This is a genomic window from Rhodanobacter sp. PCA2 (assembly GCF_013620825.1).
Lineage (GTDB): Bacteria > Pseudomonadota > Gammaproteobacteria > Xanthomonadales > Rhodanobacteraceae > Rhodanobacter_A.
In genome coordinates, this window is sequence record NZ_NJIC01000033.1 from 1 (window position 1) to 54,693 (window position 54,693).

57 protein-coding genes (1 of these 57 only partly in view) are annotated in these 54,693 nt (G+C 69.3%); 21 read left to right on the plus strand and 36 right to left on the minus strand.

Features of this window, described 5'->3' with window-relative positions; genetic code table 11:
* Positions 1-363 precede the first annotated feature (363 nt).
* The 3 genes from PCA_RS10960 (at position 364) to PCA_RS10970 (ending at position 3,943) form a co-directional block, all read left to right on the plus strand.
* Complete coding sequence (locus PCA_RS10960; protein ID WP_181302653.1) at positions 364-1,548, plus strand: acetyl-CoA C-acyltransferase; 1,185 nt, start codon at positions 364-366, stop codon at positions 1,546-1,548.
* A 163-nt stretch (positions 1,549-1,711) separates the two neighbouring features.
* Entirely contained in the window at positions 1,712-2,125 is a 414-nt protein-coding gene (locus PCA_RS10965) for a hypothetical protein (RefSeq protein WP_181302654.1), read from the plus strand.
* Positions 2,126-2,335: 210 nt separating this feature from the next.
* Positions 2,336-3,943 carry a carboxyl transferase domain-containing protein gene (locus PCA_RS10970; protein ID WP_181302655.1) on the plus strand — a complete coding sequence of 536 codons (1,608 nt, stop codon included), beginning with the start codon at positions 2,336-2,338 and terminating at the stop codon, positions 3,941-3,943.
* 16 nt (positions 3,944-3,959) lie between these two features.
* On the opposite strand, the gene PCA_RS10975 is transcribed toward PCA_RS10970, so the two are convergent.
* The 3 genes from PCA_RS10975 to PCA_RS10985 are packed head-to-tail and all read right to left on the minus strand — an operon-like array spanning position 3,960 to position 6,387.
* Complete coding sequence (locus tag PCA_RS10975) at positions 3,960-4,313, minus strand: DUF6587 family protein (RefSeq protein WP_255436798.1); 354 nt, start codon at positions 4,311-4,313, stop codon at positions 3,960-3,962.
* Complete coding sequence (locus PCA_RS10980) at positions 4,310-6,145, minus strand: ferrous iron transporter B (protein WP_181302656.1); 1,836 nt, start codon at positions 6,143-6,145, stop codon at positions 4,310-4,312. The genes PCA_RS10975 and PCA_RS10980 overlap by 4 nt, the downstream gene beginning before the upstream one ends.
* Positions 6,142-6,387 (minus strand): FeoA family protein, encoded by a 246-nt coding sequence (locus PCA_RS10985; RefSeq protein ID WP_181302657.1) that lies wholly within the window; start codon positions 6,385-6,387, stop codon positions 6,142-6,144. Before PCA_RS10985 ends, PCA_RS10980 begins: the two co-directional genes overlap by 4 nt.
* A gap of 122 nt (positions 6,388-6,509) precedes the next feature.
* Between PCA_RS10985 and PCA_RS10990 the strand changes: the two genes are divergently transcribed.
* From PCA_RS10990 to PCA_RS11000, 3 genes are all read left to right on the plus strand, one after another.
* Positions 6,510-7,301 carry an enoyl-CoA hydratase-related protein gene (locus PCA_RS10990; protein ID WP_181302658.1) on the plus strand — a complete coding sequence of 264 codons (792 nt, stop codon included), beginning with the start codon at positions 6,510-6,512 and terminating at the stop codon, positions 7,299-7,301.
* A gap of 98 nt (positions 7,302-7,399) precedes the next feature.
* Positions 7,400-9,388, plus strand: a complete 1,989-nt coding sequence (locus PCA_RS10995) for a biotin carboxylase N-terminal domain-containing protein (protein WP_181302659.1) — start codon at positions 7,400-7,402, stop codon at positions 9,386-9,388.
* 33 nt (positions 9,389-9,421) lie between these two features.
* On the plus strand, positions 9,422-10,324 hold the full coding sequence (locus PCA_RS11000; RefSeq protein ID WP_181302660.1) for a hydroxymethylglutaryl-CoA lyase: 903 nt from the start codon (positions 9,422-9,424) through the stop codon (positions 10,322-10,324).
* Positions 10,325-10,416: 92 nt separating this feature from the next.
* Here PCA_RS11000 and PCA_RS11005 read toward each other — a convergent pair whose 3' ends face one another.
* Both PCA_RS11005 and PCA_RS11010 read right to left on the minus strand, forming a co-directional pair.
* The gene (locus tag PCA_RS11005; protein ID WP_181302661.1) at positions 10,417-10,887 is read right to left on the minus strand and encodes an NUDIX domain-containing protein; all 471 of its coding nucleotides are present in this window, start codon (positions 10,885-10,887) and stop codon (positions 10,417-10,419) included.
* A complete protein-coding gene (locus tag PCA_RS11010; RefSeq protein WP_181302662.1) occupies positions 10,884-11,519 on the minus strand; it encodes a glutathione S-transferase family protein in 636 nt (211 codons plus the stop codon). The genes PCA_RS11005 and PCA_RS11010 overlap by 4 nt, the downstream gene beginning before the upstream one ends.
* 57 nt (positions 11,520-11,576) lie before the next feature.
* On the opposite strand from PCA_RS11010, the gene PCA_RS11015 reads away from it, so the two are divergent.
* The 3 genes from PCA_RS11015 to PCA_RS11025 are packed head-to-tail and all read left to right on the plus strand — an operon-like array spanning position 11,577 to position 13,261.
* On the plus strand, positions 11,577-12,065 hold the full coding sequence (locus PCA_RS11015) for a GNAT family N-acetyltransferase (RefSeq protein ID WP_181302663.1): 489 nt from the start codon (positions 11,577-11,579) through the stop codon (positions 12,063-12,065).
* A gap of 9 nt (positions 12,066-12,074) precedes the next feature.
* A complete protein-coding gene (locus PCA_RS11020; RefSeq protein WP_181302664.1) occupies positions 12,075-12,677 on the plus strand; it encodes a YdeI/OmpD-associated family protein in 603 nt (200 codons plus the stop codon).
* Positions 12,671-13,261, plus strand: a complete 591-nt coding sequence (locus tag PCA_RS11025) for an N-acetyltransferase family protein (protein WP_343204439.1) — start codon at positions 12,671-12,673, stop codon at positions 13,259-13,261. The genes PCA_RS11020 and PCA_RS11025 overlap by 7 nt, the downstream gene beginning before the upstream one ends.
* 224 nt (positions 13,262-13,485) lie before the next feature.
* Here PCA_RS11025 and PCA_RS11030 read toward each other — a convergent pair whose 3' ends face one another.
* Positions 13,486-13,980 (minus strand): RcnB family protein, encoded by a 495-nt coding sequence (locus PCA_RS11030; RefSeq protein ID WP_255436799.1) that lies wholly within the window; start codon positions 13,978-13,980, stop codon positions 13,486-13,488.
* A gap of 183 nt (positions 13,981-14,163) precedes the next feature.
* Between PCA_RS11030 and PCA_RS11035 the strand changes: the two genes are divergently transcribed.
* From PCA_RS11035 to kynU, 6 genes are all read left to right on the plus strand, one after another.
* Entirely contained in the window at positions 14,164-14,931 is a 768-nt protein-coding gene (locus PCA_RS11035; protein WP_181302665.1) for an SDR family NAD(P)-dependent oxidoreductase, read from the plus strand.
* A gap of 103 nt (positions 14,932-15,034) precedes the next feature.
* Positions 15,035-15,598, plus strand: a complete 564-nt coding sequence (gene yeiP / locus PCA_RS11040) for an elongation factor P-like protein YeiP (RefSeq protein ID WP_181302666.1) — start codon at positions 15,035-15,037, stop codon at positions 15,596-15,598.
* A gap of 68 nt (positions 15,599-15,666) precedes the next feature.
* Positions 15,667-17,721, plus strand: a complete 2,055-nt coding sequence (locus PCA_RS11045; protein ID WP_181302667.1) for an FUSC family protein — start codon at positions 15,667-15,669, stop codon at positions 17,719-17,721.
* A gap of 70 nt (positions 17,722-17,791) precedes the next feature.
* Positions 17,792-18,814, plus strand: a complete 1,023-nt coding sequence (locus PCA_RS11050; RefSeq protein ID WP_181302668.1) for an amidohydrolase family protein — start codon at positions 17,792-17,794, stop codon at positions 18,812-18,814.
* 9 nt (positions 18,815-18,823) lie between these two features.
* Positions 18,824-19,345 carry a hypothetical protein gene (locus tag PCA_RS11055; protein WP_181302669.1) on the plus strand — a complete coding sequence of 174 codons (522 nt, stop codon included), beginning with the start codon at positions 18,824-18,826 and terminating at the stop codon, positions 19,343-19,345.
* 28 nt (positions 19,346-19,373) lie between these two features.
* The gene (gene kynU, locus PCA_RS11060; protein ID WP_181302670.1) at positions 19,374-20,654 is read left to right on the plus strand and encodes a kynureninase; all 1,281 of its coding nucleotides are present in this window, start codon (positions 19,374-19,376) and stop codon (positions 20,652-20,654) included.
* Between the two features lie 10 nt (positions 20,655-20,664).
* On the opposite strand, the gene PCA_RS11065 is transcribed toward kynU, so the two are convergent.
* From PCA_RS11065 to PCA_RS11120, 12 genes are all read right to left on the minus strand, one after another.
* The gene (locus PCA_RS11065; protein WP_219918737.1) at positions 20,665-21,228 is read right to left on the minus strand and encodes a hypothetical protein; all 564 of its coding nucleotides are present in this window, start codon (positions 21,226-21,228) and stop codon (positions 20,665-20,667) included.
* 106 nt (positions 21,229-21,334) lie between these two features.
* Complete coding sequence (locus PCA_RS11070; protein WP_181302672.1) at positions 21,335-22,606, minus strand: glutamate-5-semialdehyde dehydrogenase; 1,272 nt, start codon at positions 22,604-22,606, stop codon at positions 21,335-21,337.
* Positions 22,603-23,781 carry a glutamate 5-kinase gene (proB, locus tag PCA_RS11075; protein ID WP_181302673.1) on the minus strand — a complete coding sequence of 393 codons (1,179 nt, stop codon included), beginning with the start codon at positions 23,779-23,781 and terminating at the stop codon, positions 22,603-22,605. Before proB ends, PCA_RS11070 begins: the two co-directional genes overlap by 4 nt.
* An 11-nt stretch (positions 23,782-23,792) precedes the next feature.
* Complete coding sequence (gene argH, locus PCA_RS11080) at positions 23,793-25,088, minus strand: argininosuccinate lyase (protein WP_181302674.1); 1,296 nt, start codon at positions 25,086-25,088, stop codon at positions 23,793-23,795.
* A gap of 13 nt (positions 25,089-25,101) precedes the next feature.
* Entirely contained in the window at positions 25,102-26,058 is a 957-nt protein-coding gene (gene argC, locus PCA_RS11085) for an N-acetyl-gamma-glutamyl-phosphate reductase (protein ID WP_181302675.1), read from the minus strand.
* 7 nt (positions 26,059-26,065) lie between these two features.
* Entirely contained in the window at positions 26,066-27,385 is a 1,320-nt protein-coding gene (locus PCA_RS11090) for an acetylglutamate kinase (protein ID WP_181302676.1), read from the minus strand.
* Between the two features lie 20 nt (positions 27,386-27,405).
* On the minus strand, positions 27,406-28,551 hold the full coding sequence (locus PCA_RS11095; RefSeq protein WP_181302677.1) for an acetylornithine deacetylase: 1,146 nt from the start codon (positions 28,549-28,551) through the stop codon (positions 27,406-27,408).
* Positions 28,551-29,741 (minus strand): argininosuccinate synthase, encoded by a 1,191-nt coding sequence (locus tag PCA_RS11100; RefSeq protein ID WP_181302678.1) that lies wholly within the window; start codon positions 29,739-29,741, stop codon positions 28,551-28,553. The genes PCA_RS11095 and PCA_RS11100 overlap by 1 nt, the downstream gene beginning before the upstream one ends.
* A gap of 28 nt (positions 29,742-29,769) precedes the next feature.
* A complete protein-coding gene (locus PCA_RS11105) occupies positions 29,770-30,243 on the minus strand; it encodes an OsmC family protein (RefSeq protein ID WP_181302679.1) in 474 nt (157 codons plus the stop codon).
* A complete protein-coding gene (locus PCA_RS11110; protein ID WP_181302680.1) occupies positions 30,240-30,863 on the minus strand; it encodes an FMN-binding negative transcriptional regulator in 624 nt (207 codons plus the stop codon). The genes PCA_RS11105 and PCA_RS11110 overlap by 4 nt, the downstream gene beginning before the upstream one ends.
* 6 nt (positions 30,864-30,869) lie before the next feature.
* Positions 30,870-31,877: an N-acetylornithine carbamoyltransferase gene (locus PCA_RS11115; protein ID WP_181302681.1), complete on the minus strand. Its 1,008-nt coding sequence runs from the start codon at positions 31,875-31,877 to the stop codon at positions 30,870-30,872.
* A 380-nt stretch (positions 31,878-32,257) separates the two neighbouring features.
* Complete coding sequence (locus PCA_RS11120) at positions 32,258-32,803, minus strand: glycine zipper 2TM domain-containing protein (protein ID WP_181302682.1); 546 nt, start codon at positions 32,801-32,803, stop codon at positions 32,258-32,260.
* A gap of 173 nt (positions 32,804-32,976) precedes the next feature.
* Between PCA_RS11120 and cysS the strand changes: the two genes are divergently transcribed.
* Both cysS and PCA_RS11130 read left to right on the plus strand, forming a co-directional pair.
* Positions 32,977-34,350 (plus strand): cysteine--tRNA ligase, encoded by a 1,374-nt coding sequence (gene cysS / locus PCA_RS11125; RefSeq protein WP_181302683.1) that lies wholly within the window; start codon positions 32,977-32,979, stop codon positions 34,348-34,350.
* A 47-nt stretch (positions 34,351-34,397) separates the two neighbouring features.
* Positions 34,398-34,844 carry a SufE family protein gene (locus PCA_RS11130; protein ID WP_181302684.1) on the plus strand — a complete coding sequence of 149 codons (447 nt, stop codon included), beginning with the start codon at positions 34,398-34,400 and terminating at the stop codon, positions 34,842-34,844.
* A gap of 122 nt (positions 34,845-34,966) precedes the next feature.
* On the opposite strand, the gene dksA is transcribed toward PCA_RS11130, so the two are convergent.
* Positions 34,967-36,112, minus strand: coding sequence for an RNA polymerase-binding protein DksA (gene dksA / locus PCA_RS11135; RefSeq protein WP_255436800.1), 1,146 nt, complete (start codon positions 36,110-36,112; stop codon positions 34,967-34,969).
* Positions 36,113-36,228: 116 nt separating this feature from the next.
* On the opposite strand from dksA, the gene yidD reads away from it, so the two are divergent.
* The gene (gene yidD / locus PCA_RS11140; RefSeq protein ID WP_343204440.1) at positions 36,229-36,498 is read left to right on the plus strand and encodes a membrane protein insertion efficiency factor YidD; all 270 of its coding nucleotides are present in this window, start codon (positions 36,229-36,231) and stop codon (positions 36,496-36,498) included.
* 40 nt (positions 36,499-36,538) lie between these two features.
* Here the strand turns inward: yidD and folE2 are convergent, their stop codons facing one another.
* The 7 genes from folE2 to efp all read right to left on the minus strand — a co-directional run bounded on the left by folE2 (position 36,539) and on the right by efp (position 42,507).
* On the minus strand, positions 36,539-37,480 hold the full coding sequence (gene folE2 / locus PCA_RS11145; RefSeq protein ID WP_181302686.1) for a GTP cyclohydrolase FolE2: 942 nt from the start codon (positions 37,478-37,480) through the stop codon (positions 36,539-36,541).
* Positions 37,481-37,588: 108 nt separating this feature from the next.
* Positions 37,589-38,443, minus strand: coding sequence for a squalene/phytoene synthase family protein (locus tag PCA_RS11150; protein WP_181302687.1), 855 nt, complete (start codon positions 38,441-38,443; stop codon positions 37,589-37,591).
* The gene (gph, locus tag PCA_RS11155; RefSeq protein WP_181302688.1) at positions 38,440-39,114 is read right to left on the minus strand and encodes a phosphoglycolate phosphatase; all 675 of its coding nucleotides are present in this window, start codon (positions 39,112-39,114) and stop codon (positions 38,440-38,442) included. The genes PCA_RS11150 and gph overlap by 4 nt, the downstream gene beginning before the upstream one ends.
* A complete protein-coding gene (ubiG, locus tag PCA_RS11160) occupies positions 39,111-39,815 on the minus strand; it encodes a bifunctional 2-polyprenyl-6-hydroxyphenol methylase/3-demethylubiquinol 3-O-methyltransferase UbiG (RefSeq protein WP_181302689.1) in 705 nt (234 codons plus the stop codon). Before ubiG ends, gph begins: the two co-directional genes overlap by 4 nt.
* 248 nt (positions 39,816-40,063) lie before the next feature.
* The gene (locus tag PCA_RS11165; RefSeq protein ID WP_181302690.1) at positions 40,064-40,318 is read right to left on the minus strand and encodes a YciI family protein; all 255 of its coding nucleotides are present in this window, start codon (positions 40,316-40,318) and stop codon (positions 40,064-40,066) included.
* A gap of 74 nt (positions 40,319-40,392) precedes the next feature.
* Entirely contained in the window at positions 40,393-41,724 is a 1,332-nt protein-coding gene (locus tag PCA_RS11170; RefSeq protein WP_181302691.1) for a TRZ/ATZ family hydrolase, read from the minus strand.
* A 213-nt stretch (positions 41,725-41,937) separates the two neighbouring features.
* On the minus strand, positions 41,938-42,507 hold the full coding sequence (gene efp / locus PCA_RS11175; RefSeq protein ID WP_181302692.1) for an elongation factor P: 570 nt from the start codon (positions 42,505-42,507) through the stop codon (positions 41,938-41,940).
* A 106-nt stretch (positions 42,508-42,613) separates the two neighbouring features.
* Between efp and epmB the strand changes: the two genes are divergently transcribed.
* Both epmB and PCA_RS11185 read left to right on the plus strand, forming a co-directional pair.
* Entirely contained in the window at positions 42,614-43,636 is a 1,023-nt protein-coding gene (gene epmB / locus PCA_RS11180) for an EF-P beta-lysylation protein EpmB (protein ID WP_181302693.1), read from the plus strand.
* A 129-nt stretch (positions 43,637-43,765) separates the two neighbouring features.
* The gene (locus PCA_RS11185; protein ID WP_181302694.1) at positions 43,766-45,808 is read left to right on the plus strand and encodes a GGDEF domain-containing phosphodiesterase; all 2,043 of its coding nucleotides are present in this window, start codon (positions 43,766-43,768) and stop codon (positions 45,806-45,808) included.
* Positions 45,809-45,949: 141 nt separating this feature from the next.
* Here the strand turns inward: PCA_RS11185 and rplS are convergent, their stop codons facing one another.
* The 8 genes from rplS to PCA_RS11225 form a co-directional block, all read right to left on the minus strand.
* Positions 45,950-46,348 carry a 50S ribosomal protein L19 gene (gene rplS / locus PCA_RS11190; protein WP_181302695.1) on the minus strand — a complete coding sequence of 133 codons (399 nt, stop codon included), beginning with the start codon at positions 46,346-46,348 and terminating at the stop codon, positions 45,950-45,952.
* 71 nt (positions 46,349-46,419) lie between these two features.
* Positions 46,420-47,172 carry a tRNA (guanosine(37)-N1)-methyltransferase TrmD gene (gene trmD, locus PCA_RS11195; RefSeq protein ID WP_181302696.1) on the minus strand — a complete coding sequence of 251 codons (753 nt, stop codon included), beginning with the start codon at positions 47,170-47,172 and terminating at the stop codon, positions 46,420-46,422.
* 19 nt (positions 47,173-47,191) lie between these two features.
* Complete coding sequence (gene rimM / locus PCA_RS11200) at positions 47,192-47,707, minus strand: ribosome maturation factor RimM (RefSeq protein WP_181302697.1); 516 nt, start codon at positions 47,705-47,707, stop codon at positions 47,192-47,194.
* 2 nt (positions 47,708-47,709) lie between these two features.
* Positions 47,710-47,964 carry a 30S ribosomal protein S16 gene (rpsP, locus tag PCA_RS11205; RefSeq protein WP_181302698.1) on the minus strand — a complete coding sequence of 85 codons (255 nt, stop codon included), beginning with the start codon at positions 47,962-47,964 and terminating at the stop codon, positions 47,710-47,712.
* A gap of 359 nt (positions 47,965-48,323) precedes the next feature.
* Positions 48,324-49,709, minus strand: a complete 1,386-nt coding sequence (ffh, locus tag PCA_RS11210) for a signal recognition particle protein (RefSeq protein ID WP_181302699.1) — start codon at positions 49,707-49,709, stop codon at positions 48,324-48,326.
* A gap of 70 nt (positions 49,710-49,779) precedes the next feature.
* Positions 49,780-51,123: an alpha/beta fold hydrolase gene (locus PCA_RS11215; protein WP_181302700.1), complete on the minus strand. Its 1,344-nt coding sequence runs from the start codon at positions 51,121-51,123 to the stop codon at positions 49,780-49,782.
* Entirely contained in the window at positions 51,120-51,788 is a 669-nt protein-coding gene (locus tag PCA_RS11220) for an SdpI family protein (RefSeq protein ID WP_181302701.1), read from the minus strand. Before PCA_RS11220 ends, PCA_RS11215 begins: the two co-directional genes overlap by 4 nt.
* A complete protein-coding gene (locus PCA_RS11225; protein WP_181302702.1) occupies positions 51,788-52,072 on the minus strand; it encodes an autorepressor SdpR family transcription factor in 285 nt (94 codons plus the stop codon). The genes PCA_RS11220 and PCA_RS11225 overlap by 1 nt, the downstream gene beginning before the upstream one ends.
* A gap of 118 nt (positions 52,073-52,190) precedes the next feature.
* On the opposite strand from PCA_RS11225, the gene ccsA reads away from it, so the two are divergent.
* Positions 52,191-52,988: a cytochrome c biogenesis protein CcsA gene (gene ccsA, locus PCA_RS11230; protein WP_181302703.1), complete on the plus strand. Its 798-nt coding sequence runs from the start codon at positions 52,191-52,193 to the stop codon at positions 52,986-52,988.
* Positions 52,989-53,342: 354 nt separating this feature from the next.
* Here ccsA and cgtA read toward each other — a convergent pair whose 3' ends face one another.
* Together cgtA and rpmA are read right to left on the minus strand one after the other, a co-directional pair.
* Entirely contained in the window at positions 53,343-54,413 is a 1,071-nt protein-coding gene (gene cgtA, locus PCA_RS11235; RefSeq protein ID WP_181302704.1) for an Obg family GTPase CgtA, read from the minus strand.
* A 185-nt stretch (positions 54,414-54,598) separates the two neighbouring features.
* On the minus strand, positions 54,599-54,693 hold the 3' end of the coding sequence (gene rpmA, locus PCA_RS11240; RefSeq protein WP_181302705.1) for a 50S ribosomal protein L27. It continues 163 nt past the right edge of the window; the window shows 95 of its 258 coding nt (coding positions 164-258); the start codon falls outside the window, past its right edge — the gene reads right to left on this strand; it ends in the stop codon at positions 54,599-54,601.

The window sequence follows — 54,693 nt, forward strand, 5'->3', positions numbered from 1 at the left end:
GGGCGGCGGGTGTCGGCTTGACGCCGCCGCCACCGCCACCACCGCAGGCGGCCAGGCTCAGGGCCACGCCGACGGCAAACGCCAACTGGTGCCAACGCAGGCCGCGTCCGGCCTTGCCAACCTCATGCGGTTTCATGCGGTTCTCCCTCCCCTTGTCCCTGGACGAAGCTCACCACCTCGAGGAGCCGGCGCCCGGCAATACAAGGCGGCATGGCCCCGGTGGAAGCGCAGTGTCGCACAATGCCGTTACGGTAGATGTCAACGCACGCTCCCGGTTTGCCGCACTGCGCCAAGCGCTGCGATAATCGGGCCACCGCTTTCCCCCCGGCGCCAGTCGCCATTCGCACACCGCGGAGTTCCCCCATGTCGGACATCAGCATCGTCATCGCAGGTGCCAAGCGCACCGCCATCGGTTCCTTCCTCGGCCAGTTCACCGGCGTACCCACCCCGAAACTGGGCGCCGCCGCGATCCGTGCCGCGCTGGAGCAGTCCGGCGTGGCCGCGGCGGACGTCGGCGAGGTGATCATGGGCTGCGTGCTCCCGGCCAACCTGGGCCAGGCGCCGGCGCGCCAGGCCTCGCTGGAAGCCGGGCTTCCGCCCGCCGCCGGCTGCACCACCATCAACAAGGTGTGCGGCTCGGGCATGAAGGCGATCATGCTGGGCCACGACCTGATCAAGGCCGGCTCGGCGAAGGTGGTGGTGGCCGGCGGCATGGAGTCGATGACCAACGCGCCGCACATGGTGCAGGCCCGCACCGGCATCCGCTACGGCGACGGCAAGCTGGTCGACCACATGGCCTGGGACGGCCTCACCAACCCCTACGACGGCAAGGCGATGGGCGTGTTCGCCGAGTCCTGCGCGGACAAGTACCACTTCACCCGCGAGGCGCAGGACGCCTTCGCCACCGAGTCGGTCAACCGCGCCAAGGCGGCACAGCAATCCGGCGCGTTCGCCGGCGAGATCGTTCCGGTCACCGTGGCCGGCCGCAAGGGCGACGTGGTGGCGGATACCGACGAGCAGCCCAGCCGCTCCGACGTCAGCAAGATCCCCACGCTGAAGCCCGCCTTCCGCAAGGAGAACGGCACCATCACCGCGGCCAGCTCCTCCAGCATCTCCGACGGCGCCGCCGCCGTGGTGCTGCTGTCGGCCGACGACGCCAAGGCGCGCGGGCTCAAGCCGCTGGCCCGCATCGTGGCGCACGCCACCCACTCGCAGGAGCCGGAATGGTTCACCACCGCCCCGGTGGGCGCGATCCAGAAGGTGCTTGAAAAAGCCGGCTGGAAGGTCGGCGACGTCGACCTGTTCGAGGTCAACGAGGCGTTCGCGGTGGTGGCCATGGCGCCGATCGAGGAACTCGGCATCTCCCACGACAAGCTCAACGTCAACGGCGGCGCCTGCGCGCTGGGGCATCCGATCGGCGCCAGCGGCGCCCGCCTGGTGGTGACCCTGCTCAATGCGTTGAAGACCCGCGGCCTCAAGCGCGGCATCGCCACCCTGTGCATCGGCGGCGGCGAAGCCACTGCCCTGGCGGTGGAATGCCTGGACTGAATCACGCGGCCATGACGATGGCGTCCAGATACTTTCCCCTGAAAGCGCATTGAACCGCCTTTCAACGGAATCTGAAGCGCCACAACGAAAGATATGGCGCAAGTCACGGGAAAGCGGTATTAATACACGGCCAAACGGCATTCCACGGCATAGGAGATTCAACATGAAGTTCACGCGTACCCTACTCGCCTCCGCGCTCGTCGCGCTGCTGGCGGCTTGCAGCAACGGCGCGCAGGATTCCGCGCAGAGCGCCCAGCAGTCCGCTGACCAGGCTCAGCAGTCCGCCGACCAGGCGCAGAAGGCTGCCGAGCAGGCTCCGGGCACCGCCACCCAGCAGGCTGCCGACCAGGCCGCCACGGCTGCTTCGGCCGCCAACCAGGCCGCCGACCAGGCCCAGCAGGCTGCCACCGCCGCCTCCGCTCCGGCCGCTGCCGCCTCCTCGGCTGTCGACGCTGCCAAGGACGCCGCCAGCAATGCTGCCGACGCCGCCAAGAATGCAGCCGACTCCGCCAAGGACGCTGCTGGCAAGGCGAAGGACGCCGCCGACAAGGCCAAGGACGCGATGAAGGGTCACTGATCCCTTCGGCTTTGCGTTCCGAAGAAACGGCCGCCCATCGGGCGGCCGTTTCTTTTGGCGTGTGCGTGCATTTGGCGATGCGCGCGCAAATCGGATGAACGGCCGATCCTTCCCGCCGTGCCCGGTTTTTTGCATTCGCCCGGGAACGCCGGAATCAAACACGCGGCGCAGCCGCTATCATCCACGGTTCCATCACCAGGGCCGCCGTGCATGAGTGCCATCGTCTCGCAGATCGATCCGCGTACTCCCGAGTTTCGGGCCGGCAGCGAACGCCTGCGCAAGCTGGCCGACGAGCTGCGCGGCGAGCTGGCGCGCAACGCCGAGGGCGGTGGCGCGAAGGCGCGCGAGAAGCACGTCGCCCGCGGCAAGCTGCTGCCGCGCGAACGCATCCGCGCCCTGCTCGATCCCGGCTCGCCGTTCCTGGAGCTGTCGCCGCTGGCCGCGCACGGCATGTACGACGATGCCGCTCCCGCCGCCGGCATCATCACCGGCATCGGCCGCGTCAATGGCATCGAGGTGGTGGTGGTCGCCAACGACGCCACGGTGAAGGGCGGCACCTATTTCCCGATGACGGTGAAGAAGCACCTGCGTGCGCAGGAGGTGGCGCTGGAAAATCGCCTGCCCTGCGTCTACCTGGTGGACTCCGGCGGCGCCTTCCTGCCGCTGCAGGACGAGGTGTTTCCGGACAAGGAACACTTCGGCCGCATCTTCTACAACCAGGCGCGCATGTCGGGCCTCGGCATCCCGCAGATCGCGGTGGTGATGGGCTCGTGCACCGCCGGCGGCGCCTACGTGCCGGCGATGAGCGACGAGACCATCATCGTGCGCGAACAGGGCACGATCTTCCTGGGCGGCCCGCCGCTGGTGAAGGCGGCCACCGGCGAGGTGGTCGACGCCGAGACGCTGGGCGGCGCGGACGTCCACACCTCCATCTCGGGCGTGGCCGACCACTACGCCGAGAACGACGCGCACGCGCTGAGCATCGCGCGCGACATCGTGGCCAGCCTCAACCGCAGCAAGGCCATGCCGCTGGCGCTGCGCGAACCGGCCGAGCCGAAGTACGCGGCCGAGGAACTGTACGGCGTGATCCCCGAGGACACCCGCCGCCCGTTCGACATCCGCGAAGTAATCGCGCGCATCGTCGACGGCTCGGAGCTGCACGAGTTCAAGGCGCGCTACGGCAAGACCCTGGTCTGCGGCTTCGCCCACATCCACGGCTACCCGGTGGGCATCGTCGCCAACAACGGCATCCTGTTCGCCGAGAGCGCGCTCAAGGGCGCGCATTTCATCGAGCTGTGCAACCAGCGCAATGTGCCGCTGGTGTTCCTGCAGAACATCACCGGCTTCATGGTCGGCAAGAAGTACGAGCAGGCCGGCATCGCGAAGGACGGCGCCAAGATGGTGACCGCCGTGGCCTGCTCGCACGTGCCGAAGTTCACCGTGGTGATCGGCGGCAGCTTCGGCGCCGGCAACTACGCCATGTGCGGTCGCGCCTACGGCGCCCGCTTCCTGTGGATGTGGCCGAACGCGCGCATCAGCGTGATGGGCGGCGAACAGGCCGCATCGGTGCTCGCCACGGTGAAGCGCGACGGCATCGAGGCCGGCGGCAAGTCGTGGAGCGCGGAAGAGGAAGATGCCTTCAAGACGCCGATCCGCGAGCAGTACGAACGCCAGGGCCACCCGTACTACGCCAGCGCGCGGCTGTGGGACGACGGCATCATCGATCCGGTCGACACCCGTCGCGTGCTGGGGCTGGCGATCTCCGCGTCGATGAACGCGCCGATCGAACCGCAGCGCTACGGCGTGTTCCGCATGTAGGTCGCGGCGCGAACGCTCAGTGCGAGCGCGGCCGGAAATGCAGCGGCATCGGCTCCACGGCCATCCGGGCATGACCGGATGTGTCGGGACCACGCGATGTGGCGGAAGCCGGCGCGACGGCAGCCGGCTTCTTCGGCCCGCAGGCGCCGCAGGTGGCGCAGCCGTCGGCGCAGTTGCCGGTAGCCTGCTTCGGCTGCAGCCGGCGCCCCAGCATGCGCGCCAGCCGCGACTCGTGCCGCGACAACCGGATCGAGGCCGCCGCCAGCCAGCGGTTGGTGAGCTGCGGCGCCAGCTTGCGGAACACCACCAGCGCGCTGACCGCCACGATCAGGGCCAGCACGATGTATTGCACCAGCAGCCCATTGCTCATGTCAGCGCGCTCGCGATCTGGTAGACGAGGAAGGACGCCGCGTACGCCATCACGAACTGGTAGCCGAACGACAGCGCCACCACGCGCCACGCGCCGGTCTCGCGCTTGATCACCGCCAGCGTGGACATGCACTGCGGCGCATAGGCGAACCACACCAGCAGCGACAGCGCGCTGGCCAGCGACACCTGCGAGGCGAGCGCCGGCGCCAGCGCGCCCGCGTCGCCGCCCACCGCGTACACCGTGGCCAGCGCCGCCACCGCGGTCTCGCGCGCGGCGAACGCCGGGATCAGCGCCAGGCTCATCTGCCAGTTGAAGCCGATCGGCCCGAACAGGTGCGCGAGGCCGCGCCCCAACTGGCCGGCGAAGCTGTAGTCGATCGCCGGCTCGGTGGCGCCGGCCGGCGGCGCGGGGAAACTGGACAGCGCCCACATCAGCACGGTGAGCGCGAGGATCACGCCGGTCAACCGCTTCAGGAAGATCATGCCGCGCTCGTACAGGCCGATCGCCACGTCGCGCACCTTGGGCAGGCGATACGACGGCAGCTCCATCAGCAGCGCGTGCTCGCTGCGGTCGCGGCGGATGCGCTTCATCACCCAGCCCACCAGCATCGCGCCGAGGATGCCCGCGACGTACAGCGCGAACAGCACCAGGCCTTGCAGGTTGAACACGCCGAGCACCGCGTGCGCGGGAATGAAGGCGCCGATCAGCAGCGCATACACCGGCAGCCGCGCCGAACACGTCATCAGCGGCGCCACCAGGATGGTGGCGAGCCGGTCGCGCGGATCGGTGATCGAGCGCGTGCCCATGATGCCGGGGATCGCGCAGGCGAAACTGGACAGCAGCGGGATGAACGAACGCCCGGTCAACCCCACCGACACCATCAGGCGATCCAGCAGGAAGGCCGCGCGCGGCAGGTAGCCCGACTCCTCCAGCGTGAGGATGAAGAAGAACAGCACCAGGATCTGCGGCAGGAAGCCCAGCACCGTGCCGAGGCCGGTGAAGATGCCGTCGGTGACCAGGCCGCGCAGCGGCCCGGCTGGCAGCGACGCTGCCAGGTACTCGCCCAGTTGGCCGAAGCCGTCGCCGATCAGGTCGGTCATCGGCTTGCCCAGCGAATACACCGCCTGGAACACCAGGAACATCACCACCGCGAGGATGGCCAGGCCGAACACCGGATGCAGCGCCCAGCGGTCCAGCGCGTCGTCCACCGCCGCGGTCTGCCGCGGCATGCTCACCGTGGCGGCGAGCAGCTCGCGCACCTCGGCGTGCAGGTCGACCCGGCTGGCCGGGTCGTCGGCCTGTACCGGAGCCGGCAGCGGCAGTTCGCCGTCCACGCGCGCCACCAGCGCCTTCGCGCCGCCGCGCCTCACCGCCACGGTTTCCACCACCGGCAGGCCCAGCCGGCGCGACAGCTCCGGTACGTCGATCGCGATGTCGCGTCGGCGCGCCGCGTCCATCATGTTCAGGGCCAGCACCACCGGCCGCCCCAGCCGCCGCACTTCCAGCAGGAAGCGCAGGTGCAGGCGCAGGTTGGTGGCGTCGGCCACGCAGACGATCAGGTCGGGCGGCGCCTCGCCGGGGTAGTTGCCCTCCAGCACGTCGCGGGTGATCTGCTCGTCCGGGCTGACCGCGTCGAAGCTGTAGGCGCCCGGCAGGTCGAGGATCTGCAGCACGCGCCCGGACGGCGCGACGAAGCGCCCTTCCTTGCGTTCCACCGTGACGCCGGCGTAGTTCGCCACCTTCTGCCGGCCGCCGGTGAGCAGGTTGAACAGCGCGGTCTTGCCGCAGTTCGGGTTGCCGACCAGGGCGATGCGCAGCGCGTCGGCGCTCATGCCGCCACCTCGGCCCGCACGCTGACCCGGGCCGCCTCGGCCCGTCGCAGGGCGAAGCGGGTGAAGCCGATCTGCACCAGCAGCGGATCGGCGCCCAGCGGCGCGCACGCAACCACCCGCACCGCTTCGCCGTCGACGAAGCCCAGGTCGCGCAAACGCTGCGCAATGGCATCGTTCGCGTGGGCATCGTCCACGCGATCCACCACGGCGGCAGTACCCTTCGACAGATCGGACAGGCGCACGACAGAACCGGCTACAAATAAGAATGGTTCGCATTGTAACCACATTTCGCGTTTGGTGCAGCGCCACCCGGCAAGCGTTGCCGGCGGTTTAAAATGCCGGCTTCCCCGCGCGGAATCCGTCCATGCCGTCTGCCGTACTGACCACCGACCGCGCCGGCGTGCGCACGCTCGCCATGCATCGCCCCGAGGTGCACAACGCGTTCGACGACGCGCTGATCGCGGAACTCACGGCCGCCGTCGAGGATGCCGGCCGCGATCCTGCGGTGCGTGTCGTGGTGCTCACCGGCAGCGGCGCGAGTTTCTCCGCCGGCGCGGACCTCAACTGGATGCGCGGCATGGCCGGCGCCAGCGAGCAGGAAAACCGCGACGACTCGCTGCGCCTCGCGCGCTTGATGCGCAGCCTGCAGTTCTGCCCCAAGCCCACCGTCGCCCGCGTCAACGGCGCGGCCTACGGCGGCGGCGTGGGCCTGGTCGCCTGCTGCGACATCGCGATCGCCGCGGACGGCGCGAAGTTCGGCCTCACCGAGGTGAAGCTGGGCCTGGTGCCCGCGGTGATCTCGCCCTGCGTGGTCGCCGCGATCGGCCTGCGCCAGGCGCGCAAGCTGTTCCTCACCGGCGAGATTTTCGACGCCGCCGAGGCGCGGCGCATCGGCCTGCTGCACCAGGTCGTCGCGCCCGAGGCGCTGGACGAGGCTGTGGCCTTCGCGCTGAAGCTGCTCGCCAAGGCCGGCCCCCAGGCGCAGCGCGAGGCCAAGCAATTGGCCTTCCGCATGGGTGGCCTCGCCGAGGCCGCCGCCGAGCGCATCGACCGGGACAACGCTGCGCTGATCGCCCGCCTGCGCGTGTCGCCGGAAGGCCAGGAAGGGCTCACCGCCTTCCTCGACAAGCGTGCGCCGGCATGGACCGCGCCCTGACCCGCCCCGCGTTTTTTGCTGCGCTGCGCATCGGCGCGACGACGCGCATCTGCTAGCTTTCCGGGGCTTTGCCCCGCACGTACGGCCAAGGAACCCGCATGTTCGAACGCGTACTGATCGCCAACCGCGGCGAGATCGCCTGCCGCGTGATCCGCACCTGCCGCCGGCTGGGCATCCGCAGCATCGCGGTGTATTCGGAAGCGGACCGCGACGCCCAGCACGTGCGCCTCGCCGACGAGGCATGGCCGATCGGCGGCCCGCGTCCGGCCGAGTCCTACCTGCGCGGCGACGCCATCGTCGAGGTGGCGAAGAAGAGCGGCGCGCAGGCGATCCATCCCGGCTATGGCTTCCTTTCCGAGAACACCGACTTCGCCCGCGCCTGCGTGGCGGCCGGCATCGCCTTCATCGGCCCCGACCCGGCCAGCATCGAGGCGATGGGCTCCAAGTCCGCCGCCAAGGCGCTGATGTCGAAGCACGACGTGCCGCTGGTGCCCGGCTACCACGGCGACAACCAGGACAGCGCCTTCCTCGCCGCCAAGGCGCGCGAGGTCGGCTATCCACTGATCCTCAAGCCCGCGGCGGGCGGCGGCGGCAAGGGCATGCAGATCGTGCGCGAAGACGCGGCCTTTCCCGAGGCGCTGGCCACCGCGCAGCGCGTGGCGCTGGCCGCCTTCGGCGATGCCACCATGCTGCTGGAGCGCTACGTCGAACATCCGCGCCACATCGAGTTCCAGATCTTCGGCGACCGCCACGGCCACGTGATCCACCTCGACGAGCGCGAGTGCTCGGCGCAGCGCCGCTACCAGAAGGTGCTGGAGGAAACCCCCTCGCCCTTCCTCACCCCGGATACGCGCGCCGCGATGGGCGCGGCCGCGGTGGCCGCCGCGCGCGCGGTGAACTACGTGGGCGCGGGCACGGTGGAGTTCATCGTCGGTCCCGCCGGCGATTTCCACTTCATGGAAATGAACACCCGCCTGCAGGTCGAGCACCCGGTCACCGAACTCACCCACGGCGTGGATCTCGTGGAGTGGCAACTGCGCATCGCCAACGGCGAAGCGCTGCCGCTCACGCAGGAACAGGTGACCTCGCACGGCCACGCCATCGAGGTGCGCCTGTACGCGGAAGATCCCGAGCAGAACTTCCTGCCCGGCTCCGGCAAGCTGCAGACGCTGCGCCTGCCCGCGCCTTCGCGCCACGTGCGCATCGACGGCGGCGTGGTGCAGGGCGACACGGTGACGATCTTCTACGACCCGATGATCGCCAAGCTGATCGTGTGGGACGAGGATCGCCCGCAGGCGCTGCAGCGCCTGCGCGAGGCGCTGGCCGAATGCGAGATCGAGGGGCCGAAATCCAATATCGCGTTCCTCGAACGGCTGGCGCGCCATCCCGCCGTGGTCGAGGCGCGCATCGACACCGGTTACCTGGATCGCCACCTCGACGAATTCGTGAGCGGACAGGCGGAACCCGCGGCGCGCACGCTGTTCGCCGCCGCCACCGCCGCGCTGTTGCACGACGAGGCGCAGCTGGCGGCGAATCCCGCCGATCCGCACTCGCCCTGGGCCGCCGCCGATGCCTGGCGCGTGGGCCACGCCGGCAAGCGCGTGCTGGCGCTCACGCGCGGCGAGTCGCGCTTCGAGATCGAAGCCTACGGCCATGCCGGCGACTACCGCCTGCGCCATGGCGACAGCAGCTGCGAAGTGCACGGCGCACGTTTGGCCGACACCTCGCTCAGCGCCCGCTTCGACGACGAAGCCGAACGTTTCGGCCTGCGCGCGAACGCGCATCGCGTGCTGCTGCACGACGACGCCGGCCAGCGCTGGCGCCTCGACCGTGCCGCTGCCTACGCCTGGGCGTCGAAGGACGCCGCGGGCGGCAACCAGATCATCGCGCCCATGCCGGGCCGCATCGTGCTGGTGAAGGCCAAGGCCGGCGACACCGTCGAGGAAGGCCAGGAACTGCTGGTGATGGAGGCGATGAAGATGGAACTGGCCTTGAAGGCACCGCGCGCCGGCACCATCGAGAGCGTGTCCGCCGCGCAAGGCGACTTCGTCGAGGCCGACGCGGTGCTCGTGCGCTTCGACGCCTGACGCCCGAAGCCCTCTCCTTCACCCGGAACCGCCATGACCGCTTCCAACCATGTCCGCATCGTCGAAGTCGGCGCCCGCGACGGCTTGCAGAACGAGAAGACCCTGCTCCCGGCCGAAGTGAAGATCGCCCTGATCGACCGGCTCTCCTCCACCGGGCTCAAGACCATCGAGGCCACCAGCTTCGTGAGCCCGAAATGGGTGCCGCAGCTCGCCGACGCGGCCGAGGTGTTCACCGGCATCCGCAAGGTGCCGGGCGTGAGCTACCCGGTGCTGGTGCCGAACCTGCAGGGCTACGAGCGTGCCCGCGAAGTGGGCGCCGAAGAGATCGCCGTGTTCACCGCGGCCAGCGAAGCGTTCAACCGCAAGAACATCAACGCTTCCATCGACGAATCCATCGAGCGCTTCGTGCCGGTGCTGGAGCGCGCGAAGGCCGACGGCGTGGCGGTGCGCGGCTACGTCTCCACCGTGCTCGGCTGCCCCTACCAGGGCGAGGTGCCGGTGCGCGACGTGGTGCGCGTGGCCAGGCGCCTGCACGAACTCGGCTGCCACGAGATATCGCTGGGCGACACCATCGGCGTCGGCACGCCGGCCAAGGCGCGCGCGATGCTGCACGCGGTGGCGCAGGAAGTGCCCATGCACGCGCTGGCGGTGCATTTCCACGACACCTACGGCCAGGCGCTGGCGAACATCCTCGCCTGCCTGGAGGAAGGCGTGCGCGTGGTGGACAGCGCCGTCTCCGGCACCGGCGGCTGCCCGTACGCCAAGGGCGCCACCGGCAACGTGGCCAGCGAGGACGTGGCCTACATGCTGCACGGCATGGGCATGGAAACCGGCATCGACCTCGACCTGCTGATCGCCACCGGCGCGTGGCTGTCCGCCCAACTGCACAAGGACACCGCCAGCCGCGTCACCCGTGCGCGCACGGCGTCCGCTTGAACCGGCGAAGGTGACCGGGGCGGCAACGCCCGTCCCCGTCCGTCGTCCCGGCAGAAAATCCGGGCGGCGCATCGATGGCCCGGCTGCCCATGTCACGCGAGCCGCAGGAACGGCGAGGGTTCGCGCTCCACGAATTCGCGGCGCACGTGGGCCAGCAGGTCGCGCTGGCTGCCAAAGGGCAGCAGCGCCGCGGCCTCCTCCAGCGCGACCCAGCGGAACGCCGAGTGCTCGCCGTTGAGACGCACCTGCGCATCGTCGGCGATCCGCGCGACGAAGGCGGGCACCAGTTCGATGCTGTCGGACTGCGCCAGGTAGAAACTTTCGCAGTAGCTGGTGGCCCAGAAGCTCTGCGGCTGCAGCGCCGTTTCCTCGCGCAATTCGCGCAGCGCCGCCTGCCAGCCCGTCTCGCCGACCTCGACGTGGCCGGCGATGTAGCTCCACGCGCCGTCGAGATAGGCATCCGCCCGGCGCGCCAGCAGCATGCGCGTGCCCGCACCCGCGCCGCGCAGCGCGAGCACGGACACCATGGTGCTGCGCACCGGCAGGCCGCGCCCGGCATTCATGGCGCGACCAGCAGCTTGCGGCTGGCCTCGGCGCTGGACCGCGCCGCCACGCGCGCGAACCACGGGCCGATCCTGGGCAGGGAACGGTCGAAGGGCTGGTTGACGCCCGCACCGAAATCCAGCCAGACGTAGAGCCAGATGTCCGCGGCGCTGAAGCGCTCGCCGCACAGCCACGGCCCCGTGCCGAACAGGCCGTCCAGCCAGGCCAGGCGATCCTGCGCGATGCGTTTCAGCCCGGCCGCCGCCTCGGGGGCGACGGGGATGCGCGGCGCGAATCGCGGCAAACCCTCGGCGTAATGGAAGGCGTTGTGGATGAACTCGGTGACGTTGAGCTCCACCCGCCGCCACCATTGACGGGTCAGCGCGCGCTCTTCCGGGGTGCTGCCGATCAGCGCTGGCGCGGGATGCAGCTCCTCCAGGTATTCGGCGATCGCCACCGCCTCGGCCAGGGTCGCGCCGTCGTCGAGCCGCAGCGCGGGCGTCTGCCCGGCGGGATTCAGGGCAAGATAGGCCGCCTCGCGGTTTTCCCCGCGCATCACGTCCACCGCCACGGCCGGCAGGTGCAGGCCCTTCTCCAGCAGGAACATGCGCAGGCAGCGCGGCGCGGGGCTGATCGCGTCATAGACCAACATGGGCGGCTCCGGTGCGAGAATCTGCCGACACTACACCGCAAGCGCCCCCCAGTCGCCATGATCCAGGACTACTCCATCCGCCCCATCGAGCCGCGCGACGACGCCGCGGTCGCCGCGATCATCCGCACGGTGATGCCGGAGTTCGGCGCCGACGGCCCCGGCTTCGCGATCCACGACGCCGAGGTGGACGCGATGCATGCGGCCTACGCCCAGCCGCGCTGCAGCTACTTCGTGGTCGAACGCGACGGCCGCGTGGTCGGCGGCGGCGGGGTGGCGCCGCTGGTGAACGGCGAGCCGGACGTATGCGAACTGCGCAAGATGTATTTCCTGCCCGCGGCGCGCGGCGTCGGCGCCGGACAGGCCATGATGCAGCGCTGCCTGGACGCGGCGCGCGCCCATGGCTTCCGCCGCTGCTACCTGGAAACGCTCACCGGCATGGACGCGGCGCAGGCGCTGTACCGGCGCAACGGTTTCGTGCCGATCTGCGCGCCGATGGGCGGCACCGGCCACCACGGCTGCGACCGCTGGTTCATCCGCCAACTGTGAGGTGACCCCATGGCTAATCACGATGCCCGCGTCGACGCCTACATCGCCAAGTCCGCCGAATTCGCCCGGCCCATCCTCGAACACCTGCGTGCCGCGGTGCATGCAGCCTGCCCGGATGTCGCGGAAACGATCAAGTGGGGGATGCCGTTCTTCGTCCATCGCAATGCCTCGCTGTGCATGATGGCCGCGTTCAAGCAGCACTGCAGCTTCGGCTTCTGGCTGGGCAGGCAGGTCGCCGGGAAGAATGCGGGCGAAGGCATGGGCCAGTTCGGCAAGCTCGCCTCGGTGCAAGACCTGCCCGCGAAAAAGGTACTCATCGACCTCGTCAGGAAGGCGGCGGCCTTGAACGAAGCGGGCGTGAAACAAACGCGCCCCAAGGCCGGCGCGAAACCGCCGCCGGTGTTGCCGGACGACCTCGCCGCCTTGCTGGCCCAGCGCAAGCACGCCGCCGCCCGCAAGACCTGGGAAGCTTTCCCGCCCAGTTGCCAGCGCGAATACATCAACTGGATCGTCGAAGCGAAAACCGACGCCACCCGCCAGAAACGCCTCGCCACCACGCTGGAGTGGCTGGCCGAAGGCAAGCGCCGCAACTGGAAATACGAGAAGTGCTAGATCGACATCCAACGATCCGCATTGCCAGGGCAGGCGATGCCGAAGCCATCCACGCGATCTATGCGCCGCATGTCGAAAGCGGCGTCGCCACGTTCGAGAACGTATTGCCCGGGGTCGACGGCATGCGCGAACGCATGCTTGCGCGCCTGCCGCATTACCCGTGGCTCGTGTGGGAGGAAGGCGGCACGGTGCTGGCCTACGCCTATGCAGGACGCTTCCGCGAACGCGCCGCCTACGACTGGATCGCCGAGACCTCGATCTACGTGCATCCCGACGCGCAGCGCCGCGGCATCGCGCGTCGCCTCTACGGCACCCTGCTCGGCGTCATGCGCCTGCAAGGCCTCACCCAGGCGGTTGGCGTGATCACCCTGCCGGGCACGCCCAGCGTGACCCTGCATGAGGCGATGGGTTTCGCGCCGGCCGGCGTGTGGCGCAAGGCCGGGTGGAAGCTGGACGCCTGGTGGGATGTGGGCGTGTGGCAGAAGGAGTTGCAAGCGGCAACGCCCTCGCCGCCGGCGGTGACGCCGTTCGCAACGCTCGCTTCGACGCCGGCACTGCAGGCCCTGCTGCAACGCGATTCGTGAAAACGGCACGCCCGCTGTGCGGGCGTGCCGTCTGTGCATGCTTGTCCCAGCGACGGCCCGATTTTGCCGGTCATCCCGGCGAAAGCCGGAGGCGCTTCACGACAGCGAAGCTGGTCATCCAGCGCCTGCAAGCCTCGGCGTGCAGAGGCACTGGATTCCTGCCTTCGCAGGAATGACGAGCTTTCGCAGGAACGACGAGCAGGCAGTCGATTGGTCGGACTTCCCTAGTGGTTGAGCAACAGGTCGACGATCACGCCCGTGGCGATCGCCACCAGCAGGTAGTCGCCGCTGTCGCTGCGCACCCAGCGGTAGCCGCGCGGCGGTTCGCGCAAATGGGCGTCGCGCCAGTCGTACACCACGTAGCGGGTGCTGCGGTATTCCACCGGCAGATAGCCGCCGCGCTTGTACCAGCCCTCGTGGCGGCCGCGATCGTGCCAGTCCTTGTAATGCCCGTAGGCATGTCCGCGGCCATGGCCGTCGCCGTCGCCATGGCGCGCGTAACGGTCGCCGTCGTCGTACCCGCGGCCGCGATTGCCGTCATCCTGCCGATGGTCGCGACCCCGATCGTGTCCCCGGTCCTGTCCCTGGTCGTATCCACCATCCTGTCCGCGACCATGGTCCTGCGCCAGCGCGGAGCCGCCGGCCAGCATCAGCATCGCGCCACACACCACTGCCAGACCTTGCAGCTTCTTCATGTCGATCTCCACCTGATGGACCATGGAACCCGTCCGCATCGTACCGGCCGCCACCCGGCTCCCGCGTGCGACCCGGCACAAAATTCGTCCGCGGCGGCCCAACCCGGCATGAACCGTCGGCGCCCGGCAGGTTTCGCGTTCAGCCAGCAGCAACCGCCGCCGCTCGGCTAACATGAGCGACTTTCCGCTTCCGTTTCGGGGACTCCCATGCAGCTCGATCAGGTCAAGGCCATCATCACCGGCGGCGCCTCCGGTCTCGGCCACGCGGTGGCGCAGCACCTCGTCGCCCACGGCGGCAAGGTGACGCTGTTCGACGTCAACGAGGAAAAGGGCCACGCCGCCGCGCAGGCGCTGGGCGACGCGGCGCGCTTCCACAAGACCGACGTCACCAGCGAGGACGGCGTGGCCGCCAACGTGGCCGCCGCGCGCGAGGCCATGGGCGGGCTCAACGTGGTGATGAACTGCGCCGGCATCCTCGGCGCCGGCCGCGTGCTGGGCAAGGAAGGCCCGATGCCGCTGTCCACCTTCGCCACCACGGTGATGGTGAACCTGGTCGGCAGCTTCAACGTGGCCAAGGCCGCCGCCGCGCTGATGCAGGGCAACGAGGCCGGCGAGGACGGCGAGCGCGGCGTGATCGTCAACACCGCCAGCGTGGCCGCCTACGAAGGCCAGATCGGCCAGGCCGCCTACTCCGCGTCCAAGGGCGGCGTGGTCGGCATGACCCTGCCGATGGCGCGCGAGCTGTCGCGCTTCGGCATCCGCGTGGCGACCATCGCGCCGGGCATCTTCTGGACGCCGATGGTGGACGGCATGCCGCCCCAGGTGCAGGAGTCGCTCTCGGCTTCCATCCCCTTCCCCTCGCGCCTCGGCAAGCCGGAGGAGTTCGCCCAGACCGTGGCCTTCATCCTCGGCAACCGCTACATCAACGGCGAGACCATCCGCCTCGACGGCGCGGTGCGCCTGCAGCCCAAGTAAGCCGGGATTGGGGAGACGGGATTCGGGATACGCCAAGGCGCCAGTCCCGCGACATTCCGCTTTCCCGAATCCCAAATCCCGACTCCCCAATCCCGAGCATCCAATGAAAGCTTCCGACGTCAAGAAAGGCAACGTGGTCGAGCACGAAGGCACCGTGTACCAGGTGCGCGACATCGAGCGCAGCTCGCCCACCGCGCGCGGCGGCAACGTCACCTTCCGCTTCACGCTGTACTCCATCCCCGGCGGCCGCAAGTACGACCTCAGCCTGCGTGCCGACGACGACCTGAAGGAGATGGACCTGGTGCGCCGCGCCGCGAACTTCTCCTACAAGGACGGCGAAGCCTTCGTGTTCATGGACGCGGAGGATTACACCCAGTACCTGCTCGGCCCCGAACTGGTGGGCGACAACGCCAGCTACATCGTCGAGGACGTGGAGGGCTACTACGTGCAGGTGATCGACGATGCGCCGGTGGGCCTGCAGGTGCCCACCAGCGTGGTGCTCACCGTGGTCGACACCGCGCCGGAGCTGAAGGGCGCCAGCGCCACCAAGCGCACCAAGCCCGCCAAGCTCAACACCGGCGTGGAAATCCAGGTGCCCGAGTACATCACCAACGACGAGAAGGTGTGGGTGAACACGCTTACCGGCGAGTTCGCCGGGCGGGCCTGACCGGCGGCGGGCAGACACCGCGGCCGCTTTTGCCATACTCCCTCCACCCTGTTCACCCGGCTCCACCCATGTCCGCCAGCGGCTATTCCCTGCGAGCCCAGCTCGTCGAAAGCCTGACGCACATCAAGCGGCCCGACGTGCCGCTGTGGGTGGTGCTGCGCAATACCCTGGCCGTGGTCGTGCCGCTGGGCGCGGGCCTGGCCACGGGGTATCCCGGGGTCGGCCTGGGCATCAGCGCCGGTGCGCTGGACACCATGTTCTCCGACCAGCCCGGCCCCTATCGCCAGCGCATGCAGTGGCTGCTGGTGGCGACACTGGTGGCAGCGCTGGCCGCCCTGGTGGGTTTCACCATCGGCGGCCATTTGCTGCCGATGCTGGTGGCCACGGCCGCGTTCGGCTTCTTCGGCGGCATGCTGGTGGTGTTCGGCACGGATGCCGCGCGCGTGGGCATGACCAGCATGATCCTGCTGGTGATCGCCGCCGCCACGCCCATCCCGCCCAGCGACGCCCTGCTGGCTGCCCTCCTGATCGGTTGCGGCGGCCTGCTGCTGACCCTGCTCGCCGTGGCCGCATGGCCGTTGCAACGCTATCGGCCGGAACGGCATGCGCTGGCCGGCGTATACACGGGCCTCGCCGCGCTGGCGCGCCAGACTGGCGACGACGAAAACGCCACGCCTGCGCTCACGGATGCCATGACCTCGCTGCAGCGCACCTTGCTCGGCCGCTATCGCGCGCATGGCCGCGCGATGGAGGCGTTCACCGTGCTGCTGGAACTGGCCGAACGCATCCGGCTGGAGCTGACGGCAATGTCGGCGCTGCATGCCGCGGACAGCCTGCAGATGCGCTACCGGGAAGGCGCCGCGCAGGTGCTGGAGGCCATCGCGCACGCACTGGAAACCGCCGAACCGCCGCAGCAGGCGGAGCGCCTGCTCGAAACGCTGCGCAACGACGCCCGCAGCATGCCTGGCGGCATGGCCACGCACCTCCGTGCGCTGGATGGCCAGCTGGCCGCGGCGGTGCGCAACGCAAACTGGGCCGGCAGCCGCGGCGAACTGCGTGCCGAGGCGGAGGAGACGCAGTTGCCGCGCACGCTGCAAAGCGGCTCCGTGCGCGCCATGCTGCGCGCCAACCTCACGCCGCGCTCGATGGCGTTCCGGCATGCCGTGCGCACCGCGGCCTGCCTCAGCGCGGCGTTGCTCGTCTCGCGCCTGTTCCATCTGCAGCATGGCTACTGGCTGCCGATGACCACGGCGATCGTGCTGCGCTCGGATTTCGCCGCCACCTTCAACTTCGGACTGCTGCGCGTGGTGGGCACGGTGCTGGGCCTGGTGCTGACCACCGCCCTGCTGTACCTCGCGCCGAATTCGCCCTGGGCCCACCTCGCCCTGATGGCGCTGCTGTGCATGGCGTTCCGCTGGCTGGCCAATGCGCATTACGGCATCGCCGTGGCTGCGCTCACCGGCACCGTGGTGATCCTGTTGTCCTTCGATGGCGTCAATTCCGGCGTGGCCGTGACCGACCGTCTGGTGAGCACCGTGCTCGGCTGCGGCATGGCAATGGCGGCCTATCTCGTGTGGCCCACCTGGGAACGCGGCCGGGCGCGCAGCGCATTTGCCGAAATGCTCGACGCCTATGCCGGTTATCTGCGCGCGTTGGCGCTGCCCGGACAATACGAGGCGCAGCGCGAGACGCGCAGCCTGGTGCGCACGGCGCGCAGCAATGCGCTGGCCTCGCTCGACCGCATGCGGGCGGAGCCCGGCACGCCGGAGAACCTGCTGGAGCTGGCGCGCGCGCTGTTCGCCAACGGCAATCGTCTGGCGCGTACCGCGATGGCGCTGGAAGCGCTCGGCGAGGGCTCGACGCTGCCGCCGGAAATGAACCGCTTCGTCGCCACCTGCGCCGACTCGGTGCAGTCCATCGCCACCGCCCTGCGCGAGCATCGCGTGCCCGACGCCCTGCCCGACCTGCGCGCCATGCAGCAATCCCTGCTGGTCCCGCTGCAGCACACCGGCGGCCTCGCCGAGGCCGAGCCGCTGGCGCGCATCAGCGACCGGCTCACCGACAGCATCAACACCCTGGCCCACGTGCTGCGGCGGGCGCAGCCCGCGGCGGGCAACGCCTGAGCGGCAGCCCCGCAGCGCATTGTGCGTCCGCGGCACGACTGTACCCATCCCGGCGTTCTAGACTTGCACGATGCTCAAGATCGATACGCACGCACACATCCTGCCCCGCGACTGGCCCAACCTCGCGGCCAAGCACGGCGACGAGCGCTTTCCGGTGATGACCCACACCGACGGCCGCCACCGCATCTACAAGGACGGCAGGTTCTTCCGCGAGGTGTGGGATTCCGCCTTCGACCCGCAGACCCGCATCGACGACTACGCCCGCTTCGACGTGGACGTGCAGGTGATCTCCACCGTGCCGGTGCTGTTCTCGTACTGGGCGCCGGGCCACCAGGCGCTGGAACTGCACCGGCACCTCAACGAGCACATGGCCGGCCTGTGCCGCGACTTCCCTCGCCACTACGCCGGCATCGGCACGGTGCCGCTGCAGGCGCCGAACCTCGCCGTGCGCGAGCTGGAGCGCTGCATCGACGAACTGGGCCTGCAGGGCGTGCAGATCGGTTCGCACTGCAACGACTGGAACCTCGATGCGCCGGAACTGTTCCCGTTCTTCGAGGCCGCCGCGGACCTCGGCGCCGCGGTGCTGGTGCATCCCTGGGACATGATGGGCATGGCCAGCATGCCCAAGTACTGGCTGCCGTGGCTGGTGGGCATGCCCGCCGAGCAGGCGCGCGCGGCGTGCTCCCTCGCCTTCGGCGGCGTGCTGGAGCGGCTGCCGAAGCTGCGCGTGATGCTGGCCCACGGCGGCGGCAGCTTCCCGTGGACGATCGGCCGCATCGAGCACGGCTTCAAGATGCGCCCCGACCTGGTGGCCACCGACAACCCGCGCAACCCGCGCGAGTACCTGAAGCGCTTCTACTTCGACTCCTGCGTGCACGACGACCGCGCGCTGCGATGGTTGCTGGATGTGACGGGCGTCGAGCAGGTGATGCTGGGCACCGACTATCCTTTCCCGCTGGGGGAACAGGAACCCGGCAGCGGCATCGAGGCCCTGGGACTGGACGAGGGCGACCGCGCGCGCCTGTTCCACGGCACCGCGCTGGAATGGCTGGGCCTGCCCAAGCACCGCTTCGCACCCGACACCGCCGCCTGAGGATTCCGCATGGCCTTGCTGCGCTCCACCGTTACCGCCGTCGCGCTCGTCGCCGGCCTGCTGGTCACCGCCCCTGCCCCGGCCGCCGACGTCAGCATGGCCAACGGCAGCGTGCACTTCAGCACGCCGGACGGTTGGCTGGACATCATGCAGACCGAGGGCGACCCGGAGGTGCGCGTGTTCCAGGTGCCCGATCCCTCGCCCACCGGCCACGCCACGCTGGCGCGCGTCACGGTGACGGTGCAGCAGGAATCCGACATCGGCGGCTTCCGCGACTACATCGCCCAGGCCAACGCCAAGGCGGCGGCGCTGCCCGGCTACCAGGCCGATGCCCGGGCCGGCGAGCCGAACAGCTCCCGCTATACCGCGCGCGAGGCCGGCGTGGCGTCCAGCTACCGCGAGGTCTACTGGTACCGCGACGGCCACGCGATCCAGCTGCGCTGCGTGCGCCCCGCGCAGAGCCAGGCCGGCGCCGCATGGATCGCCGCGTTCGACCGCGGCTGTGACGCGATTGCCGCGCGGCTGAAGTAAGCGTTCCGCCCGCTTCCACGGAATCACCATGTCTTCCAGCCACCAAGCCACCGCCGCCTGGGCCGAGGCCGCCGACGCCGCCGACCCGCTGCGCGCGTTCCGCGACGAGTTCCTGATCCCGCCGCACGAAGGCCGCGACAGCAGCTATTTCTGCGGCAACTCGCTGGGCCTGCAGCCGCGCGCCGTGCGCGCCGCGCTCGCCGCCGAACTGGACGACTGGGCCGGACTCGGCGTGGAAGGCCATTTCAAGGGCCGCCTGCCGTGGATGGACTACCACGAGTTCGTGCGCGACCACCTCGCCGAAGTCGTGGGCGCCAGGCCCGCCGAAGTGGTGGCGATGAACACCCTGGGCGTGAACCTGCACCTGATGATGGTGAGCTTCTACCGCCCGACGCCCGAGCGGCCCGCGATCCTGATGGAAGCCGGCGCTTTCCCCACCGACCGCTACGCGCTGGAATCGCAGATCCGCTTCCACGGCTTCGATCCGGCGGAAGCGCTGATCGAACTGCAGGCCGACGAACCGAACGGCACGCTGTCGATGGCCGCCATCGAACGTGCGCTGGCCGAGCACGGTTCGCGCATCGCGCTGGTGATGCTGCCTGGCGTGCAGTACCGCACCGGCCAGGCGTTCGACCTCGCGGCGATCACCGCGCTGGCGCACCGGCACGGCTGCACGGTGGGCTTCGACCTCGCCCATGCCGTGGGCAACCTGCCGCTGCAACTCCACGACAGCGGCGCGGACTTCACTATCTGGTGCAGCTACAAGTACCTCAACAGCGGCCCCGGCGCGGTCGGCGGCGCCTTCGTGCACGAGCGCCACGCGCGCGCCGTGCTGCCGCGTTTCGCCGGCTGGTGGGGCCACGACAAGACCACCCGCTTCCGTATGGGCCCCGAGTTCGTGCCCACGCCCGGCGCGGATGGCTGGCAGCTCAGCAACCCGCCCATCCTCGCGCTGGCGCCGCTGCGCGTGTCGCTGGAAATCTTCCACCGCGCCGGCATGGCGCGGCTGCGCGAGAAGTCGCTCAAGCTCACCGGCTACCTGGAGTGGCTGGTGAACTCGCAGCTCGCCGACGTGCTGGAAGTGGTCACGCCCGCCGATCCCGCGCGGCGCGGCGCCCAGCTCTCGATCCGCGTGCTCGGCGGCCGCGAGCGCGGCCGCGCGCTGTTCGACCACCTGATGGCCCACGGCGTGATCGGCGACTGGCGCGAACCCGACGTGATCCGCATCTCGCCCGCGCCGCTGTACAACCGTTTCGCCGATTGCCTCGCGTTCGCGCACGCCGTGCGCGCATGGAGCCCGGCCGCCTGAATCCTTCCGGCTACAGTGCTGCGCCCGCGCGGTTCCGCGCCGCCCGATGGAACAGCCACGCGGCGAGCAGCCACGCCGACACGAAGAAGGCGGTCAATGCCGCCAACGGCCAGGGGGCGGCGGACCACACCGCCATCGCGGCTGCCGCCGCCAGCACCTGCGCCAGCGCAGTCGCCGCCAGCGCGGCCGCCATGCCCAGCGGCCGTCCCCGCACGATCGCCGCGCCCACGATCAGCACCGCCAGCACGCCATCCTGCAACAGGTTCGCTGGATGGTTCGGTTCGCCCACCACGCCGACCGCGAGGTTCGCCCACAGCAGCAGGAAGGCCGCCACCACCGCCACGCCGGCGCCGGCCCGGTAGGCCAGGCCGGAGTTCGCGCGCGCGGCCAGCTCGCAGCTTGCGCAGGCCACGGCCAGCATGCTGCCGAAGACGACGAAGTCCAGTGCGGTCCAGTTCACCTCGGCGGTGAAATGCATGGCCAGCCACGGCGCCAGCAACAGGCAGGCCGCGCCGCCCCACAACAGCGCGCGTGCGGGTGCCCGCAGGCCGCCGCACTTCATCGATTCCGCCATCGCCATGCTCCCTGCCGTCTTTGCGCCAGCTTGGCACCAGGCAAGGCGAAAATCATGACCGGCAAGAGCCGGAAGCGGGTCGCGCCGTGACGCGGGCGTGAAGGACTCAGGCCTTGCCGGTCCGGGATGCCGGATGCCGCACCTGTCCCTCCCCGTGCACCACGAAGCGCTCGACCGTGAGCGACTCCGCGCCCATCGGGCCGTAGGCGTGCAGGCGCGTGGTGGAGATGCCGATCTCGGCGCCCAGGCCCAGCTCGCCGCCGTCGCTGAAGCGCGAGGACGCGTTGACCATCACCACCGCCGAGCGGATCGCCTGCACGAAGCGTTGCGCGGCGGCTTCGTCGCGGGTGGCGATGACTTCGGTGTGGTCGGAGCCGTGGCGGCGGATGTGGGCGACGGCCTCGTCCAGGCTGTCCACCACGCGCACGGCGAGGATCAGGTCGAGGAATTCGGCGGCGTAGTCCGCGTCGGTGGCCGCGTGCATGTCCGGCACCAGCACGCGGCTGGCCGCGTCGCCGCGCAGCTCCACGCCGCGTTCGCGCAAGGCCTGCGCCGCCCGCGGCACGAAGTCGGCGGCCACGTCGCGGTGCACCAGCAGCGTCTCCAGCGCATTGCACACGCCGGGGCGCGAGGTCTTGCCGTCGATCAGCAGGTGCAGCGCGAGGTCCAGGTCGGCGGCGCGATCCACGTAGAGATGGCACACGCCCTTGTAGTGCTTGATCACCGGCACGCGCGCATGCTCGGCCACGAAGCGGATCAACCCTTCGCCGCCGCGTGGGATGGCGAGGTCGACGATGTCGCTGAGCTGCAGCAGCTCGACCATGGTCTCGCGGCGCAGGTCTTCCAGCAGCGCGACCGCCGCTTCCGGCAGGCCGTGCGCGCGCAAGGCGTCGTGCAATGCGGCGGCGATGGCGGTGTTGGAATGGATCGCCTCGGAACCGCCGCGCAGGATCACCGCGTTGCCGGCCTTGAGGCACAGCGCCGCGGCATCCGCGGTGACGTTGGGGCGCGCCTCGTAGATCATCGCCACCACGCCCAGCGGTATGCGCACGCGTTCGATCAGCAAGCCGTTCGGACGCGTCTCGCGCCGGGTCACCAGGCCGACCGGGTCGGGCAACTCCGCCACCTCGCGCAGGGCGGCGGCGATGCCTGCCACGCGCGCCTCATCCAGTCGCAGGCGATCCAGCATGGCGCCCTGCACGCCTTTTGCTTCGGCCTGCGCCACGTCGCGCGCATTCGCCGCGAGCACGTCGGCGCGGCTCGCTTCCAGCGCGGCCGCCATGTCGCGCAGCAGCGCGGCCTTGGCGGAACTGTCCAGCGCAGCGATCGCCGGCGCCGCGTCGCGACAGGCCAGTGCCAGGGTGCGGACCTCGCTCATGCCTCGATGCCTCCGGGGGTTTCGGCGCCGGCCAGGGTGACCAGGTCGTCGCGGTGCACGATCTCGTGCCCATGGGTGTAGCCCAGCACGGCCTCGATGTCGCGGCTGTGCCGTCCGGCGAGCCGACGCACCTCGGCCGCGGCGTACTGGCTGAGGCCGCGCGCCACCGGCTTGCCGGCGCCGTCCACGATTTCCACCAGGTCGCCGCGCTGGAACTCGCCCTGCGCGGCGGCGATGCCGCCCGGCAGCAGCGACGCGCGTCCGCCACCCAGCGCGCGGGCGGCGCCGGCGTCCACCTGGATGCAACCGGGCGCGGCCGGCGCATGGCGCAGCCAGTACTTGCGCGCCTGCAGGCGCGTGGCGGCGGCGTCGATCAGCGTGCCGCGCAGGCGCCCTTCCGCCAGCGCCGCCACGGTCGCCGCATCGCGCCCGCTGAACAGCGCGGTGGGAATGCCCGCGGCGCCGGCCTTGGCCGCGGCCTCCAGCTTGGTGCGCATGCCGCCGGTGCCCACCGCGCTGCCGCTGCCGCCGGCCATGGCGAGGATCTCCGGCGTGAGCGCGGCGACGTGCGGCAGCGGCTGGGCGGCGGGATCGTGGCGCGGATCGGCGCTGTACAGCGCGTCGATGTCCGAGGCGATCAGCAGCAGGTCGGCGTCGACCAGGGCGGCGACGATGGCGGCGAGGTTGTCGTTGTCGCCCAGCTTCAGCTCGTCCACCGCCACGGTGTCGTTCTCGTTCACCACCGGCAGCACATCCAGCGCCAGCAGGCCGCTGAGCGTGGCGCGTGCGTTGAGATAGCGGCGGCGGTTGCGCAAGTCGTCGTGGGTGAGCAGCACCTGCGCCACCGGGCGCGTGGACAGCGACTGCCACAGCGCGATCATCGGCGCCTGGCCCAGCGCCGCCAGCGCCTGCCGCGCAGCGAGATCGCCCGCGGCCGGCGCGTGCTCGCGCAGCAGCGCGCGACCGGCCGCCACCGCGCCCGAGGACACCAGCACCACCTGCCGACCCGCGGCATGGCTGGCGACCACGAACGCGGCCAGCGCCGACGCATGGTGGGCGGTGAGGCCGCCGCCGTCGGCCGCCAGCAGGTTGCTGCCGACCTTGAGCACGGCACGCCGCCAGGGCGGCAGCGGCTGCTCCCGCAAGTGCCCCGCATGTTGCGCAGCCGCCGCCATGTCAACCCCGTTCAGCCGTCTAGACGGCCAAGCCTAGCATGCAATTCGTGCAGGCGCAGGTCGTCGCCCGCGCCCGGCGACACCCGCTGCACGAGGCTGCCCTCGGGCGTGCGGCCCTGCCCCGCCGATGCCGCGGCCTCGGCGGCGGCGCGATACGCGTCGCGGAACGGCACGCCGGCCGCGGCCTGTTCGATCGCCACGTCGGTGGCGTACATCGCCGGCTCGATCGCCGCGCGCATCGCCGGCTCGTTCCACTGCAGGCGCGCCAGCAGGTCGGGCACCAGTTCCAGCGCCATCAGGCCGTGGCGCACGCCGTGGAAGAGCGAGCCCTTGGAGAACTGCAGGTCGCGCTGGTAGCCGGAAGGCAGCGACAGCAACTGCTCGATCTCGGTACGCGCCGCGGCCACGCTGGCGTAGCTGGCGCGCAGCAGTTCCACCACGTCGGGGTTGCGCTTGTTCGGCATGATGGAACTGCCGGTGGTGTACTCGGCCGGCAGCTTCACGAAATCGAACTCGGCGGTGGTGAACAGCGACAGGTCCCAGGCCATGCGGCGCAGGTCCAGCATCGCCGCGCCGATCGCCTCCAGCACCGCCATCTCGTACTTGCCGCGCGAGAGCTGGGCGTAGATCGGCGACACCTGCATGCGCCCGAAGCCCAGCGCCGCGGTGGTGTGCTCGCGATCCAGCTTCAGGTTCACGCCGTAGCCGGCGGCGGTGCCGAGCGGATTGGCGTCGACCAGCTCGCGCGTGCCGCGGGCGCGGAACGCATTGTCGATGAAGCCTTCGGCGAAGCCGGCGAACCACATCGCAGTGGACGACACCACCGCACGCTGCAGGTGGGTGTAGCCCGGCAGCGGGATCGCCGGCTGCGCGGCGCGCTGCAGGCACACCCCGGCAATGGCGCGGCAGTGCGTTTCCAGCGCTTCGAGCTTTTCCTTCAGCCACAGCCGCGTGGCCACCAGGATCTGGTCGTTGCGGCTACGCCCGGTGTGCACGCGGCGGCCGGCATCGCCCAGGCGTTCGGTGAGGCGCGCCTCGATCGCCGAGTGGCAATCCTCGTAGCGCTCGTCCAGCACGAAATCGCCGCTCCTGAAGTCCACGGCCAGCGCGTCCAGTTCGCGCTTAAGCGCGACGGCCTCGTCGGCGCTCACCACGCCGATGTTCGCCAGGCCTTCGACGTGCGCCTTGCTGGCGGCGACGTCGTGCAGGAAGAACTCGCGGTCGAGCACCACGTCGTCGCCGGCGAGGAAACGCATGATCTTCGCGTCGATCTGGATGCCGGATTTTTGCCAGAGGGGTTGGCTCATGGGAATTCCTTGCTCAGTCCAGCGGAATCGCGGTGTACTCGTCCACACCCAGCGCGCGGTTGATGTTCTGCATCGCCTGGGTGGCCGCGCCCTTGAGCAGGTTGTCCAGCGTCGCCACCACCACCACGCGCTTGCCGTCGGCCGACAGCGCGAAGCCGCCGACCTCGGCATGGTGCCGGTGCGCGATGCGGCTGACCCACGGCGCCTCGTCCAGCACCGACACCAGCTTTTCGCCGTCGTAGGCGTGGTGGAAGCGCGCCAGCACGTCCTCGCGCTTCAGCGGCTTGGCGAGATAGAGGTTGGTGGTGACGGTGAGGCCGCGGAAATGCGGCGCCACGTGCGGCATGAACTCCACCGGCAGGCCGAGCTGGAAGCTGGCTTCCTTCTCGTGCGTGTGGCCGGTTAGCGCGTACGGCATCAGGTTGTCGCGCAGCTTTTCCGGATCGTTCTTGTCCGAGGGCGTGGTGCCGGCGCCGGAATAGCCGGAGACGCCGAAGCACACCGGCGGCGCGGCGAGCAGGTCCTTCAGCGGCGCGATGGAGAGTTCCATCGCGGTGGCGTAGCAGCCGGGATTGCTGATGCGCTTCCCGCCGCGCCACTTGCCGCGCGTGAGTTCGGGCAGGCCGTAATACCAGGCCTGGTCGAAGCGGTAGTCGGCGGACAGGTCGACCACCAGCGTATCGGGCGCCGCCTGGTCGATGGCTTCCACATAGGGCGCGGCCTTGCCGTTCGGCAGGGCCAGGATCACCACGTCGGCATGCTTGGCCGCCACCGCGGCGGGGTCGAGGCTTTCGTAGCGAAGCTCGCCCTTGTAGGCATCGCTGTGTCCGCTCACGCGCTGGCCGTCCAGCTCGCGCGAGGAGACAAAGGCCAGTTCCAGCGCCGGATGCGCCGTGATCAGGCGGATCAGTTCCGCGCCGGTGTGGCCGCGGGCGCCGACGATGCCGATGTTTTTCTTCGCTTGCGTCATGTCGCTCTCATCCAATCAACGTCGGCTGGCGCTGCGCGCAATGCGCCACGCAGCGGGCGATGGTGTCGAAGTTGTCGCCCAGGCCGTACCAGAACACCTTCCACTTCGGCTGCTTGAGACAGCCGTCGGATTCGGCGTAATAGAAGATGTTGACCTGGTTGTTGTGGCGCGAGCGCCAGAACAACTGGGGATTCTCCTCGCGCATCACCTGCCAGACGGCACGGCCCAGGCCTTCGCCCTGCGCGTCGTCGAGCACGGCGAACTTGTCGAGGTACGGCAGGCCGTCCTCCATCGTGAGGATCATCGCCGCACGATAGTTCTCGCTCACGTAGATGCGGTACGGCTCGGTGCGCTCGAAGTAATCCGGCACCAGGGTGCGGCCGAAACTGGATTCGATCAGGTCGCGCATCCGCGACCGGTCGATGCCTTCCCACGACTCGAAGCGCAGCACCTTCTCGCCGCGCCGCACCAGCGTGCCGGAACCCTTGTGGGTGAACAGCTCCTTCGCCAGTTCGGCGGGACGGGTGATCGACACCGACGAGGCAAGCGGCAGCCCGGCCAGGAGATCGGCGATCTGCTCGATCTTCAGCCGCATGCCGCCGTTGATCCACGGCTGCGCCATCAGGTGCTCGTATTCGGTGCTGAGGTTGATCGAGTCGATCACCTTGCCCTCGCCGTCGAGCAGGCCGCCGGTGCCGGTGAGGAACACGATCTTGTACGGCTGCAGCACGCGCACCAGCTCGTTCGCGGCGACGTCGGCGTTGATGTTGAGGATCTGCCCCTCGTCGGTCTCGCCCAGGCTGGCGATCACCGGGATCGAGTTCGCGCGCAGGCCCGCCTCGATCGGCGCAAGGTTGATGCTCTCCACCTTGCCGACCATGCCCAGCGCCTCGCGGTCGAGGTAGCTGGCCATGAACACGCCGGAGGCCACCGAGGTGGCGCGCGTGTCCATCGCCTGCAGCGCCTCGACCAGCTTGAGGTTCTGCTGCTGGAACACGCGGCGCACGATGCCCAGCGCCTTCGGCGAGGTGACGCGCAGGCCGTTCACCGTCTTCTTCTCGATGCCGGCGGCGGACAGTTCCTCGTCCAGCTGCGGACCCGCGCCGTGCAGCACGATGGGCGTGAGGCCCACCTGCTGCAGGAAGGTGAGCGAGGAAGCGAGGTCCTGCAGCTCGTCGCGCAGCACCGCGCCGCCGACCTTCACCACGGCGAAGCGCTTGGCGTCCAGCTCGGAGAAGCGCTTGAGGTATTGCTGGATTTCCTTCGCGCTGCCCATCGCCGAGAGCAGGCGCACGATGGTCTTGCGGGTGTGCTTGTGGGTTTCCACTGTCTAGTTTTCCTTTGCGCTCATCCGTGGACGCAAGAGTCGTGAGGCGGCGTTCCCTGGCCGCACTTTCCAATGAGGCGAAAAACCACTTCGGCGTAATGCCGCAACTGGTCCAGCGCCACCCACTCGTCGGCGGTGTGCGCCTGGGCGATGTCGCCGGGGCCGTAGACGAAGGCGATGTAGCCGGCGGCGGAGAACAGCGAGGCCTCGGTCCAGAAGTCCACCGCGTTGCCCACCGGAATCTCCAGCTCGTCGGCAAGGTCGCGCGCGGCCAGCCGGCGCGCTTCGGCGGTGGCGGTGTCGCCCGCCGGCAGCGAGGGGCCGCGGAAGGTCTCGGCGAACCCGGCCGGCATCGGCTCGACCAGGGTGCGGAAACGTTCGAGCAAGCCGTCGGGATGCATCGTCGGCAAGGGCCGCATGCCGAAGCGCACTTCGGCGCTGGGCGCGATCATGTTCGCCTTGATGCCGCCCTCGATGCGGCCGATGTTGAAGCGCAGGCCGGTGAGCCCGCCGAAGCGTTCGTGCGATTGCGCCGCCACGAAATCCAGCGCCGCATCGCCCCAGCGCACCGCCTGGTGCAGCGCGCTGTCGCTGGGCCGCTGCTCGCCCGAGGCATGACCGGCATGGCCGGCGAAACGCATCAGCACCGACTGGATGCCGCGATGGGCCAGCACCGCCTCGCCCCTGGTGGGTTCGGCCACGATCACCGCATCGTAGGCTGGCTTGTTCGCCAGGAACCCGGCGATGCAGCGCGGATCGTTCGCTTCCTCGTCGCTGGAAAACAGCAGCGCCATGTCGCCGTCGCTGGCGTTCGCCACGGCGAGCAGCGCCGCCGCCGCGCCCTTGATGTCGCAGGCGCCGAGGCCGATCGCGCGGTCTTCCGTCACGCGCAATTCGTGCGGGCTGGCCGTCCATGCCGGCGAGTCCGGCACGGTATCCAGGTGCACGTTGAACAGCAGCTTCGGCTGGCCACGCACCGCGTGCAGGCTTACCGCACCGGCGCCGTGATCGGTCACCGTGACGTCGAAGCCGGGGAGCTGTGCGCGGATGTAGTCGAAGATGCCGCCGGTGGTGATCGCCCGCGGCGGATTGCGCGTGTCGAAACCGACCAGCGCCTCCAGGTGTTCCAGTGTCGCCGCAAGCAACGGGGCCGAATCCCGGCTCATCACCGATTCACCTCGGCCCACAGCGTGCTGCTCATGCCGAACAACTTGATGAAGCCCTCGGCCTCGGCCACGCCCCAGTCGGCCGACTGCGCGTAGGTGGCGCCCTTGGCGTTGAGGATGTGCTTCGACTCGATGGCCACCGCATTCACCGTGCCGCCGTTCGTTTCCAGCGTGACTTCACCGTTGACGGTGGACTGGCTGGAGGCGAGGAAGGCTTCCAGGTCGGTCTTCAGCGGATCGTGGAAGAAGCCCTCGTACACCACTTCCACCCACTTGCGCGCCACGTCGGGCTTGAAGCGGTTCTGTTGCTTGGTCAGCACGGCTTCTTCCAGCGCGCGGTGCGCCGTCAGCAGCGAGATCAGGCCCGGCGCCTCGAAGATGATGCGGCCCTTGAGGCCGATGGTGGTGTCGCCGGTGTAGAGGCCGCGGCCCACGCCGTAGGGCGCGAACAGGGTGTTGAGCTTCGCCAGCAGCTTGTGGCCGGCGAGCTTCTCGCCGTCCAGCGTCACCGCCTCGCCGTTCACGAAACCGATCTTCACCTGCAGCGGCGCGGACGGCCATTCGGCGCGCGGCTTGCACCACGCGCGCGCGCCCTCGCCCGGCGCCTGCCACTTGTCGATCTCGCCGCCGGACATGGTGACGCCGAGCAGGTTCTCGTTGATGGTGTAGGCCTGCTGCTTGGCGCGCACGCCGAAGCCGCGCTCTTCCAGGAACTTCTGCTCGTAGGCGCGCGTCTGCGTGTGCTCTTTCTGGATCTCACGGATCGGCGCCACGATCTCGTAGTCGCCAAGCGACTTCGCCGCGAGGTCGAAGCGCACCTGGTCGTTGCCCATGCCGGTGCAGCCATGCGCGATGGCGCGCGTGCCGAGCTCGGCGGCACGCTTCAATGCGGCTTCCACGATCAGGTAGCGGTCGGACACCAGCAGCGGGTACTGGCCTTGGTAGCCCTCGCCCGCCCACACGAAGGGTTTCACGAAACCGTTCCAGATCGCCGGGCCGCCGTCCACCGTGACGTGGCTGGCCACGCCCAGCTCCTTCGCGCGGTTCTCGATGAAGGCGCGCTCCTCGGCATCCACGCCGCCGGTGTCGGCGAACACGGTGTGCACGGCCCAACCGCGCTCCTTGAGGTAGGGCACGCAGAAACTGGTGTCGAGGCCGCCGGAGAAGGCGAGGACGATGTCTTTGCTCATGGCTTGCGAATCCTGATCGGGGAAGATGTCAGTCGGAGGAAACGACGATGCGCGGCTCGCAGCGCACCGGGAAATTCACGGAGTTGGCGATGAAGCAGGCGTGGTGCGCATCGTCGTGCGCGGCCAGCGCCTGGTCGGGATCGCTGTCGGCGCGGATGACGACCACCGGGCGCAGCACGACTTCGGTGAAACGGCCGCCATCGCCCTCGGTGAGCATCGTGCCTTCGGCGCTGTCGTCGTAGGCAACAACCACCACGCCTGCCACTGTCGCCATGTGCAGGTAGGACAGCATGTGGCAGGTGGAGAGCGCGGCCACCAGCATGTCTTCCGGGTTGTGCCTCGTGGCATCGCCGCGGAAGGCGGGGTCGGACGAGCCGGCGAGATCCGGCTTGCCGGGTATGCGGATCGCGTGGTTGCGGCTGTAGTTGCGATAGCCGTCCGTGCCGCTGCCGCGGTTGCCGGTCCATTCCACGTCGACGCGGTAGCGATGCGGGCGACTCATGGCTTCGGCGCCTCCTGCAGGGCCATCAGCGCGGCCAGTTCCGCGTCGCCATCGCCATCGCGGCGGCGCAGCCCGGCGATCGTGCCGAGGCGGTTGCGCTCGGGGTGGTTCTGGTTGAGCTTGAACTTGCCCTCGATGCGCTCGATCGCGATCTCGATGCCCACGATCGCGCGCAGCGATTTCTCGATGTGCTCGGCCGGCGCGTCGGTGATGCGCCAGGGCTGCGGTTCCGTGGCCTCGTGATGGTCGGTGAGACGCTCGAGCAGGCTGCGCAGCCAGGCAGTGTCCTGGATGGTCTTCAGCCGCCCGTGCACGTGCACCACCGCGTAGTCCCAGGTGGGCACCTCGCGATGCGTCTCCTGCTTGGTCGGGTACCAGTTCGGGCTGATGTAGCCGTCCGGTCCCTGGAAGATCGCCAGCACCTCGGCGCCATCCAGTCGCACGAGTTCGTTGCCGCGCGCCACGTGGCCATGCAGCGCGTCGCCCACCAGCTCGAACGGCAGGTGGTTGGCGATCAGGCCATCCGGACCGTTCGCCACCAAGGTGGCGAACGGGCAGTCGCGGATCAGCCCATGCAGGACCTCGACGCGTGTTTCGGCGAAATGCTTCGGTATGTACATGGCGGCTCAGCCCTGCCCCGCCAGCGCGGCCATCACCGCCTTCTGCACGTGCAGGCGGTTCTCGGCCTCGTCGATGGCGATGCAGTACGGCGAGTCCATCACCGCGTCGGTGGCCTTGACGTTGCGGCGCAGCGGCAGGCAGTGGCTGAACAGGCCGTGGTTGGTCAGCGCCATCTTGGCCTCGTCCACGATGAAGTGCCTGTGCGCGTCGCGGATGGGCTTCTCCTGCTCCCACTTGCCGAAGTACGGCAGCGCACCCCAGCTCTTGGCGTAGACCACGTCGGCGCCGCTGTAGGCTTCCTCGATGTCGTGGCTGACCTTGAGCGAGCCACCGTTCTGCGCGGCGTTCAGGCGGCCGAACTCCATGTAGCGTTCGTCCAGCACGTACTCCGGCGTGGGGCACAGCAGGGTCACGTCCATGCCCATCTTCGTCGCGATCAGCAGCGCGGAGTTGGCCACCGCGGTGTTGAGCGGCTTGGGGTGGTAGGTCCAGGTGAGCACGTACTTCTTCTTCGTGAGGTCGCCCAGGTGCTCGCGCAGCGCCAGCGCGTGCGCCAGCTCCTGACAGGGATGGGTGATCGTCTCCATGTTGATCACCGGCACCGTGGCGTACTTCGCGAAGGCCTTGACGACCTTGTCCTGGCGATCCACCGACCAGTCCTGGAATTTCGGGAAGGCGCGCACGCAGATCAGATCCGCGTAGCGGCTGAGCACGCGCGCCACCTCGGCGATGTGCTCCTCGGTATCGCCGTCCATCACCGTGCCCGGCTCGAATTCGATCGGCCACGCGTCCTTGCCCGGCGCCAGCACCACCGCGTGGCCGCCCAGCTGGAACGCGCCCAGCTCGAAGCTGGTGCGGGTGCGCATCGAGGGATTGAAGAACATGAGCGCCACCGACTTGCCGGCCAGCTGCGTGCCCGCGGGCGAGCGCTTGAACGCGGCGGCCTGTTCCAGCAGCGCGTCGATCTCGGCGCGGCTCCAGTCCTGGGTGGTGAGGAAGTGGCGGATGGTCATGAGTTGGATCGCCCTCGATGAAATCGCTCTGGATGAATGGCCCGGCCAAGGATGACCGGCTTGTCTTGCCGTTCGCGGACGGATCCGCCTGTGGTGAAAACAAAAAACAAAAACCCGGCGCGGTGGCCGGGTTTTTCGTCGATACGTATGCAGCAGCGCGCGACAGCCTACCCGGCCGGATGTCCGTCCAGCGGTCGACGCGCACGCGAAGTCATGCCGGCGGCCATGCGGGCGCTGGTCAGGACATTGGCGGTATAGACGGCTGTGGACATGAGGGTTCCGGTCGGGCGAGGCGCCATCATGACGGGATTTTCGCTGCCATGCAACATGCCCTGCAGAGGCCCGGAAACCCGGACCCGGTCAGGGCTGATGGCACGTCCTCAGTCGGCGGGAGACACGCTCACCCGCACGCGCAGGCGCTCGCCAGGGTCGTAGCTCAGGCGGGCCTCCCAGACCTCGCCGCGATAGCGGTATTCCACGTCGTAGCCCACGATCTGGCGCTGCTCGCTGACCGCGCTGACCTGGCGGCAGTTGGTCACCGTCTGCTCGACCTGGCTGCCGCCGCGGTTCGCGGCCACCTGGCCGCCCACCGCACCGCCGGCCACGGCGCCCACCGCGGTGCTGAGCGTGCGGCCGTTGCCGTGCCCCACCGTGCTGCCCAGCACGCCGCCCACGACGGCGCCCAGGATGGAACCGGCCGTGGTGTTGCCCGGACGCTGCTGGACCACGGTCTGGTCCCGGCATTCCTGGCGCGGCACCTCGGTGCGGGTGACGCCGTACACGGGATCGACGCGCAGCACGTCGGCCCAGCCATAGTGGGCATTGTCGTCCTGACCGGGATTCTGGTTCGAATAGCGCGCGTCCTGCGCTTGGGCGCCGGTGGCGGCCAGGGCCAGTACCAGGGCGACGGCGAAAAACTTGTACATCAAACGGACTCCGGTGCGGTGTTCGGGCGCAGCTTCGGCGCATGGCCGATTGCAGCAAATCGAGGCTGAATAGCGGCTTAGAATCCCCCTGCTGCGACATCGGGCCTCCACGTCGCTTACACCTTGTTAAGATGCGCGGCTAGCCTGCGTCCGCCCCGGTCCGGATACCCACGATGCCGATTTCGCTCTACAACAGCCTGACCCGCCGCACCGAACCGTTCGCTCCGCTGGATCCGCAGCGGGTGACGATGTACGTATGCGGCCCCACCGTCTACAACTACGTGCATATCGGCAACGCGCGCGGCCCGGTGGTGTTCGACGTGCTGGCCAAGCTGCTGCGCCGGCATTACCCGCAGCTGGTGTACGCCCGCAACATCACCGACGTGGACGACAAGATCAACGCCGCCGCGCTGGAACAGGGCGTGGACATCGAGGCGATCACGGGCCGGTTCACCGACGCCTATCGCGAGGACATGACGCGGCTCGGCATCGCGCCGCCCGACGTGGAGCCCCGCGCCACCGGGCATATCGCCCCGATCGTCGCGATGATCGGGCGCCTGATCGCCGACGGCCACGCCTATGCGGCGGAAGGCCACGTGCTGTTCGACGTGGGCTCGTTCCCCGCCTACGGCCAGCTCTCCGGCCGCGACACCGAAGAACTGATCGCCGGCGCCCGCGTGGAGGTGGCCCCGTACAAGAAGTCCCCCGGCGACTTCGTGCTGTGGAAGCCCTCCACGCCCGAGCTGCCGGGCTGGGACAGCCCCTGGGGCCGCGGCCGGCCCGGCTGGCACATCGAGTGCTCCGCGATGGCCGAGAAACACCTGGGCGAGACCATCGACATCCACGCCGGCGGCAACGACCTGCTGTTCCCGCACCACGAGAACGAGATCGCCCAGTCCACCTGCGCCCATGGCGGCAAGACCTTCGCGCGCTGGTGGATGCACAACGGCATGCTCACCTTCGACGGCCGCAAGATGTCCAAGTCGCTGGGCAACGTGCTGCAGCTGCACGAGATGCTCAAGCGCCACCCCGCCGAAGCGCTGCGCCTGCGCCTGATGAGCGGCCACTACCGCCAGCCGCTGGACTGGTCCGACGCCGCGATCGCGCAGTCGGTGAGCACGCTGGACGGCTGGTACCGCGTGCTGCGCGACCTGGCCGGGGTGGCGGTGGACACCGCGTCGCTGCCGGTGCCGGAAACGGTCGAGGCCGCCTTGTGCGACGACCTCAACACACCGCAGGCGCTGGCCGAGCTGGCCGTGTTGGCGGATGCCGCGCGCGTGCAGGGCACGCCCGCCGCCAAGGCCGCCCTACTCGGCGGCGGCGCCCTGCTCGGCCTGCTCCAGCAGGACCCTGAGGCATGGTTCAAGCAGGCTGGCGGCAGCGAGGTCGATGCAGACACGGTGGAGGCGATGCTGGAGGAACGCCGTGCGGCCCGCGCCGCCCGCGATTTCGCCCGCGCCGATACGATCCGCGCCGAGCTTGCCGCGATGGGCGTGGAAATCGAGGATGGCCCGCAGGGCACGCGCTGGAGCGTCGCCAAGACCTGAGGCCGCGGGAACTTCGCGCCGCGGCGCCGGCGCGCGATAATGCGCGCATGAACGAAACCGCCACCAGCCCAGGCAGCGCCGCGGAGGCGCAGCGCGAAATCGCCGAGGAGTTCGCCTACTTCACCGAGTGGAGCGAGCGTTACCAGTACCTGATCGATCTCGGCAGGCAGTTGCCGCCGTTCCCCGAAGCCTGCCGCACCGAGGCCTGGCGCGTGCACGGCTGCCAGTCGATGGTGTGGCTGGTGCCCAGCGGCGACGCCTCGCGCATGCATTTCGACGCGGCCAGCGACTCGGCCATCGTCTCCGGCCTGATCGCCCTGGTGCTGCGCGTGTACTCCGACCGCCCCGCCGCCGAGATCGTGGCCACCGAACCGGACTTCATCCAGGCCATCGGCTTGGCCAAGCACCTGTCGCCCACGCGCTCGAACGGCCTGGCCGCGATGCTGGCCAAGCTCAAGGGCTATGCCGCCGCTGCCGCAGGCAGCGGCGAGTAAGGGCGTACTCTTTTCGCCCGCGCGCACAAAAAACCCCGCTCGAAGCGGGGCTTTTGTCGAAGGGTCCGGCATGGATGCCGGCTTGGTCCCTGCGCTCATGAAGGAGCGCAGAAGAACCGCCATCAATCGCCCATCTGCTTCTGCAGATGCTCGCGACGCTCCTGTGCATCCAGCGACAGCGTGGCGATCGGGCGCGCGTCCAGGCGGTCGACGCCGATCTCCTCGTCGGTCTCCTCGCAGTAGCCGTAGCTGCCGTCCTCGATGCGGCGCAGCGCCTTGTCGATCTTGGAGATCAACTTGCGGTAGCGGTCGCGGGTGCGCAGTTCCAGCGAGTTCTCGGTCTCGCGGGTGGCGCGCTCGGCTTCGTCGCCGACATCGCGCACCTCTTCGCGCAGGTTGTCCATGGTCTGGCGCGACTCTTCGACCAGCTGGTCGCGCCAGTCGCGCAGCTTGTTGCGGAAATAGGCCAGATGCATGGGGTTCATGTACTCCTCCTTGCCGGAGGGACGGTAACCCTTGGGTAGTTCGATCTGGGTGGTGGAGGGCAAGGCGTAGCGCCCGTCTTCGCGGGTAACGCCGTTGTCCAGGGTCTTGGCAGCCAGCTTGTTCATTGGGGAGGATGCATTTTTCGATTGCTTGGAGGATGCGTGAGCCGAGGCGCTCGCGGGACGCGGCAGCACCATGGCCGTGGCGCTCGCCACCTTGCCCTTGAACGGCGAGGCGGCGGGCGGGGAGGGTTGCTTCTCGACCGGCGCTGCCTTGACGGGCGCAGGCGTCGGCCTGGCGGCAGCGGACCGGCTCTTGACCGGTGCGGCGACCGGAGCCGCCTTGGCGACGGCTTTCTTCGCCGCGGGCTTGGCGACGGGCTTGGCCGCCGGCTTCACCGTCTTCTTCGCGACCGGCTTGGGCGCCGCCTTGGCGACGGCCTTGCGGGCCACGGGCTTCGCAGTCTTTTTCGTCGCGACGGGCTTCGCCACCTTCCTGGCCACCGGCTTGCGCGCCGGCGCCGCCTTGCGGGCAGGGGCCTTCTTCGCCACGACCTTCTTCGCGGCGGGCTTCTTCGCGGCAGGCTTCTTCGCCACCGGCTTCTTCACGACGGGCTTGGCCGCCTTCTTTGCCGCAGGCTTCTTCGCGGGCGCCTTGGCGGCGACCTTCGATACCCGCGCGCCGGCAGCCTTCGCCCTGGCAGACCCTGCGTCACGCAGCCGCGCCGACGCTTTCCCTTTCGAAGCCTTGGCGGCGGTCGAACTGCGCGTGGTTCTTGCCATATTCCTTCACCAGTTTTTGGCCTTGGCGGCCCGGTGTTATAGCCCATGTACCCTACACCGGCAAGCCGGTTTCCGGGATACTCCCAACACTATCTGCAGCCCATTGTTCCGGCAACGTGAATGTATTGACCCGATTCCTGCTGCTCCTGCTGCGCCTGTACAAGCGCTGGCTCAGCCCCCTGCTGGGGCAACGCTGTCGTTTTTATCCCAGTTGCTCCGATTATGCACGGGTCGCGATCACGCGCTTCGGACCCTGGCGCGGCAGCCTGCTTGCCGCGTGGCGCCTGTTGCGTTGCCAGCCGCTGTGCGAGGGCGGCGAAGACCCGGTGCCGGAACACTTCCACTTCCGCTGCTGCCGGACGCACGGCGACACGCACGCCCACTGACGGCCGCGCGGTACCGCGGCCCAGGTCCGCGCATGCGGATTCAGGCTCCGAAACCGCCGGGCACGCCCTTGCTGGCATAGGCCACCGCGTCGTGCGGATGCAGGCTTTCCTGGTGCTCCACGCGCACGTGGAAATCGGCGAGGCGCTCGTCGGCGTCCAGCGCGAGCTGGATGCGCCGGGCCGCATCCTCGCAGAACATCAGGTTGCCGCCGTTGGCGAGCGCGAACGCCTGTTCGTCCTCGCGCTTCACCGCGGTCTGCACCGGCGTGCCCAGCGCCTGCTCCACGCGGTCCAGGGTGTCGATCAGGTCGAACGGCACGCCGTCCTTCAGCCGCACCAGCAGTCGCGCCACGCTGCGCTGCGCGTGCGGGGTGGCGACGATGCCGCGCTCGCTGCCCAGCCATGCCATCACTGCCGCATGGTCCACCGGCTGCGCCGCGTCGAAGTCCCGGGCGAACTGGTCCTGGATCAGCTGGCGCGACAGCGCGGCGGACGCGGGACAGGTGGACGAATAGACCACCTCGGTGCCCAGCTCCAGCCGGAAGCCGTCCGGGCCGAGGCTGGCCTCGACCGACACCGGGTAGCTGCGCCAGCCGCTGTGGCCGCTGCGCAGCGCATTGCGGCGCACCAGCACGTCGAAGCGGATGCTGAGGCGGGCATGGTCGGACAGGCCGGCATGCGATTCCAGGAACGCACGCAGCAGGTTTTCCAGCACCGCCGCACTCAGCGGCGCGGCGCCGAGGTGATGGTCCACCAGCAGGTACAGGCGCGACATGTGAATGCCGCGCCTGTCCGGGTGCACCAGGTTGACGAAGGCGCCGACCTGGGCGTTCGCGCGCTGCACCTCGCCGTCGCCGGCGTCGAAACGCACCGGCGCCTCGATGCCGTCCATGCCCACCCAGTCCAGCGCGCCGCGCAGATGCGGCTGCGCCTGGGCGGCGACATCGGGCATCAGGCGGGCGGTGTTTTCGTGGCTGTGCATGGGATTCTCGTGAAGCGCGGCGGCGTGGCTGCTGCCGAAACCGTGTATTTTGGGCCAGCCTGCCGCATTGCAACAGTCGACGGCGGGAAACACTGCGTCCGGTCGTGCTCAGGTTGCCCCACTGGCGCGCCAGCGGCGAGCCGCCTGCCAGGCACCGAAGGTCGCGCCGAAGCCGCCCTGGCTGCCCTTCTGCAGCACGGCCAGCGGATCGCCCGCGCTGCGGGCGCGGCGCAGCAGACGCTCGGCCTCGCGCGATTCCAGCGCCCGGAACACGCTGAGCGGCCCGGGCAGTCGCGCCGACTCGCGCCACGCCGACTGCAGGTCGGCCAGCTGCGTCTTGAGCGCCTCGTCGCGCGCCGAGCTGCGCTCGCGCAAGGCGGTGCGGGCGAGGCTGAAACGGGCCAGCCGCGCCATCGGCAGCGGCAGGCGATCGCGTTCGGCATCGTCCTCCAGCCGGCGCAGCGCGTACAGCAGGTGGCTGAGCACGGCCACTCGCGCTGCGCGTTCCGGCGCCGCTGTGCCGCCGTACCACCATGCGGTTTCCAGCGCGACCAACGCGCCGTGCAACGGGCTGGCGGCGACGAGCTGGGCGGGGAAATCCGCCGCCGTGCCCTCTTCCAGTTGCCCCATCGCGGCCAGCACGGGTGCCAGCCAACGCTCGGCGGGAATGGCATGGGCGCGTTCGTCGTCGAACAAGACCTGGGTCAAGGGGTGCCGGCCGCCGCTGGCGGCGGCGCCGGACAGCTCCTCGGCCCACCAGTTGAGCTTGCCCAGCGCGACATGCGGCTCGCGGATGCCGTAGGCGGCGGACAGCAGCTCCTGTTCGAGCGCGGCGAGCGCGACGTGGCCGGGGTACTTCGCCGGATCGACGAAGACCAGCGCCACGCGCTGGGCCGGCTGCACCGACAGCCACTTGTCGACATAGCTCTGCAACGCGCCGTGCGGGTTCGCCGGTTCGCTCACGCCGTCACCGGCAGTTTCAGCAGTCCGGCGAGCTGGCGCGGATGGTCGAGCACCGCGTCGGCGCCCCAGCTTTCCGGGTTGCCGCCGTCGAGGTAGCCCCAGCGCACCGCCACCGTGTAGAGGCCTGCGGCGCGGCCGGCCTCGACATCGCGCGCGTCGTCGCCCACGAACACGCCGCGTGCGGGGTCGATCCGCGCATGCTCGCAGGCCAGCAGCACGGGCGCCGGGTCGGGCTTCTTCACCGGCAGGGTGTCGCCGCAGATCACCGCGCTGGCGCGCAGGTCCCAGTCCATGCGCTGGATCAGTTCCTCGGTGAGGAAGCCGGGCTTGTTGGTGACGATGCCCCAGCGCCACTCCTGCGCCTCGATCGCGTCCAGCAACGGGACGATGCCGTCGAACGGCCGCGTGTGCGTCGCCAGCATGCCCTGGTAGATCTCGAGGTAGCGCGGCATGCGCGCCACCAGCGCCTCGTCGCTTTCGGCGAAGGCGCAACGCAGGATCGCCCGGCTGCCGCGCGAAACCACCTCGCGCACGGCGGCGTAGCCCGGCGCGGCCGCGCCGGCTTCCGCGCAATAGGCCACAAGCGCGGCGTGGAGATCGGGCGCGCTGTCGAGCAGGGTGCCGTCGAGATCGAACAGCACGCCTTCGATGTGGGCGGGCAGCGGCTTCATGCCGGCTTCCGGGCGCAGAGGATGTAGTTCACCGCGGTGACGCGGCTCATCCATGCCTTGCGGTTGAGCGGGTTGTAGCCGAGGCCGCTGACGTCCTCCAGTTCCAGGCCCGCGTGCCGCAGCAGGCGCCCCAGTTCGGAGGGCTTGAGGAACTGCGCGTAGTGGTGCGTGCCGCGCGGCAGCAGGCGCATCAGGTATTCCGCGCCGAGGATGGCCGCGCCGAACGCGGCCGGCGTGCGGTTGAGCGTGGACAGGAACAACCGGCCGCCGGGCTTGAGCATGGCGGCGAGATCCTGCACCAGGGCGGCGGGATCGGGCACGTGCTCGATCAGCTCCATGCAGCACACCGCGTCGAACGCCTCGGGTTCGGCCGCGGCCAGCTCGGCCGAGGACTGTTTGCGGTAATCCACCTTGAGACCGGACTCGTGCAGGTGCAGGCGCGCGATCTCGATCACCTTGAGGCCCATGTCGATGCCGGTGACCTGGGCGCCCGCGCGCGCCAGCGCCTCGCTCAGCAGGCCGCCGCCGCAGCCCACGTCGGCGATCTTCGCGCCGCGCAGGTTCACGTGCTTCGCCACGTAGTCGGCGCGCACGGGGTTGAGGTCGTGCAGCGGGCGCGATTCGCCGTCGGGGTCCCACCAGCGCGCGGCCAGTTGGTCGAAGCGGGCGATCTCGGCGGGGCTGACGTTGGCGGTGGTCATGTTCGAATCCACGATGGGCCCATCAGTTTATTGAAAAGTGCGGCCGGGGATGGCCGCTTCTTGATCTTCGCGATCACGGACGCACAAGCTGAGGATGGCCTGATTTTGCGTGTCATCCCAGCGAAGGTTGGCATCCAGTGCCTGCAAGCCACTGAACACCAAGGCACTGGATGACCGGCTTCGCCGTTGTGAAGCGCCTCCTGCCTTCGCAGGAATGACGAGCAAGCAGTCGATTGATCAGACCTTCCCTAAACCGCCAGCCACTCGTGCACCGCGATGTCCCAGCCGCCGCTCGTATGGGCCGGATCGCGATGGACGATCTCCAGCGCTTCGTCCAGCGACCCGGCACGCAACAGGTAGGCGCCGCCGCTCTTGTCGCCGAACGGGCCGGACATCTCGTTGCGCCCCTGCGCACGCAAGGCTTCGAGAAAATCGCGGTGCAGCTGAACGGCCGCCGGGTCGCACTGCGGGCGGCGCATCAGCATGACGAGATAACGGTTCATCGGGGAAGCCTGGCGAAAAGCGCGGCCGGGGATGGCCGCTTCGTTGACCTGCACGTTCGTGGATGGGCGCTCGCTCAATGGCTCGCGATGCGCTCGCGCCAGGCACGCGTGCGCGCAAGGATGGCGTCGATGTCCATGTCCACCAGCTCGCGCGCGGCGAGCTTGCGGCGGCCGGCGATCCATACGTCGCTGACCTGGTGGCGGCCGGTGGCGTAGGCCAGTTGCGAGGCCACGTGGTACAGCGGCTGGGTTTCCAGGTCCGACAGGCGCACCGCGGCGAGGTCGGCCTGCTTGCCCGCCTCGATCGAACCGATCTTCGCGTCCAGCCCCATCGCCTTCGCGCTGCCCAGCGTGGCCGCGTGCAGCGCGCTGGCGGCGTCGAACGCGGCCGCATCCTGCGCCACCGCCTTGGCCAGCAGCGCAGCGGTGCGCAGCTCGCCGAACATGTCCAGGTCGTTGTTGGAGGCGCAGCCGTCGGTGCCGATGGCGAGGTTCACGCCGGCCTTGCGCAGCTTCTCCGCGGGGCAGAAACCGGAGGCGAGCTTGAGGTTGGATTCGGGGCAGTGCACCACCGACACGCCGGCCTCCGCGCAGGCGGCGATCTCGCCGTCGGTGAGCTGGGTCATGTGCACCGCGATCAGGCGGTCGTTGACCAGGCCCAGCTTCTGCAGGCGCTGGAACGGGCGCAGGCCGCTCTTCTGCTTCTCGTCCTCGACCTCGTGCGCGGTCTCGTGCAGGTGCAGGTGCACCGGAATGTCGAGCTGGTCGGCCAGCATGCGGATGCGCTCGAAACTCTCGTCGGAGACGGTGTACGGCGCATGCGGCGCGAACGCGGTGGACACCAGCGCGTCGCCGAGGAAACTGTCGTGGACTGCGCTCGCGCGCTCGAAGTATTCGTCCTGCGACTTCGCCCACGCAGTGGGAAATTCGATCACCGGCAGGCCGACCACGGCGCGGAAGCCGAGCTTGCGGTAGGTGGCGCCGATGGCGTCGGGGAAGAAGTAGTTCTCGTTGGCGCAGGTGGTGCCGCCGCGCAGCATCTCGGCCACGGCAAGCTCCACGCCGTCGCGCACGAATTCGGGACCGATCACCTTCGCCTCGGCCGGCCAGATGTGCTGCTGCAGCCAGACCATCAACGGCAGGTCGTCGGCCAGGCCACGCAGCAGGGTCATCGGGTTGTGCGTGTGCGCGTTGACCAGGCCGGGGATCAGCGCGTGCTCGGGCAGGCACACGGTTTCGCGCGGCGCGTAGGCGGCGCGTGCCGAGGCGATGGGCAGCAGCGCGACGATGCGGTCGCCCTGCACCGCCACCGCGTGGTCCTCCAGCACCACGCCGTGCGGCTCCACCGGAACGACCCAGCGGGCTTCGATCAGGAGGTCGACGGGCTGGGGCTGGATATCGCTCATGGCAATCGGTTCCCGTGGTTCAGATGCGCGAAGGGCGGCTGACCTTGCGGTGCCGCCCCTTCGTTCGTCATTCCAGCGGAAGCTGGAATCCAGTGACTTCGGCTTGTCCTGCGAAGGAATTCGGTGTGCTTCGCACGAGTACCCTACTGGATCCCTGCTTTCGCAGGGATGACGAACCGGCAAAGGCACGGGCACGGCCCGCGCGCCGGTTCGTCACTTGCCGACGCGGCTGACGTATTCGCCGGTGCGGGTGTCGACCTTGATCACTTCGTCCTGGCCCACGAACAGCGGCACGCGCACCACGGCGCCGGTTTCCAGCGTGGCCGGCTTGCCGCCGCCGCCGGAGGTGTCGCCGCGCACGCCGGGATCGGTCTCGGTGATCTTCAGCTCCACGAAGTTCGGCGCCTGTACCGCGATGATCTCGCCGTTGAACAGCGTGACCACGCACTCTTCCTCGCCCTTCAGCCACTTCGAGGTGTCGCCGATGCCCGCCTTGCTGGCCTGATGCTGCTCGAAGCTCTCCTGGTGCATGAAGTGCCAGAACTCGCCGTCGGAGTACAGGTACTGCATGTCGGTGTCGGTGACGTCGGCGACCTCGAAGCTGTCGCTGGACTTCATCGTCTGCTCGGTGGTGCGGCCGGTCTTGAGGTTGCGGATGAAGATGCGGGTGAACGCCTGGCCCTTGCCGGGCTTGATGAACTCGGCTTCGGTGATGATCCACGGATCGTTGTTGTGAAGGATCTTCATGCCCTTCTTGACGTCGTTGAGACCGGCGGTGGCCATGCGGTGAACTCCAGAGATGAATGGTCGGGCCCGAACGCCTCCCTGCGCCGCCGGGCGGCTAGAATGGACGGCTCGAGGGTCCGGTATGGCCCGGACAAGGCCACACATGATAACCGCAAGCCCCGGCGCACGCATTACACCCGCCCCCGGCGCGCCGGCCGGCGACTGGCGGCAGCTGTGGCGCGAGGCGATCACCGATGGCGCCGAGCTGCTGGCCCTGCTGGGCCTGCCGGAACTCGCCGCGCAACTGCCGCCCGCGGACGCCGGTTTCGCCCTGCGCGTGCCGCGCGGCTTCGCGGCCCGCATGCGCCACGGCGACCCGCGCGATCCCCTGCTGCTGCAGGTGCTGCCGCAGCTGGCCGAGCTGGACCAGGTGCCCGGCTTCGTCGCCGACGCCGTGGGCGACATGGCCGCCCGCGAGGCGCAGGGCGTGCTGCACAAGTACCACGGCCGCGCCCTGCTGATCGCCAGCGGCAGTTGTGCGGTCAATTGCCGCTACTGCTTCCGCCGGCACTTCCCCTACGGCGAGGAAATGGCCGCCGCCGGCCAGTGGCGGCAGGCGCTGGAACACGTGCGCCAGGATGCGACCATCGGCGAGCTGATCCTGTCCGGCGGCGATCCGCTGGCGCTGTCCACCTCCAAGCTGGACGAGCTGTCGCGCGGCCTCGCCGACATCCCTCACGTCACCCGCCTGCGCATCCACACCCGCCTGCCGGTGGTGCTGCCCGAGCGCGTCGACGACGCCTTCGGCGCATGGCTGGCCGCGCTGCCGCTGCAGAAGGTGGTGGTGCTGCACGCGAACCATGCGAACGAATTCGACGCCGGCGTGGACGCCGCCTGCGCGCGCCTGCGCCAGGCCAGCGCCACGCTGCTGAACCAGTCGGTGCTGCTGCGCGGCGTCAACGACGACGCGGACGCGCTGGCCGCGCTGTCCGAGCGCCTGTTCGCCGCCGGCGTGCTGCCCTATTACCTGCACCAGCTCGACCGCGTGCAGGGCGCCGCGCATTTCGCGGTGGACGACGCCCGCGCACTGGCGCTGCTGGATGCGGTCCGCGCCCGCCTGCCCGGCTACCTGGTGCCGAAGCTGGTGCGCGAAGTCGGCGGCGAGCCGTCGAAGCGTCCGCTGTAAACTGGCAGGCGTCACGTCCGTTCGGTCATTCGCTGGCAGTTCCATCAGCAATCCGCTACAACCGAATCACCGGAGCGTCTCGCGGGGAAAGGCGGGCGCCCGTTACGCCCTCCGCGACACCGGCAACCCATGAAAAAAGACTTCGTCATCAGGATCCTCTTCATCGAGCACTCGGTCGAAGAGGCGGAGCAGATCATCAGCCTGCTGCGCAACACCGGCATCGCGGTGCGGCCGGCACGCGCCACCACCGCGGACCAGGTGCAGGCGGCGCTGGCCGAACTGGAACCGGACCTGGTGATGTTCGACCCGGCGAACGGCTCCATCGCCTTGCCCGAGGTGAAGCGCATGCTCGACGCCCTGGGCAGCGACTACGCGCTGCTCGGCCTGGTCGGCACGGTGGACAACCAGCAGGTGGCGGAGCTGTACGAGTACGGCGTGCAGGGGATCGCCGCGCGCAACATGCCGGGCCAGTTGCTGGCGGTGCTGCGTCGCGAGTTCGACGCCTTGCAGACCCGCCGCCAGCTGCGCCGGCTGGAAGCCACGCAGCGCGAGCTGGAGCGCCGCTGCGACGCGCTGCTCGACTCCTCCCGCGACGCCATCACCTACGTGCACGAAGGCGTGCACGTGCGCGCGAACCAGGCCTACCTGGAAACCTTCGGCCACGAGAGCTTCGACGACCTGCTCGGCATGCCCATCCTGGACATGATCGATGCCGCGAACGTGGACGAATTCAAGAACCTGCTGCGCGGCCATTCGCGCCAGGAAAAGCTGCCGAACCAGGTCAGCCTGCGCGCCCGCCGCGCCGACGGCGGCCCGTTCGACGCAACGGTCGAATTCGCGCCGGCGACGTTCGAGGGCGAACCCTGCCTGCAGATAGTGTTCCGCCGCCAGGTGGTCGACCCGGCGATGCTGGACCAGCTGCAGCGCGACCCGGTGACCGGCCTGTACAACCGCGCGCACATGCTGGAGGAGATCGGCCGCGCCGTGGCCGACGCCGCGAACGGCAGGAAGGGCCAGTCGCTGCTGCTGGTCGAGCCGGACAACTGGACCGCGCTGGTGGGCGGCATCGGCCTGGCCAAGGCCGACGAACTGCTGGCCGGCTTTTCCGCCCGCGTGCGCATGTTGCTGGGCGCCGGCGACGTCGCCGGCATGCTGGCCGAGCACACGCTGGGCGTGGTCCTGGACTCCCGTCCGGACGAGGCGATCCGCGAGTGGATCACCAGGCTGCAGCAGCGCATCGGCAGCGAGATCTTCGACGCCGGCGCGCGCTCCATCACGGTCACCGCCAGCGTGGGCGGCAGCCTGCTGGGCGAAAAGAACGCGAACGCCGAGCTGCTGCTCAACCAGGCCAGCCAGGCCTTGCGCACCGCCCAGAGCCTGGGCAACAACCAGATCGAGCTGCACGATCCCGCCGCGCGCGAGAAGGCCGACGAGGAACGCGAGCGCTACTGGCTGGACCTGCTGCGCAACGCGCTGGAAGGCGAAGGCCTGGTGCTCTACCACCAGCAGACCGTCAGCTTGCAGGACGCCGAGGGCGACTACTCGGAAATCCTGCTGCGCATGAACGGCCCGCAGGGCGAGGTGCTGCCGGGCTTCTTCATGCCGATCGCCGAGAAGCACGCGCTCACCGGCGCGATCGACCGCTGGGTGCTGGAACACGCCCTGCAGGCGCTGCGGCAACGCGAGGGGTTGGGCCAGCCGACCACGTTCTTCGTCAAGCTCACCGCCGCCTCGCTGCGGGACCAGACGCTGCTGTCGTGGCTGGGCGAACGCCTCGCGCAGGCCAGGCTGCGGCGCGGCCGGCTGGTGCTGGAGATGACCGAGAGCAAGGTGATGACGCTGCTGCGCCCGGCGCAGGAATTCGTCACCGCGTGGAAGCGGCTGGGCGGCCGCTTCGCGCTGGAGCAGTTCGGCTCCGGCCTGAACTCGTTCCAGTTGCTCAACCACATCGACGCGGACTACCTCAAGATCGACCGCAGCTACATGGCCGACCTGCCGCAGCACCCCGAGAACCAGAAGAAGGTGGGCGAGCTGTGCCAGCAGGCGCACGCACTGGGAAAGCAGACCATCGCCGAGTGGGTCGAGGACGCCACCAGCACCTCGCTGCTGTTCGCCGCCGGCGTGGACTTCGTGCAGGGCAACTTCCTGCAGATGCCGCAGCGGCTCGAATGACCCGGCGCGGCCGGCGAGTCGCGCGGACGGCTCCGGGCGACACGTCGGCGATCGCCCAGCGACAGGCCGCTCCGGACGGCAGACACGAAAAACCCGCGGATCGCTCCGCGGGTTTTCGTTTGCATCAAGATGCGGGCGCGATTACTCGGCGCTGGCGGCAGCGGCCTTGTTCGCGGCCTTGATCGCGGCGGCGGCGGCGATGTCTTCCTTGATGCGGGCGGCCTTGCCTTCCAGGCCACGCAGATAATACAGCTTGGCGCCGCGCACCTTGCCCTTGCGCTTCACCTCGACCGAATCGATCGCCGGGCTGTGCGCCTGGAACACGCGCTCCACGCCGGTGCCGTGCGAAATCTTGCGCACCGTGAAGGCCGAATGCAGGCCGCGGCTGCGCTTGGCGATGACGATGCCCTCGAAGGCCTGCACGCGCTCGCGATTGCCTTCCTTCACCTTGACGTTGACCACCACGGTGTCGCCGGCGCCGAATTCCGGCAAGGGACGGGTGATCTGCTCGGCTTCGAACTGCTGGATGATCTTGTTCATGGCGACCTCAGTGGTTTGCGGCGTTCCGTGACCGCTTGGTTTCTAGCGGCGGCTTTCCGTGGCCGCGTTGTTTATTGTCCACCCGCCGCGTGGTATTCGCGACGGAATTCTTCCAGCAACGCGCGGGATTCCGCATCCAGCGCGCGTTGCGCCAACAGCTCCGGGCGCCGCAACCAGGTCCGGCCCAGCGCCTGCTTCAGGCGCCAGCGGCGGATCGCCGCGTGGTCGCCGGAGAGCAACACCGCCGGCACCTCGCCGTAGGCGTCCCGCACCGGCTTCGCGTAGTGCGGGCAGTCCAGCAGGCCGTTCGAGAACGAATCCTGCTCGGCGGACTGCGCGTCGTTCAACGCGCCTTCCTGCAACCTGCCCACCGCGTCGATCACCACGGCAGCACCCAGTTCGCCGCCGGACAGCACGTAGTCGCCGATGGAAAGCTCCTCGTCGACCTCATGCGCCAGCAGGCGCTCGTCCACTCCCTCGTAACGCCCGCAGAGCAAGGCGATGCGCGGCAACCTGGCCAGCGCCTCCACCCTGCCCTGCGTCAGCCGCGCTCCCTGCGGGCTGAGGTAAATCACGTGCGCCGGTTCCGGCGCGGCCTCGCGCATGGCCTTCAGGGCCGCCCGCAAGGGCTCGATCAGCATCACCATCCCGGGCCCGCCGCCGCAGGTGCGGCCGTCCACGGTACGGTAGTTGTCGGTGGCGTAGTCGCGCGGGTTCCAGGTTTCCACCTGCAACAGCTCGCGCTGCTGCGCGCGTCCCACCACACCGACGGCGGCGCACTGGCGCATGAAGTCGGGAAACAGCGTGACGACATCGATGCGCATGGATCTCAAACTCCAGCCTTCAGAATTCGGGATCCCAGTCCACCACCATGCGCCCGCCGGACAGGTCCACCGAACGCACGTAACTGCCCTGGATGAAGGGGACCAGCCGCTCGCGCTCGCCGTCCCGCACCACCACCACGTCGTTGGCGCCGGTGGCGAACAGGTGGCTGACCCGCCCGAGCGCCGCGCCTTCGGTGGTGACGACCTCCAAGCCTTCGAGGTCGACCCAGTAATACTCGTCCTTGCCGGGAGGCGGCAGCTGCTCGCGGGCGACATGGATGTCGCTGCCGACGAGGGCGGCTGCCGTTTCGCGGTCGTCCACGCCGGGCAGATGGGCCACCAGGCCCTTGCCCTGCGGGCGCCCTTTCGCTCCCGCGATCTCCGTGACCACATCCGGCGCCGTTGCCAGCAGCCAGGGGTGGTAATCGAAGATCTTCGTGCGCGGCTCGGTCCAGGATTCGATCTTGACCCAGCCCTGCACGCCATACAGCCCGACGATGCGTCCGACCAGGACGCGCCGACCGGCTGCCGTCACGCTCAGGCCGCCTGCTGCTTGCCGGCTTCCTTGACCAGGGCGGCAACCTTGTCGCTCAGCTGGGCGCCCTTGCCCACCCACTCCTGCACGCGCGCGACGTTCAGCTCGAGGCGCTTGTCCTTGCCCGAGGCAACCGGGTTGTAGAAACCGACGTTCTCGATGTTGCGGCCGTCGCGCTTGTTGCGCTGATCGGTGACCACGACGTGGTAGAACGGGCGGCCCTTGGCGCCACCGCGCGAAAGACGAATCTTGACCATGATGAAAGCTCCAGAGATGCCGGAATCGCCGGCCACACGCACGAGGCCGTGCGCGGTAAACGCGGCATTTTAGGGGTACGGGCGGAAAAATGGAAGGGTTTGCCGCAGTTACCGGCTCCCGCAAGCACCGGTGCGGCTCTGTCAACGGCCAAAGCGGCTACCTGATTGCCATGAAAGGGCTTTCCTGCCCTTTCATGGCTCGCCGAATCCGGCTGACGCCGGACTCAGCTCCGTCATCCCGTCGCGCTGCGCCGGGATGACGCGCGGGCCATCCATGGCCCGTTGACTGGCTCCGGCTTGAATCCTGGCTCTGGCCGTGCCCCTGACTCTGGCCTCGGTCCTGGGCCCGGTCCCGCCCGTCAACGCGGCGGCAGGCCGCCCATGCCACCCATTCCGCCCATGCCCTTCAGCGCGCCGCTCATCTGCCGCAGCAGGCCCTTGCCGCCGCCGCGGGAGAGCTTGGACATCATCTTCTCCATCTGCATGTACTGCTTGAGCAGGCGGTTGACGTCGGCGGGCTGGGTGCCGGAGCCCTTCGCCACGCGGGCGCGGCGCGAGCCGTTCAGGAGGTCGGGGTGGCGGCGTTCCTTCGGCGTCATCGAGCCGATGATCGCCACCATGCGCTTGATCTCGCCGTCGTTGACCTTGGATTTCACGCTGTCGGGCAGGCCGGAGACGCCGGGCAGCTTGTCCATCAGGCCGGCCAGGCCGCCCATGTTGCTCATCTGGTCGAGCTGGTCGCGCATGTCCTCGAGGTCGAAGCGCTTGCCCTTCATCACCTTCTGGGCCAGCTTCTGCGCCTTCTCGTGGTCGACCTTGCGCTCGACTTCCTCGACCAGCGACAGCACGTCGCCCATGCCGAGGATGCGCTGCGCCAGGCGGTCCGGGTGGAACGGCTCCAGCGCGTCGGTCTTCTCGCCGGCGCCGAGGAACTTGATCGGCCGGCCGGTGATGTAGCGCACCGAGAGCGCCGCACCGCCGCGGGCGTCGCCGTCGGTCTTGGTGAGCACCACGCCGGTGAGCGGCAGCGCGTCGGCGAAGGCCTTGGCGGTGGTGGCGGCGTCCTGGCCGGTCATCGAGTCGACCACGAACAGGGTTTCGACCGGGGTGATCGCGGCGTGCAGCGCCTTGATCTCGGCCATCATCGCCTCGTCCACGTGCAGGCGGCCGGCGGTATCGACCAGCAGCACGTCGACCACTTCGCGGCGGGCCGCGGCGACCGCGTCCTTCGCGATCTGCACCGGGTCCTGCCCCGCCTCGGACGGGAAGAACTTCACGCCCACTTGACCGGCCAGCGTGCGCAACTGCTCGATGGCGGCCGGACGGTAGACGTCGCAGCTCACCACCATCACCTTTTTCTTCTTGCGCTCGGTGAGCAGGCGCGCCAGCTTGGCCACCGTGGTGGTCTTGCCCGCGCCCTGCAGGCCGGCCATCAGCACCACCGCGGGCGGCGTGACGGCGAGGTTCAGCTCGCTGTTCGCCGTGCCCATCACCGCGGTCAGCTCGTCGCTGACCACCTTCACCAGCGCCTGGCCGGGCGACAGGCTCTTCAGCACGTCCTGGCCCACCGCGCGCACCTTGACGCGCTGGATCAGCGCCTGCACCACCGGCAGCGCCACGTCGGCCTCGAGCAGGGCGATGCGCACCTCGCGCAAGGCCTCGCGGATGTTTTCCTCGGTCAGCCGGCCGCGGCCGCGCAGGCGGTTGACGGTGGTGGAAAGGCGTTGGCTGAGCGATTCGAACATGGGCGCGGCATCGGGATGCGGAACGTTCGAGTATAACCGAGGCCGCCCGCAGGCTTCGAACCGGCCCGGCTCAACGCGCCGGCTGCGCCTTCACCCAGGCCGCGATGTCGCCGATCACGCGCGCATCCACGTGGCCGGGCGTCTTGTAATCGGCCAGCGTCCCCGTCGCACCGGCCGGCATGAACAGGTGGCTGAGTCCGGAATACAGGTGGAAGGCCGTGTGCGGCCGGCCGGCCAGCTCCTGCTGCCAATGGGCGAAATCCAGCGTGGGCGACACCTGGAAATCGCTGCCGCCCTGCAGGATCAGCATGGGCAGCGACGGCAACTGCTTCGCCTCGGCCAACGGATCGACCCGCGACCAGCCCAGCCAGTAGGCTTGCGGCATGCCGCCGTATGTTCCGGCCGGCGCCGGCTGGCCCGGCGCGATGCCGGCCAGCAGCTTCCGTTCCTGCGCAACGGCCTGCACCGCTTGCTTGATCGCCGCCGGCGGGCGCCCTGCCCTGGCCTGCTGCTCGCGCACCTGCTGCTCGATCACGTCGAGGATCTTCCGCGCCGGCGCGGCCATCAGCACCAGCCCGGCCAGTTGCGGATCGCGCTGGCCGATGCGCGGCGCCATCGACGCGCCCAGGCTGTGGCCGAGCACGAACACGCGTTTCGGATCGATCCCTTGCTGTTGCGCCAGCAGGCGGGTCGCCGCCACCGCATCGTCGGTCACTTCGGCATCGATCGTGAGATCGGCACCGTGCCCCGGGTGATCGAAGGTGCGCTTGTCGTAGCGCAGCGAGGCAATGCCGGCACGGGCCAGGCCCTCGGCGATATCGCGGAACGGCTTGTTCGGGCCGATGGTTTCGTCCATGTCCTGCGGGCCGGAACCAGCTACCAGCACCACCGCCGGGAATGGCCCGGCACCCGGCGGCAAGGTCAGCGCGCCGTGCAAGGGGCCCACCGGCGTCGGCACGTCCAGGGGCGACACGCGCACGCCATCGGTTTCGACACTCTGCGCCACGGCGGTAGCGAATACCCCGGCAGGCACGAAGCGATACGTGGCGATCCGGTCCTGCGCATCGCAGGCCGCGGCGAAACCGAGCCGCATGTTGGCGAAGCTCAACATGGCGCCGGCAACGGCATGGCCGTCGAGGGCTTTCGGCTGCACGGCATCGTGCGACTGGTAGGCGCCCGCGCTGCCCTGCACCTGCTTCCACACCTGCTCCAGCTTCGCGGCATCCAGCTTGCCCGCAATGACCTCGCCGAAATCCTTGCGCGCGCCCGCATAGTCGCCGTGCGCCAAGGCATCGATCGAGGCGGCCGCATGGGCGATGCACGCCTGCGAGGGCGCATCCTCCGCGGCGTGGACCGCAGGCGCGGACAGGATCGCCACGGCCATGGCGACAGGCATCATCGAACGCAGTTTCATGGCGCATCTCCTCCCGACGACGGGTGGCGCCCTTCGAGACGCCGGTAGATGAAATACGAGTAGCCGGCAGGAAGCAGCAGCACGATCACGATGACGGCCAGCAGCCAGCGGGACATGACCCCGGCCATGCCGGCAGCCACGAACACCAACCCGGCCAGCACGAACATCCATCCGCCCAGCCGGTGCGTACGCTCCCATACCGCCTCGCTGGCCAGCGTCCATGGCGTGCGGATGCCGACGAAGAAATTCCGGCGCAGCTTGCCCATGTAATTGCCCAGCACCATCAGCAGCACGCCGATGGCGAGCGGCGCGATGGTCGTCATCGGCACGGCGTGGCCGGCGCCGGCCAGCATGGCCGTGATGCCGAGCACCAGCATCACGCCCTGGATCGCCAGCATCAGCACGCCGTAGATGTCGGCGAAGGGCGTGATCTCGAAGCGGCGCGGCGAGATCGCCGGCAACGCCACGGTCAGCGCGGCCAGCCCGAGTATCAGCAGGGGCCACATGGCCACGGCCCAGAAGCGGGTGCTGTAGCCGTTCGGCTGGCCGCTGGCGTTCCAATGAGTCGGCATGCGCGCCGGGAAGTGCGGCCAGAGCCAGATCGCCACGCCGACGGCGATGGCTGCGAAGATGATGGAAACGATCAGGGTGCGTGCGGGCTTCATCACTTGCCTCCGGCTTTTCCCTTGGTCGGGAACAGGTCCATCAGCATCCGCGCCAGGTCCTCGAACACGGTGCTGTTGAGCGAATAGACGATGTACTGGCCGCGCCGCTCGGTGCGCACCAGGTCGGCGTGCTTGAGCACGGCGAAGTGGTGCGACAGCGAGGCCGGCGTGATGTCGAACGCCTCGCCGATTTCGCCGGCGGTGAGCGGGCCGCCCTGCAGTCGCTTGAGGATCGCGCGGCGGGTCGGGTCGGCCATGGCCTTGAATACTTCCTGCTGCTTCATCGACGGGATCGTCCGCAGTGCATGTCTAGATATTTAGATAATTTTCTAAATATCGCAAGTGCCATGCGGCGATGAGAACCGTTCCGGTTTGTCGAACGGCTGTGCGACACTGCGAATCATGTCGCTCGTGCTGCTATCCATACTTGCCATCGTGTTCTATCTCGGCGGCGCCAGCCTGCTGGCCGCACCGCTGACCGGCTGTCCGCGCACGCCACAGCGACTGGGCCTGATCGCCGCCACGCTGGCCGTGCTGCTGCACGCGGCGGTGCTGCTGGGCGCGCACGGCGGCCAGTTGGACCTGCACTTCTTCGCCGCGCTGTCGCTGGTGGCCTGCGTGGTGGCCGCGCTGACGCTGCTGGTGAACCTGTCGCGGCCGGTGGCCGGGCTTGGGGTGATCGTGTTCCCGCTGGCCGCGCTGCTGCTGGCGCTGGACGTGTTCTTCGCGCCGCCCACCACGCCGCATCCGCTGGACTGGCAGATCAGCCTGCACGTGGCGATCGCGCTGCTGGGCTACAGCCTGCTGTCGATCGCCGCGGTGCTGGCGGTGCTGCTGGCGGTGCAGGAACGCGCCCTGCGCACCCATCGCCCGATCCGGCTGGTGCGCGCGCTGCCGCCGCTGACCCAGACCGAATCGCTGCTGTTCCGCCTGATCGGCGCCGGCTTCGCCCTGCTCACGCTCACCCTGCTGAGCGGACTGCTGTTCATCCAGAACATCCGCGCCCAGCACCTGATCCACACCACGGTGCTCAGCGTGGTCGCGTGGCTGATCTTCGGCACGCTGCTGTGGGGCCGCTGGAAGCACGGCTGGCGCGGCCGCAGCGCGGTGAACCTGTGCCTGATCGGCATGGCCGTGCTGCTGCTGGCGTTCTTCGGCAGCAAGGCGGTGCTGGAGCTGGTGCTGCACCGCGCGGCGTGAGAGCCCGCAAACCGTTCGGGTTGAGCGCAGTGGGACGAAGTTCCGCGCAGTCGAAACACCTGGCATCGCCAAGCCCTTCCCTTCGACTACGCGCCTGCGGCGCTACGCTCAGGGCGAACGGGGCTGGGTCAGCGCGCAGGATGTACAGGCTCGATCATCGCGTGAGGCGAACGAGCCCAAAAACCGTTCGTGTTGAGCGTAGCGGAACGAAGTTCCGCGCAGTCGAAACACGTCACCGGGCCGAGACCCAAGCCCTTCGACTGCGCACCTTCGGCGCTACGCTCAGGGCGAACGGTGGGGTCTTCGCTCAGGGCGAACGAGGCTGGATCTCCGCGCAGGCCGCACGCCCGAGTGTCACTCGCCGCGCAAACGCACGTCGCCCGGCGCGAGTTCGGCGCGTTCTTCCGCATGCGCCACGTGCTGCTCCTCGAAGAAGCGCTGCACCTGCTGGCACACGACCATGGTGTTCTCGCGCGCCAGCGCCGAGACGAGGAACCAGGGTTCCTTCCAGTCGAGACGGCGCACGATGTCCTCGGCCACGCGCTGGCGTTCGTCTTCGGGCAAGGCGTCGGACTTGTTCAGCACCAGCCAGCGCGGCCGCTCCAGCAGTTCCGGGTTGAACTTCGCCAGCTCGTGCTCGATGGCGCGCACCTGTTCCACCGGATCGGTGTCGTCGATCGGCGCGATGTCGACCAGGTGCAGCAGCAGGCTGGTGCGCGCCACGTGGCGCAGGAACTGGATGCCCAGGCCCGCGCCGTCGGCCGCGCCCTCGATCAGGCCTGGGATGTCGGCGATCACGAAGCTCTGGTCGGTGCCCAGGCTCACCACGCCGAGGTTCGGATGCAGGGTGGTGAACGGGTAATCCGCCACGCGCGGCGTGGCCGCCGACACCGCGCGGATGAAGGTGGACTTGCCCGCGTTCGGAAAACCGAGCAGGCCCACGTCGGCGAGCAGGCGCAGCTCCAGTTTCAGCTCGCGCGACTCGCCCGGCGTACCGTTCGTGAACTGGCGCGGCGCGCGGTTCACCGAGCTCTTGAAGTGGATGTTGCCAAGGCCGCCCTTGCCGCCCTGCGCCACCAGCAGGCGCTGGCCGTGCGCGGTGAGGTCGCCGATGGTTTCGTCGGTGTCGACGTTGGTGACCATGGTGCCCACCGGCACGCGGATCGTGGCGTCCTCGCCGCCCTTGCCGTACATGTCGCTGCCCATGCCGTTCTGGCCGCGCTGCGCCTTGTAGCTGCGCTGGTGGCGGAAATCGACCAGGGTGTTCAGGCCCTCGTCGGCCACCAGCCACACCGAGCCGCCGCTGCCGCCGTCGCCGCCGTCCGGCCCGCCGAACGGGATGAACTTCTCGCGGCGGAAACTCGCGCAGCCGTTGCCGCCGTCGCCGGCCTGGACCTTGATGATTGCTTCGTCGACGAATTTCATGGGTGGGGAGCCGGGATTCGGAGATACGGGATACGGAAAGGCGAGCTGTGGAACATTCGGAACGATACGGCAACGGACTGGCGGGACGCAGCTTTTGCGAATCCCCAATCCCGAATCCCGAATCCCCGCCCTCGAAAAACAAAAGCCCCGCCGAAGCGGGGCCTTCGCTGCAGCTTCGGAAGGGCTCAGCCCTTGACGACGCTGACGAAACGACGGCTGTGCTCGCCGCGGGTCTTGAACTCCACCTTGCCGTCCACCAGGGCGAACAAGGTGTGGTCGC

Excerpts from the sequence above, each read along its gene's own strand:
- PCA_RS10975 (WP_255436798.1), bottom strand. The coding sequence starts at position 4,313 with ATGAGCAATGGGCTGCTGGTGCAATACATCGTGCTGGCCCTGATCGTG.
- PCA_RS11130 (WP_181302684.1), top strand. The coding sequence starts at position 34,398 with ATGAACGAAACCGCCACCAGCCCAGGCAGCGCCGCGGAGGCGCAGCGC.
- PCA_RS11030 (WP_255436799.1), bottom strand. The coding sequence starts at position 13,980 with ATGGTCCATCAGGTGGAGATCGACATGAAGAAGCTGCAAGGTCTGGCA.
- rplS (WP_181302695.1), bottom strand. The coding sequence starts at position 46,348 with ATGAACAAGATCATCCAGCAGTTCGAAGCCGAGCAGATCACCCGTCCC.
- PCA_RS11015 (WP_181302663.1), top strand. The coding sequence starts at position 11,577 with ATGATCCAGGACTACTCCATCCGCCCCATCGAGCCGCGCGACGACGCC.
- ffh (WP_181302699.1), bottom strand. The coding sequence starts at position 49,709 with ATGTTCGAATCGCTCAGCCAACGCCTTTCCACCACCGTCAACCGCCTG.
- PCA_RS11215 (WP_181302700.1), bottom strand. The coding sequence starts at position 51,123 with ATGAAACTGCGTTCGATGATGCCTGTCGCCATGGCCGTGGCGATCCTG.
- PCA_RS10980 (WP_181302656.1), bottom strand. The coding sequence starts at position 6,145 with ATGAGCGCCGACGCGCTGCGCATCGCCCTGGTCGGCAACCCGAACTGC.
- PCA_RS11055 (WP_181302669.1), top strand. The coding sequence starts at position 18,824 with ATGGCCTTGCTGCGCTCCACCGTTACCGCCGTCGCGCTCGTCGCCGGC.
- PCA_RS11050 (WP_181302668.1), top strand. The coding sequence starts at position 17,792 with ATGCTCAAGATCGATACGCACGCACACATCCTGCCCCGCGACTGGCCC.
- rpsP (WP_181302698.1), bottom strand. The coding sequence starts at position 47,964 with ATGGTCAAGATTCGTCTTTCGCGCGGTGGCGCCAAGGGCCGCCCGTTC.
- PCA_RS11045 (WP_181302667.1), top strand. The coding sequence starts at position 15,667 with ATGTCCGCCAGCGGCTATTCCCTGCGAGCCCAGCTCGTCGAAAGCCTG.
- cgtA (WP_181302704.1), bottom strand. The coding sequence starts at position 54,413 with ATGAAATTCGTCGACGAAGCAATCATCAAGGTCCAGGCCGGCGACGGC.
- PCA_RS10970 (WP_181302655.1), top strand. The coding sequence starts at position 2,336 with ATGAGTGCCATCGTCTCGCAGATCGATCCGCGTACTCCCGAGTTTCGG.
- folE2 (WP_181302686.1), bottom strand. The coding sequence starts at position 37,480 with ATGCACAGCCACGAAAACACCGCCCGCCTGATGCCCGATGTCGCCGCC.
- argC (WP_181302675.1), bottom strand. The coding sequence starts at position 26,058 with ATGACGCAAGCGAAGAAAAACATCGGCATCGTCGGCGCCCGCGGCCAC.
- PCA_RS11065 (WP_219918737.1), bottom strand. The coding sequence starts at position 21,228 with ATGGCGGAATCGATGAAGTGCGGCGGCCTGCGGGCACCCGCACGCGCG.
- PCA_RS11165 (WP_181302690.1), bottom strand. The coding sequence starts at position 40,318 with ATGAACCGTTATCTCGTCATGCTGATGCGCCGCCCGCAGTGCGACCCG.
- PCA_RS11005 (WP_181302661.1), bottom strand. The coding sequence starts at position 10,887 with ATGAATGCCGGGCGCGGCCTGCCGGTGCGCAGCACCATGGTGTCCGTG.
- PCA_RS11100 (WP_181302678.1), bottom strand. The coding sequence starts at position 29,741 with ATGAGCAAAGACATCGTCCTCGCCTTCTCCGGCGGCCTCGACACCAGT.
- PCA_RS11095 (WP_181302677.1), bottom strand. The coding sequence starts at position 28,551 with ATGAGCCGGGATTCGGCCCCGTTGCTTGCGGCGACACTGGAACACCTG.
- efp (WP_181302692.1), bottom strand. The coding sequence starts at position 42,507 with ATGGCCACCGCCGGTCTCAACGACGTCAAGAAGGGCATGAAGATCCTT.
- dksA (WP_255436800.1), bottom strand. The coding sequence starts at position 36,112 with ATGGCAAGAACCACGCGCAGTTCGACCGCCGCCAAGGCTTCGAAAGGG.
- argH (WP_181302674.1), bottom strand. The coding sequence starts at position 25,088 with ATGAGCCAACCCCTCTGGCAAAAATCCGGCATCCAGATCGACGCGAAG.
- PCA_RS11120 (WP_181302682.1), bottom strand. The coding sequence starts at position 32,803 with ATGTACAAGTTTTTCGCCGTCGCCCTGGTACTGGCCCTGGCCGCCACC.
- kynU (WP_181302670.1), top strand. The coding sequence starts at position 19,374 with ATGTCTTCCAGCCACCAAGCCACCGCCGCCTGGGCCGAGGCCGCCGAC.
- PCA_RS11225 (WP_181302702.1), bottom strand. The coding sequence starts at position 52,072 with ATGAAGCAGCAGGAAGTATTCAAGGCCATGGCCGACCCGACCCGCCGC.
- ubiG (WP_181302689.1), bottom strand. The coding sequence starts at position 39,815 with ATGACCACCGCCAACGTCAGCCCCGCCGAGATCGCCCGCTTCGACCAA.
- PCA_RS10990 (WP_181302658.1), top strand. The coding sequence starts at position 6,510 with ATGCCGTCTGCCGTACTGACCACCGACCGCGCCGGCGTGCGCACGCTC.
- trmD (WP_181302696.1), bottom strand. The coding sequence starts at position 47,172 with ATGCGCATCGATGTCGTCACGCTGTTTCCCGACTTCATGCGCCAGTGC.
- proB (WP_181302673.1), bottom strand. The coding sequence starts at position 23,781 with ATGGCGGCGGCTGCGCAACATGCGGGGCACTTGCGGGAGCAGCCGCTG.
- cysS (WP_181302683.1), top strand. The coding sequence starts at position 32,977 with ATGCCGATTTCGCTCTACAACAGCCTGACCCGCCGCACCGAACCGTTC.
- PCA_RS10965 (WP_181302654.1), top strand. The coding sequence starts at position 1,712 with ATGAAGTTCACGCGTACCCTACTCGCCTCCGCGCTCGTCGCGCTGCTG.
- PCA_RS11110 (WP_181302680.1), bottom strand. The coding sequence starts at position 30,863 with ATGTACATACCGAAGCATTTCGCCGAAACACGCGTCGAGGTCCTGCAT.
- epmB (WP_181302693.1), top strand. The coding sequence starts at position 42,614 with ATGATAACCGCAAGCCCCGGCGCACGCATTACACCCGCCCCCGGCGCG.
- PCA_RS11220 (WP_181302701.1), bottom strand. The coding sequence starts at position 51,788 with ATGAAGCCCGCACGCACCCTGATCGTTTCCATCATCTTCGCAGCCATC.
- PCA_RS11185 (WP_181302694.1), top strand. The coding sequence starts at position 43,766 with ATGAAAAAAGACTTCGTCATCAGGATCCTCTTCATCGAGCACTCGGTC.
- PCA_RS11020 (WP_181302664.1), top strand. The coding sequence starts at position 12,075 with ATGGCTAATCACGATGCCCGCGTCGACGCCTACATCGCCAAGTCCGCC.
- PCA_RS10995 (WP_181302659.1), top strand. The coding sequence starts at position 7,400 with ATGTTCGAACGCGTACTGATCGCCAACCGCGGCGAGATCGCCTGCCGC.
- PCA_RS11035 (WP_181302665.1), top strand. The coding sequence starts at position 14,164 with ATGCAGCTCGATCAGGTCAAGGCCATCATCACCGGCGGCGCCTCCGGT.
- ccsA (WP_181302703.1), top strand. The coding sequence starts at position 52,191 with ATGTCGCTCGTGCTGCTATCCATACTTGCCATCGTGTTCTATCTCGGC.
- PCA_RS11000 (WP_181302660.1), top strand. The coding sequence starts at position 9,422 with ATGACCGCTTCCAACCATGTCCGCATCGTCGAAGTCGGCGCCCGCGAC.
- gph (WP_181302688.1), bottom strand. The coding sequence starts at position 39,114 with ATGAAGCCGCTGCCCGCCCACATCGAAGGCGTGCTGTTCGATCTCGAC.
- PCA_RS11010 (WP_181302662.1), bottom strand. The coding sequence starts at position 11,519 with ATGTTGGTCTATGACGCGATCAGCCCCGCGCCGCGCTGCCTGCGCATG.
- PCA_RS11105 (WP_181302679.1), bottom strand. The coding sequence starts at position 30,243 with ATGAGTCGCCCGCATCGCTACCGCGTCGACGTGGAATGGACCGGCAAC.
- PCA_RS11070 (WP_181302672.1), bottom strand. The coding sequence starts at position 22,606 with ATGAGCGAGGTCCGCACCCTGGCACTGGCCTGTCGCGACGCGGCGCCG.
- PCA_RS11115 (WP_181302681.1), bottom strand. The coding sequence starts at position 31,877 with ATGACCATCCGCCACTTCCTCACCACCCAGGACTGGAGCCGCGCCGAG.
- PCA_RS11170 (WP_181302691.1), bottom strand. The coding sequence starts at position 41,724 with ATGAGCGATATCCAGCCCCAGCCCGTCGACCTCCTGATCGAAGCCCGC.
- yeiP (WP_181302666.1), top strand. The coding sequence starts at position 15,035 with ATGAAAGCTTCCGACGTCAAGAAAGGCAACGTGGTCGAGCACGAAGGC.
- PCA_RS10960 (WP_181302653.1), top strand. The coding sequence starts at position 364 with ATGTCGGACATCAGCATCGTCATCGCAGGTGCCAAGCGCACCGCCATC.